Source organism: Pseudomonas sp. Tn43, from assembly GCF_014192635.1.
Lineage (GTDB): Bacteria > Pseudomonadota > Gammaproteobacteria > Pseudomonadales > Pseudomonadaceae > Aquipseudomonas.
In genome coordinates this window covers 115,344-167,176 of record NZ_JACHYG010000009.1, presented here as the reverse complement: position 1 = coordinate 167,176, position 51,833 = coordinate 115,344, and the positions used below count along the sequence as shown (strand labels likewise).

General features: G+C 59.5%; 51 protein-coding genes and 1 pseudogene (1 of these 52 only partly in view). 22 read left to right on the top strand and 30 right to left on the bottom strand.

The features are described from left to right. Positions 1-203 precede the first annotated feature (203 nt). The 3 genes from FHW68_RS22175 to FHW68_RS22165 form a co-directional block, all read right to left on the bottom strand. Entirely contained in the window at positions 204-1,307 is a 1,104-nt protein-coding gene (locus tag FHW68_RS22175; RefSeq protein ID WP_095633947.1) for an NADH:flavin oxidoreductase, read from the bottom strand. Positions 1,308-1,517: 210 nt separating this feature from the next. Then, positions 1,518-2,000 carry a glutathione peroxidase gene (locus FHW68_RS22170; protein ID WP_095633948.1) on the bottom strand — a complete coding sequence of 161 codons (483 nt, stop codon included), beginning with the start codon at positions 1,998-2,000 and terminating at the stop codon, positions 1,518-1,520. Between the two features lie 123 nt (positions 2,001-2,123). After that, the gene (locus FHW68_RS22165; RefSeq protein ID WP_095633949.1) at positions 2,124-2,609 is read right to left on the bottom strand and encodes a peptidylprolyl isomerase; all 486 of its coding nucleotides are present in this window, start codon (positions 2,607-2,609) and stop codon (positions 2,124-2,126) included. Between FHW68_RS22165 and FHW68_RS22160 the strand changes: the two genes are divergently transcribed. From FHW68_RS22160 to FHW68_RS22150, 3 genes are all read left to right on the top strand, one after another. Continuing rightward, entirely contained in the window at positions 2,608-2,916 is a 309-nt protein-coding gene (locus tag FHW68_RS22160; protein ID WP_183683121.1) for a DUF3565 domain-containing protein, read from the top strand. The genes FHW68_RS22165 and FHW68_RS22160 overlap by 2 nt on opposite strands. A gap of 74 nt (positions 2,917-2,990) precedes the next feature. After that, complete coding sequence (gene pta, locus FHW68_RS22155; protein ID WP_095633951.1) at positions 2,991-5,090, top strand: phosphate acetyltransferase; 2,100 nt, start codon at positions 2,991-2,993, stop codon at positions 5,088-5,090. Beyond that, positions 5,091-5,999, top strand: coding sequence for an acyltransferase (locus FHW68_RS22150; protein WP_183683113.1), 909 nt, complete (start codon positions 5,091-5,093; stop codon positions 5,997-5,999). It abuts the gene before it with no gap. Positions 6,000-6,158: 159 nt separating this feature from the next. Here the strand turns inward: FHW68_RS22150 and cysN are convergent, their stop codons facing one another. The 4 genes from cysN to FHW68_RS22130 all read right to left on the bottom strand — a co-directional run bounded on the left by cysN (position 6,159) and on the right by FHW68_RS22130 (position 10,490). Continuing rightward, positions 6,159-8,057, bottom strand: coding sequence for a sulfate adenylyltransferase subunit CysN (gene cysN / locus FHW68_RS22145; RefSeq protein WP_095634820.1), 1,899 nt, complete (start codon positions 8,055-8,057; stop codon positions 6,159-6,161). A 53-nt stretch (positions 8,058-8,110) separates the two neighbouring features. Then, positions 8,111-8,452, bottom strand: coding sequence for a four helix bundle protein (locus tag FHW68_RS22140; protein WP_007901593.1), 342 nt, complete (start codon positions 8,450-8,452; stop codon positions 8,111-8,113). Positions 8,453-8,556: 104 nt separating this feature from the next. Further along, a complete protein-coding gene (gene cysD, locus FHW68_RS22135; protein WP_183683110.1) occupies positions 8,557-9,474 on the bottom strand; it encodes a sulfate adenylyltransferase subunit CysD in 918 nt (305 codons plus the stop codon). 257 nt (positions 9,475-9,731) lie between these two features. Beyond that, entirely contained in the window at positions 9,732-10,490 is a 759-nt protein-coding gene (locus tag FHW68_RS22130) for a Nif3-like dinuclear metal center hexameric protein (RefSeq protein ID WP_095634822.1), read from the bottom strand. Positions 10,491-10,593: 103 nt separating this feature from the next. On the opposite strand from FHW68_RS22130, the gene algW reads away from it, so the two are divergent. From algW to FHW68_RS22115, 3 genes are all read left to right on the top strand, one after another. Next, positions 10,594-11,754: a Do family serine endopeptidase AlgW gene (gene algW / locus FHW68_RS22125; protein WP_095634823.1), complete on the top strand. Its 1,161-nt coding sequence runs from the start codon at positions 10,594-10,596 to the stop codon at positions 11,752-11,754. Positions 11,755-11,864: 110 nt separating this feature from the next. Next, positions 11,865-13,970, top strand: a complete 2,106-nt coding sequence (locus FHW68_RS22120) for a TonB-dependent siderophore receptor (RefSeq protein WP_183683107.1) — start codon at positions 11,865-11,867, stop codon at positions 13,968-13,970. A 13-nt stretch (positions 13,971-13,983) separates the two neighbouring features. Then, complete coding sequence (locus tag FHW68_RS22115; protein WP_095634825.1) at positions 13,984-14,715, top strand: DUF4198 domain-containing protein; 732 nt, start codon at positions 13,984-13,986, stop codon at positions 14,713-14,715. Between the two features lie 123 nt (positions 14,716-14,838). Here FHW68_RS22115 and hisC read toward each other — a convergent pair whose 3' ends face one another. From hisC to FHW68_RS22065, 10 genes are all read right to left on the bottom strand, one after another. Continuing rightward, positions 14,839-15,891 carry a histidinol-phosphate transaminase gene (gene hisC, locus FHW68_RS22110; RefSeq protein ID WP_183683104.1) on the bottom strand — a complete coding sequence of 351 codons (1,053 nt, stop codon included), beginning with the start codon at positions 15,889-15,891 and terminating at the stop codon, positions 14,839-14,841. Between the two features lie 2 nt (positions 15,892-15,893). Continuing rightward, positions 15,894-17,219 carry a histidinol dehydrogenase gene (gene hisD / locus FHW68_RS22105; RefSeq protein ID WP_095634827.1) on the bottom strand — a complete coding sequence of 442 codons (1,326 nt, stop codon included), beginning with the start codon at positions 17,217-17,219 and terminating at the stop codon, positions 15,894-15,896. Between the two features lie 124 nt (positions 17,220-17,343). After that, positions 17,344-17,979 (bottom strand): ATP phosphoribosyltransferase, encoded by a 636-nt coding sequence (gene hisG, locus FHW68_RS22100; RefSeq protein ID WP_007901570.1) that lies wholly within the window; start codon positions 17,977-17,979, stop codon positions 17,344-17,346. 128 nt (positions 17,980-18,107) lie between these two features. After that, complete coding sequence (gene murA / locus FHW68_RS22095) at positions 18,108-19,373, bottom strand: UDP-N-acetylglucosamine 1-carboxyvinyltransferase (protein WP_095634828.1); 1,266 nt, start codon at positions 19,371-19,373, stop codon at positions 18,108-18,110. Positions 19,374-19,395: 22 nt separating this feature from the next. Then, a complete protein-coding gene (locus tag FHW68_RS22090; protein WP_095634829.1) occupies positions 19,396-19,647 on the bottom strand; it encodes a BolA family protein in 252 nt (83 codons plus the stop codon). A 115-nt stretch (positions 19,648-19,762) separates the two neighbouring features. After that, positions 19,763-20,068, bottom strand: a complete 306-nt coding sequence (locus FHW68_RS22085; protein ID WP_095634830.1) for a lipid asymmetry maintenance protein MlaB — start codon at positions 20,066-20,068, stop codon at positions 19,763-19,765. Further along, complete coding sequence (locus FHW68_RS22080; protein ID WP_183683101.1) at positions 20,065-20,718, bottom strand: phospholipid-binding protein MlaC; 654 nt, start codon at positions 20,716-20,718, stop codon at positions 20,065-20,067. The genes FHW68_RS22085 and FHW68_RS22080 overlap by 4 nt, the downstream gene beginning before the upstream one ends. An 11-nt stretch (positions 20,719-20,729) precedes the next feature. Further along, entirely contained in the window at positions 20,730-21,197 is a 468-nt protein-coding gene (gene mlaD, locus FHW68_RS22075; RefSeq protein WP_095634832.1) for an outer membrane lipid asymmetry maintenance protein MlaD, read from the bottom strand. Further along, the gene (gene mlaE / locus FHW68_RS22070; protein ID WP_095634833.1) at positions 21,197-21,994 is read right to left on the bottom strand and encodes a lipid asymmetry maintenance ABC transporter permease subunit MlaE; all 798 of its coding nucleotides are present in this window, start codon (positions 21,992-21,994) and stop codon (positions 21,197-21,199) included. The genes mlaD and mlaE overlap by 1 nt, the downstream gene beginning before the upstream one ends. Continuing rightward, positions 21,994-22,803: an ATP-binding cassette domain-containing protein gene (locus tag FHW68_RS22065; protein ID WP_095634834.1), complete on the bottom strand. Its 810-nt coding sequence runs from the start codon at positions 22,801-22,803 to the stop codon at positions 21,994-21,996. Before FHW68_RS22065 ends, mlaE begins: the two co-directional genes overlap by 1 nt. A 277-nt stretch (positions 22,804-23,080) precedes the next feature. Between FHW68_RS22065 and FHW68_RS22060 the strand changes: the two genes are divergently transcribed. From FHW68_RS22060 to FHW68_RS22015, 10 genes are all read left to right on the top strand, one after another. Continuing rightward, positions 23,081-24,055, top strand: coding sequence for a KpsF/GutQ family sugar-phosphate isomerase (locus FHW68_RS22060; protein WP_095634835.1), 975 nt, complete (start codon positions 23,081-23,083; stop codon positions 24,053-24,055). Beyond that, positions 24,055-24,579: an HAD family hydrolase gene (locus FHW68_RS22055; protein WP_095634836.1), complete on the top strand. Its 525-nt coding sequence runs from the start codon at positions 24,055-24,057 to the stop codon at positions 24,577-24,579. Before FHW68_RS22060 ends, FHW68_RS22055 begins: the two co-directional genes overlap by 1 nt. 7 nt (positions 24,580-24,586) lie before the next feature. After that, the gene (lptC, locus tag FHW68_RS22050) at positions 24,587-25,159 is read left to right on the top strand and encodes an LPS export ABC transporter periplasmic protein LptC (protein WP_095634837.1); all 573 of its coding nucleotides are present in this window, start codon (positions 24,587-24,589) and stop codon (positions 25,157-25,159) included. Then, a complete protein-coding gene (lptA, locus tag FHW68_RS22045; protein ID WP_095634838.1) occupies positions 25,146-25,694 on the top strand; it encodes a lipopolysaccharide transport periplasmic protein LptA in 549 nt (182 codons plus the stop codon). The genes lptC and lptA overlap by 14 nt, the downstream gene beginning before the upstream one ends. Then, the gene (lptB, locus tag FHW68_RS22040; protein ID WP_095634839.1) at positions 25,694-26,419 is read left to right on the top strand and encodes an LPS export ABC transporter ATP-binding protein; all 726 of its coding nucleotides are present in this window, start codon (positions 25,694-25,696) and stop codon (positions 26,417-26,419) included. Before lptA ends, lptB begins: the two co-directional genes overlap by 1 nt. 186 nt (positions 26,420-26,605) lie before the next feature. Then, a complete protein-coding gene (locus FHW68_RS22035) occupies positions 26,606-28,099 on the top strand; it encodes an RNA polymerase factor sigma-54 (RefSeq protein WP_095634840.1) in 1,494 nt (497 codons plus the stop codon). Between the two features lie 79 nt (positions 28,100-28,178). After that, complete coding sequence (gene hpf, locus FHW68_RS22030; RefSeq protein WP_003178005.1) at positions 28,179-28,487, top strand: ribosome hibernation-promoting factor, HPF/YfiA family; 309 nt, start codon at positions 28,179-28,181, stop codon at positions 28,485-28,487. Between the two features lie 12 nt (positions 28,488-28,499). Next, positions 28,500-28,964: a PTS IIA-like nitrogen regulatory protein PtsN gene (ptsN, locus tag FHW68_RS22025; RefSeq protein ID WP_007901530.1), complete on the top strand. Its 465-nt coding sequence runs from the start codon at positions 28,500-28,502 to the stop codon at positions 28,962-28,964. A gap of 2 nt (positions 28,965-28,966) precedes the next feature. Continuing rightward, positions 28,967-29,824 carry an RNase adapter RapZ gene (gene rapZ, locus FHW68_RS22020; protein ID WP_095634841.1) on the top strand — a complete coding sequence of 286 codons (858 nt, stop codon included), beginning with the start codon at positions 28,967-28,969 and terminating at the stop codon, positions 29,822-29,824. A gap of 15 nt (positions 29,825-29,839) precedes the next feature. Beyond that, positions 29,840-30,112 carry an HPr family phosphocarrier protein gene (locus FHW68_RS22015; protein ID WP_095634842.1) on the top strand — a complete coding sequence of 91 codons (273 nt, stop codon included), beginning with the start codon at positions 29,840-29,842 and terminating at the stop codon, positions 30,110-30,112. Between the two features lie 105 nt (positions 30,113-30,217). Here the strand turns inward: FHW68_RS22015 and FHW68_RS22010 are convergent, their stop codons facing one another. The 5 genes and pseudogenes from FHW68_RS22010 to pmbA form a co-directional block, all read right to left on the bottom strand. Continuing rightward, entirely contained in the window at positions 30,218-31,111 is an 894-nt protein-coding gene (locus tag FHW68_RS22010; RefSeq protein ID WP_095634843.1) for a ZIP family metal transporter, read from the bottom strand. Between the two features lie 30 nt (positions 31,112-31,141). Continuing rightward, positions 31,142-31,429: pseudogene (locus FHW68_RS22005) on the bottom strand (superoxide dismutase); the annotation flags it as partial. A 13-nt stretch (positions 31,430-31,442) separates the two neighbouring features. Continuing rightward, positions 31,443-32,819: an aspartate ammonia-lyase gene (locus FHW68_RS22000; RefSeq protein ID WP_183683099.1), complete on the bottom strand. Its 1,377-nt coding sequence runs from the start codon at positions 32,817-32,819 to the stop codon at positions 31,443-31,445. Continuing rightward, positions 32,812-33,207: a FagA protein gene (locus FHW68_RS21995; protein WP_095634844.1), complete on the bottom strand. Its 396-nt coding sequence runs from the start codon at positions 33,205-33,207 to the stop codon at positions 32,812-32,814. The genes FHW68_RS22000 and FHW68_RS21995 overlap by 8 nt, the downstream gene beginning before the upstream one ends. Positions 33,208-33,450: 243 nt before the next feature. Then, positions 33,451-34,797 carry a metalloprotease PmbA gene (gene pmbA, locus FHW68_RS21990; RefSeq protein ID WP_183683097.1) on the bottom strand — a complete coding sequence of 449 codons (1,347 nt, stop codon included), beginning with the start codon at positions 34,795-34,797 and terminating at the stop codon, positions 33,451-33,453. A gap of 108 nt (positions 34,798-34,905) precedes the next feature. On the opposite strand from pmbA, the gene yjgA reads away from it, so the two are divergent. Continuing rightward, positions 34,906-35,430 carry a ribosome biogenesis factor YjgA gene (yjgA, locus tag FHW68_RS21985; RefSeq protein WP_095634846.1) on the top strand — a complete coding sequence of 175 codons (525 nt, stop codon included), beginning with the start codon at positions 34,906-34,908 and terminating at the stop codon, positions 35,428-35,430. Between the two features lie 53 nt (positions 35,431-35,483). Here yjgA and tldD read toward each other — a convergent pair whose 3' ends face one another. The 8 genes from tldD to mreB form a co-directional block, all read right to left on the bottom strand. Next, positions 35,484-36,926, bottom strand: a complete 1,443-nt coding sequence (gene tldD, locus FHW68_RS21980; protein ID WP_095634847.1) for a metalloprotease TldD — start codon at positions 36,924-36,926, stop codon at positions 35,484-35,486. A 13-nt stretch (positions 36,927-36,939) separates the two neighbouring features. After that, entirely contained in the window at positions 36,940-37,794 is an 855-nt protein-coding gene (locus FHW68_RS21975; RefSeq protein ID WP_095634848.1) for a carbon-nitrogen hydrolase family protein, read from the bottom strand. Positions 37,795-37,979: 185 nt separating this feature from the next. After that, positions 37,980-41,783: a YhdP family protein gene (locus FHW68_RS21970; protein ID WP_183683095.1), complete on the bottom strand. Its 3,804-nt coding sequence runs from the start codon at positions 41,781-41,783 to the stop codon at positions 37,980-37,982. Between the two features lie 75 nt (positions 41,784-41,858). Beyond that, complete coding sequence (rng, locus tag FHW68_RS21965) at positions 41,859-43,316, bottom strand: ribonuclease G (protein WP_095634850.1); 1,458 nt, start codon at positions 43,314-43,316, stop codon at positions 41,859-41,861. A gap of 57 nt (positions 43,317-43,373) precedes the next feature. After that, the gene (locus FHW68_RS21960) at positions 43,374-43,970 is read right to left on the bottom strand and encodes a nucleoside triphosphate pyrophosphatase (protein ID WP_095634851.1); all 597 of its coding nucleotides are present in this window, start codon (positions 43,968-43,970) and stop codon (positions 43,374-43,376) included. Between the two features lie 44 nt (positions 43,971-44,014). After that, a complete protein-coding gene (gene mreD, locus FHW68_RS21955; RefSeq protein ID WP_095634852.1) occupies positions 44,015-44,506 on the bottom strand; it encodes a rod shape-determining protein MreD in 492 nt (163 codons plus the stop codon). Beyond that, positions 44,506-45,633: a rod shape-determining protein MreC gene (mreC, locus tag FHW68_RS21950; protein ID WP_183683117.1), complete on the bottom strand. Its 1,128-nt coding sequence runs from the start codon at positions 45,631-45,633 to the stop codon at positions 44,506-44,508. Before mreC ends, mreD begins: the two co-directional genes overlap by 1 nt. A 142-nt stretch (positions 45,634-45,775) precedes the next feature. Next, positions 45,776-46,813: a rod shape-determining protein MreB gene (mreB, locus tag FHW68_RS21945; RefSeq protein WP_002555108.1), complete on the bottom strand. Its 1,038-nt coding sequence runs from the start codon at positions 46,811-46,813 to the stop codon at positions 45,776-45,778. Positions 46,814-47,023: 210 nt separating this feature from the next. Between mreB and gatC the strand changes: the two genes are divergently transcribed. The 5 genes from gatC to FHW68_RS21920 all read left to right on the top strand — a co-directional run. After that, a complete protein-coding gene (gatC, locus tag FHW68_RS21940) occupies positions 47,024-47,311 on the top strand; it encodes an Asp-tRNA(Asn)/Glu-tRNA(Gln) amidotransferase subunit GatC (protein ID WP_077045271.1) in 288 nt (95 codons plus the stop codon). A gap of 16 nt (positions 47,312-47,327) precedes the next feature. After that, the gene (gatA, locus tag FHW68_RS21935; RefSeq protein ID WP_183683093.1) at positions 47,328-48,779 is read left to right on the top strand and encodes an Asp-tRNA(Asn)/Glu-tRNA(Gln) amidotransferase subunit GatA; all 1,452 of its coding nucleotides are present in this window, start codon (positions 47,328-47,330) and stop codon (positions 48,777-48,779) included. 10 nt (positions 48,780-48,789) lie between these two features. Then, positions 48,790-50,235 (top strand): Asp-tRNA(Asn)/Glu-tRNA(Gln) amidotransferase subunit GatB, encoded by a 1,446-nt coding sequence (gene gatB / locus FHW68_RS21930; RefSeq protein ID WP_183683091.1) that lies wholly within the window; start codon positions 48,790-48,792, stop codon positions 50,233-50,235. A gap of 257 nt (positions 50,236-50,492) precedes the next feature. Next, positions 50,493-50,867: a septal ring lytic transglycosylase RlpA family protein gene (locus FHW68_RS21925; RefSeq protein WP_095634856.1), complete on the top strand. Its 375-nt coding sequence runs from the start codon at positions 50,493-50,495 to the stop codon at positions 50,865-50,867. A gap of 50 nt (positions 50,868-50,917) precedes the next feature. Then, a protein-coding gene (locus FHW68_RS21920) for a calcium/sodium antiporter (RefSeq protein WP_183683089.1) crosses the window boundary here: on the top strand, positions 50,918-51,833 show its 5' portion. It continues 146 nt past the right edge of the window; the window shows 916 of its 1,062 coding nt (coding positions 1-916); the start codon lies at positions 50,918-50,920; its stop codon lies beyond the right edge, outside the window.

Here is a 51,833-nt window from a genome sequence, read left to right as displayed (position 1 = left end):
GTTTTCCTAGGTCGATGGCGGCGATAGCTACGTTGTTCATGGCAATGATCTCCGATGAGCCCCCGGTGAAAGCTTAGTGGGCGATCACAGGGGGGGAGGCGGGGGTAGCCATTTCATTAGGTTAGCGTCGCTCGCAATATGGCGAACGACACAAATTCTGTAGGAGCGAGGCTTGCCCGCGAAGAGGCCCTTCCAGACGCTACTTAAACCAGCGTCATCAACGCCTCACGGCTGAACGGCAAAATGTCCTGCTCCCGACCGTCGCGCACTTTCTGCGCCCAGTCCGGGTCCACCAGCAAGGCACGCCCCACTGCCACCAGATCGAATTCATCATTATTCAAACGCTCCAGCAGTTTTTCCAGGCTGGCCGGTTGCGCGATCTTGTCGGTGTTGACCATGAACTGCAGGAACTCGCCATCCAGGCCGACGCTGCCGACAGTGATCGTCGGTTTGCCGGTGAGCTGGCGGGTCCAGCCGGCCAGGTTGAGTTGGGAACCGTCGAATTCAGGCTCCCAGAAACGCCGCGTCGAGCAATGGAAAATGTCCACGCCAGCGTCGGACAATGGCTTGAGGAACTCGCCCAAAGCTTGCGGGGTTTGCACTAAACGTGCGGTGTAGTCCTGCTGCTTCCACTGGGAGAAACGGAAGATGATCGGGAACCCCTCACCGACCGCTGCGCGCACCGCCTCAACCAATTCGATGGCGAAGCGCGAACGGTTCGCCAGGCTGCCACCGTATTCGTCAGTGCGCTGATTGCTGCCTTCCCAGAAAAACTGGTCTACCAGATAGCCGTGGGCACCGTGGATTTCCACGCCGTCCATGCCGATGCTCTGAGCATCCCTGGCGGCTTGGGCGAACGCGGCGATCACGTCCTGAATATCGTCCTTGGTCATGCCATGAACCACGACCTGACCGTCCTTCAATTTTTCCGTCGGACCGTAGCCCGGCACGCTGGCGTCCGGTTCGGTGCCGATGCGGCGCACGCTGCCCACATGCCACAGTTGCGGAACGATCTTGCCGCCTTCGGCATGCACTGCATCAACGACTTTCTTCCAGCCGGCCAAAGCCGCTTCACCATAGAAATGCGGCACGTTCGGATAGCCGTTGGAGGCCTTGTGACCGACGGTGGTGCCTTCGGTGATGATCAAACCCACCCCGGCAGCGGCGCGACGACGGTAGTACTCGACCACTTTGGAATCAGGCACGCCGCCCGGCGAAAACGAGCGGGTCATCGGCGCCATGACGACGCGGGTCGGCAACTCGAGAGCGCCAAGACGAAAAGGCTTGAACAGGGCTTTGACAGGCATGGGACGCTCCACGGGACATAGACTTTATGACGGCGATAATATGCGGCGCGGCAAGCGATGCACAGCACTATTGATTGCGGTGATTAAGGTCTAAAAGATAAGAAGCATTGCAGGAGCGAGGCTTGCCCGCGAAGGCGTCATGTCGGTCGATATCAATGTTGAATGACATGACGCTTTGCCGGCAAGCCTCGCTCCTACACAGAGGGGATGTCAGCCCAGCGCTTTTTCGATCGCCTGGATGACAGCAGGATCATCCGGCGCCGTACGCGGCGAGAACCGCGCCAGCACGCGACCGTCCTTGCCCAGCAGGAATTTCTCGAAGTTCCAGGTGATGTCGCCCGGGAATTCCGCACCTTCACCCGCCAACAGTTTGTATAACTGATGACGTTCATGACCGTTGACTTCCAGCTTGCTGGACAATGGAAAGGTCACGCCATAGTTGAGGCTGCAGAATGTCTGGATCTCTTGCTCGGTACCCGGTTCCTGTCCGGCAAACTGGTTGCACGGCAGACCCAGCACACTGAAACCCTTGTCCTTGTATTGCTGGTAGAGTTTTTCCAGCGCCGCATACTGTGGCGTCAAACCACATTTGGAGGCGACGTTGACCACCAGCACGACATGCCCCTTGAAGGGCGCCAAAGGTAGCTCCTGGCCATCCAGGGCTGTCAGTTTAAGGTCGTGAAAAGCACTCATGACGAACTCCAAATTCCAGTGTTCTTCTCAAAACAGCCACTTGGCGGTGCCATCAACGACAGCCGCGGACTAAAAAGGCGCCCTCAGGCGCCTCTCCAGCTCTCGAAAGCTTAGCGCAGAAAATCAGTGGTGATGGCCACCTTCGCCATGGACGTGACCATGAGCGATTTCTTCCTGGCTGGCGTCACGGATGTCGACGATCTTGACCTGGAAATTCAGGCGCTGACCGGCCAACGGGTGGTTGCCGTCGACAGTGACATCGTTGCCGTCCAGATCGCGAATGGTGACGATCTGCATCTGGCCATCCGGAGCGGATGCGTGGAACTGCATGCCCACTTCCAACTCATCGACGCCTTCGAAATTCTTGCGGTCCAGGGTACTGACCAGTTCCGCGGAGTATTCGCCGTAGGCGTCTTCAGGTTCTACGGCGACCTTCAGTTCGTCACCGACTGCTTTGCCTTCCAGTGCTTTTTCCAGGCCCGGGATGATGTTACCTGCGCCATGCAGATAGACCAGCGGCGCGCCGCCGGCGGAGCTGTCGATGACCTTACCAGCGTCGTCGGTCAGGGTATAGTCGATAGAGACAGCCTTATTGGCGGCGATCAGCATGGGGCGAAACCTTTTGTATAAGAATGATGAATGTCCAAGTTTAGCGAAGCAATCGGCCGAAAGCGAACACAACCCGGACAGACGGGGTGCGACAAAAGGATCGACGGTCACAGGCTTCCATCAGGATGAAGACGGACACTGGGTAGCCGAGCTTTCCTGTGGCCATACTCAGCATCTGCGCCACCAGCCGCCCTGGCAATCCCGAGCCTGGGTGCTGGACCCTGCGTTACGTCAGGAAAAAATAGGCCTGCCCTTTGATTGCGGATGGTGCGCACAAGGCTCGGTTAGCGATAACCTTGACGACTGAATATCGGTAGATCGTCATTTATAGATGATCACCTGGCGGCCACGACTGCCCACATGCACCTGCAGAGAATCCGCATGCAAACTTTTTTTATCGCGCCCACCGATTTTGGTGTGGGTCTGACCTCCATCAGCCTCGGGCTGGTGCGTACGCTTGAGCGGGCCGGCCTCAAAGTGGGCTTTTTCAAACCGATTGCCCAGCCGCACCCAGGCGATACGGGCCCTGAACGCTCCACCGAACTGGTGGCCCGCACCCACGGTTTGAAACCGCCTCAGCCGTTGGGCCTGGCCCATGTCGAGCGGATGCTCGGCGACGGTCAGCTGGATGAACTGCTGGAAGAAATCATCACCCTTTATCAGCAAGCCGCTGTCGGCAAAGACGTGCTGATCGTCGAAGGCATGGTCCCGACCCGCAGCGCCAGCTACGCTGCGCGGGTCAACCTGCATTTGGCCAAGAGCCTGGACGCCGACGTGATTCTGGTCTCGGCACCGGAAAACGAAGTGCTGACTGAGTTATCCGGCCGGGTAGAGTTGCAGGCGCAATTGTTCGGCGGGCCGAAAGACCCGAAAGTCCTGGGCGTGATTCTCAACAAGGTAAAGACCGACGAAAGCATGGAGGCCTTCGCCTCGCGCCTGAAGGAACACTCGCCGTTGTTGCGCAGTGGCGACTTCCGCCTGCTCGGCTGCATCCCGTATCAACCGGAATTGAACGCACCGCGCACCCGCGACGTGGCCGACCTGATGGGCGCTCAAGTGCTCAACGCCGGCGATTACGAAACCCGGCGCATGACCAAAATCATCATCTGCGCGCGAACCATGCGCAACACCGTGGAATTGCTTAAACCCGGTGTGCTGGTGGTAACCCCCGGCGATCGTGACGACATCATCCTTGCCGTCAGCCTGGCAGCGATGAACGGCGTGCCCCTGGCTGGCCTGTTGCTGACCAGCGACACCCTGCCCGACCCACGCATCATGGATCTGTGCCGTGGCGCCTTGCAGGCCGGCCTGCCGGTGTTGTCGGTCAGCACCGGTTCCTACGAGACCGCCAACCAGTTGAACGGTCTGAACAAGGAAATTCCGATCGACGACCGCGAACGTGCGGAGATCATCACCGATTTCGTCGCCAGCCACCTCGACGCCAACTGGCTGCACCAGCGCTGCGGCACGCCACGGGAAATGCGCCTGTCGCCAGCGGTGTTCCGCTACCAGTTGATCCAGCGCGCCCAAGCCGCCAACAAGCGCATCGTGTTGCCCGAAGGCAGCGAGCCGTTGACCGTGCAGGCCGCCGCGATCTGCCAGGCCCGCGGCATTGCCCGTTGCGTGTTGCTGGCCAAACCGGCGGACGTCGAAGCGGTCGCACGCGCCCAAGGCATCGAGTTGCCGCCGGGGCTGGAAATCCTCGATCCGGACCTGATTCGCGAGCGTTACGTCGAACCAATGGTTGCCCTGCGCAAGACTAAAAGCCTCAACGCGCCGATGGCCGAGCAACAACTGGAAGACACCGTGGTGATCGGCACCATGATGCTGGCGCTGGATGAAGTCGACGGGCTGGTGTCCGGGGTCATTCACTCCACCGCCAACACCATCCGCCCCGCCTTGCAACTGATCAAGACCGCGCCAGGCTGCACCCTGGTATCTTCGGTGTTCTTCATGCTGTTTCCGGAAGAAGTGCTGGTTTACGGCGACTGCGTGATGAACCCGCACCCGAGTGCCAGCGAACTGGCCGAGATTGCCCTGCAAAGCGCCGATTCGGCCGCAGCGTTTGGCATCACGCCGCGCGTGGCGATGATCAGTTACTCCAGTGGCGAGTCAGCCAGCGGTGAAGAAGTCGAGAAAGTTCGTGAAGCCACACTGCTCGCCCACGAACAGCAAAACTCGCTGCTGATCGACGGCCCGTTGCAGTACGACGCCGCCGCCAACGAAACCGTTGCCCGGCAACTGGCGCCGAACAGCCAGGTGGCCGGTCGTGCCACGGTGTTCGTGTTCCCCGACTTGAACACCGGCAACACCACCCACAAAGCCGTGCAGCGCAGCGCCGACTGCGTCAGCCTCGGGCCGATGCTGCAAGGCTTGCGCAAACCGGTGAACGACCTGCCGCGCGGCGCGCAGGTCGACGACATCGTCTACACCATCGCGTTGACCGCGATCCAAGCTGCCAACCGACCGATGGATGTTTAAATGCTGGATTTTCTACCTGCACCCGTGCGCGGCGTGATCGCCTCGCTGTTGTTGGCACTGAACACGATTGTCTGCTGCACGCCGCTGTTCGTGGTGGCGATCTTCAAACTGCTGCTGCCCTTTCCCGCCGCCCAGCGTTTCACCAACTGGCTGATGGGCCACATCCACGAAACCTGGATCAGCAACAACAAAGCCTGGATGGACCTGCTCGGGCACACGCGCTGGCAGCTCAGCGGGCTGGAAGGTCTGGACTATCAGCACTCGTATTTGATCACCAGCAACCACCAGAGCTGGGTCGACATCATGGTGTTGCAGTACGTGCTGAACCGGAAGATTCGCCCGCTGAAGTTCTTCCTCAAACAGCAGCTGATCTGGGTGCCGGTGATTGGCCTGGCGTGGTGGGCGCTCGGTTTTCCGTTCATGAAGCGTTATTCCAAGGCCTATCTGGAGAAGCATCCCGAGAAGAAAGGCAAAGACCTGGAAACCACCCGCAAGACCTGCGACAAGTTCCGCCATAACCCGGTGGGGATTTTCAACTTCGTCGAAGGCACGCGCTTCACCGAGGGCAAGCACGTACAGCAGAGCTCACCGTTCCGCTACCTGCTCAAGCCGAAAGCGGGTGGCATTGCCTTCGTGCTGGATGCCATGGGCGACCAGCTGGAAGCCATCGTCAACGTGACCATTCACTATCCGGCGGGGCGTCCGGGTTATTGGGATTTGCTCTGTGGGAACGTGAAGGATGTGGTCGTGCATTTTCAGGAGCTGAAGATTCCACCGCAGTTCGTTGGCAAGAACTACGACCAGGATGGGGTGTATCGGCTTGAGTTTCAGGGCTGGATCAATCAGCTGTGGAACGACAAGGATGCGTTGCTGGGGCAGATGCACCGTGAGTATCCCGCCAAGGTTTGAGGTGTTTGTACCGGCCTCTTCGCGGGCAAGCCTCGCTCCTACAAGTCGGGGTGATTGCAATTAACCTGGAGCGAGGCTTGCCCGCGAAGGCGTCCTCCCAGACACAAAAAAACCCGCCGATGATCACTCATCGGCGGGTTTCTTTTTACCGGCTAACGCTTAGATCGCGCCACGCTGACGCAGCAGATCCAGCACTTGCCTGACGCTTTCTTCCACCGACAGCGACTGGGTGTCGATTACCAGATCGGCATTCAGCGGCACGTCGTAGGGGAAGGATTCGCCCGGAATGTTGTCGCCACCCGCCGCGTACAGACCTTGCGGATCACGCTCGGCACAGACCGTCGGAGAGGCCTGGACGTAGACCGTCAGCAGACGCTCTTTGCCGATCAGTTCCCTGGCCTGCTCACGACCTTCAGCACTCGGTGCAACGAAGGCCGCCAGGGTCAGCAGACCGGCTTCGTTGAACTGCCGGGCGACGTGCGCCGCACGACGCCAGTTTTCGGTACGCCCGGCGCGATCATGTGGCAGACCTTTGTTCAGGTCATGACGCAGGTTCTGGCCATCGAGCACGAACACCGCGCGGCCCATGTCGAACAACTTGCGTTCAACCGCGTAGGCCAGGGTGCTTTTGCCCGCGCCCGACAAGCCGCTGAACAACACGGTGGCCGGTTGCTGACCAAAGCGCTGGGCACGTTCTTCGGTAGCCACATGCGCCAGTTTGCCGTGGTGGGTGCTGCTGCCATGGCTCAACGGCTGGGCGATGATCATGCCGGCCGCGACCGTGCCGTTGGTCAGTCGATCGATGACGATGAACGAACCGGTGGTGCGGTTGCTGTCGTAACCGTCCAGCGCGATGGCCGCGTCGAGGCTGATCTTGACCCGACCGATCTCGTTCAACTGCAGCGAGCTAGCGGGACCTTCGGCCAGGGTGTTCACGTCCACGCGATTGACGATGCTGGTGATCGAACCCGGCACGTAGGTCGTGGCGCGTTTGATGTCGTATTTCTTGCCCGGCAGCATCGGCTCTTCGGCCATCCACACCAGCATGGCGTCGAAGGCGTCAGTCACTTGCGGCTGATTGTCGGCATGCACCAGCAAGTCGCCCCGGGAAATGTCGATTTCGTCTTCCATGGTCAGCGTCACCGCTTGACCGGGACCGGCATGCTCCAGTTCACCTTCGAAGGTGACAATGGATTTAACGCGGCTGCTCTTGCCCGACGGCAACACCACGACTTCGTCGCCCTTGTGCACGATGCCGCTGGCCAGGGTGCCGGCGAAACCACGGAAGTTCAGGTTCGGACGGTTGACGTACTGCACCGGGAAACGCAGGTCGGTGTAGTTGCGATCGCTGGCGATCTCGACGGTTTCGAGAATTTCCATCAGCGACTGGCCGGTGTACCAGGGCGAGCGCTCGGACTTGTTCACGACGTTGTCGCCCTTGAGCGCGGACATCGGCACGAACGCCATGGTGGTCGGCTTGAATGCGATGCCTTCGGCGAACTTCAGGTAATCGGCCTTGATCGACTCGAACACGCTTTCGTCGAAGCCGTTGAGGTCCATCTTGTTGATGGCGACAACGATGTGCTTGATGCCCAGCAACGAGGCGATAAAGCTGTGGCGACGAGTCTGCGTCTGCACGCCGTAGCGGGCGTCGACCAGGATGATCGCCAGGTCACAGGTGGAGGCACCGGTGGCCATGTTGCGGGTGTACTGCTCATGGCCGGGGGTATCGGCGATGATGAATTTGCGTTTGGCGGTGGAGAAATAACGGTAGGCGACATCAATGGTGATGCCCTGCTCACGCTCGGCCTGCAAGCCGTCGACCAGCAACGCCAGGTCGATGTCTTCACCGGTGGTGCCCACTTTTTTCGAGTCGCGGGTGATGGCTTCCAGGTGATCTTCGTAGATCATCTTGGAGTCGTGCAGCAGGCGCCCGATCAGGGTGCTCTTGCCGTCGTCGACGTTGCCACAGGTCAGAAAGCGCAGCATTTCCTTGCGTTCGTGCTGGCCCAGGTAGGCGAGGATGTCCTCGCTGATCAAATCAGATGCGTGACTCATTGCATTCGAGCTCCAAGCTGTAAGCTTCAAGCGGCAAGCTTGTCGGCGTACAGCTACTCAGAAATTTTGTTGATCAAGCCGCATAGCATTCTTGAAAGCTCGCGGGTTTCTGTAATCCAATCGTCAGCCAGAGGATCAGCGATGTAGGCAATTTCACGGCCGATGAGGATCTGAGTGCGCAACTCACCGCATGAAGCTTTCGCCACCCAAAGAAAATGTACTTTTTCCTTGGGACCACAACGCTCCATTCCTTCAGCAATATTGGAAGGCACCGAAAGTGCAGAGCGGGTAATTTGATCCTTGAAGCCAAAGTCCCCACATCTCGACAACTCTCTATAGATCCTTACTGCCAAACACTTGCTTCTCTGCCAGACAATCAGCTTCTCGAAATCCATTGCGAGTCATCCGATAACGGCTCGCAACACCCAGCTGCAAGCATCAAACTGCGAAATTACGCGTACCGCCCTTAACTTGCAGCTTGCCGCTTGTAACTCGAAGCTTAAAAGTATCCCTGACGTTTCTTTTCTTCCATCGAACCGGCGCCATCGTGATCGATGACCCGGCCCTGGCGTTCGGAAGTTCGCGTCAGGAGCATTTCCTGAATGATGTCGGTCAGGCTGGTGGCCTCGGACTCGACCGCACCGGTCAACGGGTAGTCGCCCAGCGTACGGAAACGGACCTTCTTCTTGACGATGCGCGCCTTGTCTTCATCGCTCAGGTGGTTGAGCAGGCGCTCGTCGTCGATCATGATCCAGGTGCCATTCATCTCGATAACGTCGCGCTCGGCTGCAAAATACAGCGGCACGATCGGGATGCCTTCGAGGTAGATGTACTGCCAGATGTCCAGCTCGGTCCAGTTCGACAACGGGAATACGCGGATCGATTCGCCCTTGTTGACGTTGCCGTTGTAGACGTTCCACAACTCGGGACGCTGGTTTTTCGGGTCCCAGCGGTGCTTGGTGTCACGGAAGGAATACACGCGCTCCTTGGCCCGGGATTTCTCTTCGTCGCGACGGGCGCCACCGAATGCGGCGTCGAAACCATGCTTGTCGAGGGCCTGCTTGAGGCCTTCGGTCTTCATGATATCGGTGTGCTTGGCACTGCCATGGGTGAGCGGGTTGATACCCTGCGCAACGCCCTCGGGATTCACGTGCACCAGCAGGTCCAGGCCGAGTTCTTCGACCATGCGGTCGCGGAACGCGTACATTTCCTTGAACTTCCACTGGGTGTCGACGTGCATCACCGGAAACGGAAGTTTGCCCGGGAAGAACGCCTTGCGTGCCAGGTGCAGCATCACGGCGGAGTCTTTACCGACGGAGTACAGCATCACCGGGTTATCGAACTCGGCGGCGACCTCGCGGATGATGTGGATGCTTTCGGCCTCCAGCTGTTTGAGATGCGTCAGTTTGTCGACCATGGCTACTCACGAAAACGATCTTATGGACGGCCTGCGGGCCGTGTTCGAGCGGGGAATCCTAGCACAGCGCTCTCTTCTAATCAGGCCGCGGACTAGATCGAAAGGGTATATGAATATACCCCCTCGTTTGGGGCTCTCCCCCTGTAGGAGCGAGGCTTGCCCGCGAAGAACGATTACGCGGTATGCCTGATGCACCGCGTTATCGTTCTCCGCGGGCAAGCCTCGCTCCTACAGGCCAACCCCCTTCAGTTTTGAAATCAAATAGGGTTCGGGCAATCGATGAAGATATGCTCGAGCGCGAAACGTCGCGCCAGGTAATCGCCCAAAGCCTGCACGCCGTAACGTTCAGTGGCGTGATGGCCGGCAGCGATGAAGCTGATGTCGTTTTCCCGGGCGCTGTGGAACGTTTGCTCGGAGGCCTCGCCGCTGAGGTACAGATCGACGCCGGCCAATACCGCCTGATCAATGTACCCCTGGCCGCCACCGGTGCACCAACCGACCCGACGAATCATCGCGCTGCCTTCGATCAGCAATGGCTCGCGCCCCATGACTTCCTGCACGCGACGGGCGAAATCGCGAGGAGTCATCGGTTCGCTCAACGAACCGACCAGGCCAACGACTTTCAGATTATCCGGATCCAGCGGGCCTTCGACGGTGATGTCCAGTTGCCGGGCAAGCTGCACGTTGTTCCCGACTTCCGGGTGCAGATCCAGCGGCAAGTGGTAGGACAGCAGGCTGATATCGTGCTTGAGCAGGGTTTTCAACCGGCGCTGCTTCATGCCGGTGATGCACGGGTTCTCGCCTTTCCAGAAATAGCCGTGATGCACCAGCACCAGATCGGCCTGGGCCTCCACCGCGGCGTCCAGCAACGCCTGGCTTGCGGTAACCCCACTGACGATGCGCATCACTTGCGGCCGGCCTTCGACCTGCAAACCATTAGGGCAGTAATCGGCGATCTTCGCACTTGCCAGGTAGCGGTCGGCTTCTTCGACCAGAGTACTCAGGGCAACGGCCATAAAAGACTCCTAAATATCCCGTTCAGAGGCACGCGCGGCCTCGTATAATGCGCGACATTATGGGCGGTCTCACACCGCCTGCAACCTTTGTAGGACTTGCTTAATGCTCAAGGCGCTGCGTTTTTCCGGCTGGCCGCTGTTAGCCGGCGTTCTTATCGCTCTATTGATTATGCAGCGTTATCCGCAATGGGTCGGGCTACCGAACCTGGATGTCAATCTGCAGCAAGCCCCACAAACCCTCGGTCTGCAGCAGGGCCCGGTGTCCTATGCAGACGCGGTGACCACGGCTGCGCCGTCGGTGGTCAATCTGTACACCACCAAAGTGGTCAACAAGCCCAGCCATCCGCTGTTCGAAGATCCGCAGTTCCGCCGCTTCTTCGGCGACAACTCGCCCAAGCAGAAGCGCATGGAATCGAGCCTCGGTTCGGGGGTGATCATGAGCCCGGAAGGTTACCTGCTGACCAACAACCACGTGACCAGCGGTGCCGACCAGATCGTGGTGGCGCTCAAGGACGGTCGTGAAACCCTGGCCCGGGTTATCGGCAGCGACCCGGAAACCGACCTCGCGGTATTGAAGATCGACCTGAAAAACCTGCCATCGATCACCGTCGGCCGCTCCGACAACATCCGCATCGGCGATGTGGCCCTGGCCATCGGCAACCCCTTCGGCGTCGGTCAGACCGTGACCATGGGCATCATCAGCGCCACCGGGCGCAATCAGCTGGGGCTGAACAACTACGAAGACTTCATCCAGACCGACGCCGCGATCAACCCCGGCAACTCCGGCGGTGCGCTGGTGGACGCCAATGGCAACCTGACCGGCATCAACACGGCGATCTTCTCCAAGTCCGGCGGTTCTCAGGGCATCGGCTTCGCCATCCCGGTCAAACTGGCGATGGAAGTGATGAAGTCGATCATCGAACACGGCCAGGTGATTCGCGGCTGGCTCGGTATCGAAGTGCAACCGTTGAGTCAGGAACTGGCGGAATCGTTTGGGCTGTCCGGGCGTCCGGGGATCGTGGTTGCGGGGATTTTCCGTGACGGCCCGGCACAGAAGGCCGGCCTGCAATTGGGCGATGTGATCCTGAGCATCGACGGTGAACCGGCCGGCGACGGTCGCCGCTCGATGAACCAGGTAGCGCGAATCAAGCCGACCGACAAGGTCACCATACAGGTGATGCGCAACGGTAAAGAGCTCAAGCTCACGGCGGAGATCGGTCTGCGTCCGCCACCCGCGCCGATCAAGGAAAAAGAAGGCGAGTAAGCCGCCAGGAGCTGCGCCCTCAGCAGCTCCATAACTGCGAAGCTGTTAACAGCAGACATTCTCATTAGGCATGTTATATTGTTTCAATAAAATTATTGGAACAACATAACATGTCGTCTCGAACAATGGCTTCCCTCGCAGGCCTGGCCCTCGGTTTGCTGGGGAATCCGGTCTTCGCCGAAGAATCGAAAACCGTTGAACTGGACGCCATCAGCGTCACCTCCGACTACGAATCCCCCACCGGCCCGGTCAAGGGTTACCGCGCCACGCGCTCCTCCAGTGCAACCAAAACCGACACGGCCATTCGCGATATCCCGCAATCGATCAGTGTGGTTCCCGTCAGTGTGCTCAAGGACCTGGGCAGCACCAGCGTCGAGCGCGCACTGGAATTTGCCGGCGGTGTGTCGAAGCAGAACAACTTCGGCGGCCTGACGCTCTACGAATACAGCGTTCGCGGCTTCACCACGTCGGAGTTCTACAAGGACGGCTTCAGTGCCAACCGCGGCTATCCAAGCACGCCGGACGTGGCCAACATCGAACGCGTCGAAGTGCTCAAAGGCCCGGCCGCCAGCCTCTACGGTCGTGGCGATCCGGGCGGCACGGTGAACATCGTCACCAAGAAACCCCAGCCTGAAGCCTTCACCACGCTGCAAACCAGCGCTGGCAGCTGGGATCGCTATCGCACCGCGGTGGACGTCAATACGCCACTGGATGATCAGGGCAACGTTCTGTCCCGCGTGAACCTGGCCGTCGAGGACAACCACAGCTTTCGCGATCATGTCGACAGCCAGCGTGTGTTCGTTGCGCCTTCCTTCAGCTGGCAACTGAACCCGGACACCAGCCTGTTGGTGGAAAGCGAATTCGTGCGCCACAGCTCGACCTTCGATCGCGGTGTCGTCGCGCCGAACAACAAATGGAGCGGCGTCTCCCGTTCGACTTTCCTTGGCGAACCCAACGATGGCGATATCGACAACCACAACAATCTGCTGCAAGCCGCCCTCGAACATCAGCTCAACGACCGCTGGAAACTGCGCCTCGCCAGCCATTACAAAGAAGGCAAACTCTGGGGCTTCGCCTCCGAAAGTCGTCCCTTGAACGCCGACGGCCATACCGTCAACCGTCGCTATCGTGAGCGCGATTCCAACTGGCATGACAGCATCACTCAACTCGAGCTGCGCGGTTTGTTCGACATCGGCAGTTGGCAACACGAACTGCTGATCGGCAGCGAATACGAGAATTTCCGCAAGAACGAACGGGTCACGACCATTGCCGGCGGCCCTTACGCGGTCGATATCTATCGACCGATCTACGGCCAGCCGAAACCCAATGGCGCACGCTCAGGGACTGACTTCTTCGAGCATGTAGAAAGCCGGGCGCTGAACCTTCAGGACCAGATCGTCTTCACCGACAAACTGCGCGGCTTGCTCGGTGCGCGCGTCGAACATTTCGAACAAAGCATCGACGATCACAGCCGCAACGCCACCAGCCGCCAGCGCCACGACGCGCTGACCCAGCGAGCCGGTCTGCTCTACCAACTGACGCCCGAAGTGGGGTTATTCGCCAACGCCTCCACCTCATTCAAACCGAACAACGGCCTGGACGCCGCCGGTAAATCCTTCGACCCGGAAGAAGGCGTCGGTTACGAAGTCGGGGTCAAGAGTGAGCTGTTCGACGATCGCCTGAGCACCACCCTCGCCGCCTTCCATATCGAAAAGGAAAACGTCCTGGCCCTCGACCCAAGCACCGACTCCAGCCGCGCCATGGGCAAGGCCCGCAGCCAGGGGTTCGATTTGCAAGTCACCGGGCAAGTGACCGACGCCGTGCGAGTGATCGGTGCTTTCGCGTACATCGACGCCGAAGTCACCCAAGGCGACAAGGTGATTCCCACCGGCAGCCGAATTCTTGGCGTGGCCAAACGCAGCGGCAGTCTGTTGGGCGTTTATGAATTCCAGGACGGCCATCTGCGCGGTTCGGACCTTGGCGCAGCGTTCACCTATGTCGGCGATCGCTCGGGTGAAGCCGGCAGCGATTTCCAATTGCCGGCGTATCACACCGTGGATCTGCTGGCCCATTACAAGGCCAGCGAAAACCTCACCGTGGGCCTGAACCTGAACAACCTTTTCGACGAGAAATACTTCGAGCGCTCCTACAGCAACTACTGGGTCAATCCCGGAGAACCGCGCAATTTTACCCTCAGCCTGACACTCAACCTGTAAAAGGACGTCCACCATGCAACATCTGAAATCCCTGGCACTGCCTGGTCTGCTGCTCGGCCTGTTAAGCGCCAGTCAAGTCTCGGCCCACGGTCTCTGGACCGAACAACGTCGCAGCAACATCGAAGTCATCTACGGCCACGGCGCCGAAGACAACGCCTTCAAGGCGCAGAAAATCAGTGGCGCCTGGGCGTATGACGTTGCCGGAAAAATGATCCCGGTTGATGTGCAACGTCTGGCCGACCATGCCCGCCTGCAACCGTTGAAACCACCAGCAGTGATGGCGGTAGCGCTGAACAATGGCATGTGGTCGCAAACGGCGGATAAGCAATGGATCAACGAAGGACGCAGCAAAGTGCCGGGGGCCATCGAGTCGACCGAGACGTTCAAATACAGCCTGGCAATCTACCAGCCGGGGGCGAAGCTGCCGAAACTCGATCAGATGAAACTGCTGATTGTGCCGGAAGTTGATCCGCTAACCGTGGGGCCGGGTAAGTCGTTGCCGGTTCGAGTGCTGCTGGACGGTAAGCCGGCGGCGGGCGTGAAGTTGGTGGGCGACTATCGCAGCGCGCCGGATACGTTAAGCACCGAGACCGATGCAGAGGGTCGGGCGCAAGTATTGGTGCGTAATGAAGGGTTGAATGTGATTGCGGCGCAGGTGGAAGTTCCGCTGAAGGACAATCCGGATGTGGCGACACGTGGGCTGTTCACGTCGCTGACTTTTGTGGGCGAAGCGCATCACGATTAACCCGAATGATCGTTCCCACGCTCTGCGTGGGAATGCCGCCATGGATGCTCTGCGTCCACTGTGACGCGGAGCGTCACGGGATGCATTCCCACGCGGAGCATGGGAATGATCAGTCTGGGGGTTTTACAGGTCGCCCAGTGCGTCGATCAGTGCCTGATTCTGCTCCGGGGTACCGATGGTAATCCGCAGGAACTGGGCAATCCGTTCTTGCTTGAAGTGCCGCACGATCACGCCTTGTTCGCGCAACTTCGCCGCCAGCCCTGCCGCATCGTGCTTCGGATGACGGGCAAAAATGAAGTTTGCCGCCGAGGGCAGCACCTCAAATCCTTTCGCTTGCAGCTGCGCGACCACTTTCTCGCGACTTTCGATGACCAACCGGCAGGTCTTGTCGAAATACTCACGATCTTCGAACGCCGCGGCTGCCCCGACAATCGCCAGACGGTCCAGCGGGTAGGAGTTGAAGCTGTTCTTGATCCGCTCCAGCGCCTCGATCAGGTCCGGATGCCCGACCGCCAGGCCAACCCGCAGGCCTGCCAGTGAACGGGACTTGGACAGGGTCTGAGTCACCAACAGGTTCGGATACCGGTCTACCAGCGTGATCGCCGTTTCACCACCGAAATCGATGTAAGCCTCATCCACCACGATCACTGAATCCGGGCTGGCCTTGAGCATCTGCTCGACCGCGTCCAGCGCCAACAGGCAACCGGTCGGTGCGTTCGGATTCGGAAAAATGATCCCGCCATTCGGCTTGGCATAATCCGCCGGATTGATCTGGAACTGTTCATCCAGCGGCACCGCGTCGAATGCGATGCCGTACAAGCCGCAGTAAACCGGGTAGAAGCTGTAGCTGATGTCCGGGAACAACAACGGCTGATCATGTTGCAGCAAACCGTGGAAAATGTGCGCCAGGACTTCATCGGAACCGTTGCCGAGGAACACTTGATTGCCCTGCACGCCGTAGTACCTGGCGACAGCCTGCTTGAGCAGGTCGCTGTTCGGGTCCGGGTACAGACGCAGGTTGTCGTTCAGTTCGGTCTGCATCGCGGCCAACGCTTTGGGCGATGGGCCGTATGGGTTTTCGTTGGTGTTGAGCTTCACCAGTTTTGCCAGCTTCGGTTGCTCGCCCGGCACGTAAGGCACCAGGTTCTTGACGAAGGGACTCCAGAATTTACTCATGCTCAGCTGCCCTTCTTATCGTCAACGATGCGGTATTCGGCGCTGCGGGCGTGGGCGGTCAACGACTCGCCACGGGCCAGCACGGAAGCGGTTTTGCCCAGTTCGGAGGCACCCTGCTCTGAGCAGAAGATGATCGACGAACGTTTCTGGAAGTCATAAACACCCAGCGGCGAAGAGAAGCGCGCGGTGCCGGACGTTGGCAGCACGTGGTTCGGGCCAGCGCAATAATCGCCCAAGGCTTCGGACGTGTGGCGGCCCATGAAGATCGCGCCGGCGTGGCGGATCTGCGGCAACCAAGCCTGCGGGTCGGCAACCGACAACTCCAGGTGCTCGGGCGCAATACGGTTGGCCACTTCGATGGCTTGTTCCATGTCACGAACCTTGATCAGCGCACCGCGACCATTGATCGAGGTTTCGATGATTTCAGCGCGCTCCATGGTCGGCAGCAGTTTGGCGATGCTCGCCGCGACCTGGTCGAGGAACTCGGCATCCGGGCTGACCAGAATCGCCTGGGCGTCTTCGTCGTGCTCGGCCTGGGAAAACAGGTCCATGGCAATCCAGTCCGGATCGGTCTGGCCGTCACACACCACGAGGATCTCGGAGGGGCCGGCGATCATGTCGATGCCGACCTGACCGAACACGTGGCGCTTGGCGGTGGCGACATAGATGTTGCCAGGGCCGACAACCTTGTCGACCTTCGGCACGCTTTCGGTGCCGTAAGCCAGCGCCGCAACGGCCTGGGCGCCGCCGATGGTGAACACCCGGTCAACCCCGGCAATGCAGGCCGCGGCCAGCACCAGCTCGTTGATCTCGCCGCGCGGCGTCGGCACGACCATGACCACTTCGCTCACGCCGGCAACCTTGGCCGGAATGGCGTTCATCAGCACTGAAGACGGGTATGACGCTTTGCCGCCCGGCACATACAGACCGGCGCGATCCAGCGGCGTGACCTTCTGGCCCAACACCGTGCCGTCGGCTTCGGTGTAGCTCCAGGAATCCTGTTTTTGCTTTTCGTGGTAGCTGCGCACGCGAGTCGCGGCCTTTTCCAGGGCTTCACGCTGAGGCGCGGTGATGCGGGTCAGGGCCAGTTCCAGGCGTTCACGCGGCAGGATCAGGTCTGCCATGGAGTCGACCTGCAGGCCGTCGAACTTCTGGGTGAATTCCACCAGCGCTGCGTCGCCGCGCTCGCGCACCGCCTTGATGATGTCCAGCACCCGCTGATTGACCGAGTCGTCAGACACACTTTCCCAGCTCAGCAGATGATCCAGATGATGTGCGAAATCCGGGTCGGCAGCGTTGAGTCGGCGAATTGCAGTCGGTGCGGTCATAGCGAGAGCCTCATAGGATTGGCAAAAACTCAGGCGCCCGAAGCTAACATTCGATCCGCTTGGGCACCTGAGAATTCTGGCTATGAGGCGGATAGACGGCGCGACTCAAGGTCGCGCAGGTAAATCAGCCGCGGTGTCGAGACTCCACTGCCTTGCGCAGGGTGTCGATCAACGCCTGGATACGGGCGTGTTGCATTTTCATCGAAGCTTTGTTGACGATTAACCGCGAGCTGATGTCGGCAATGAAATCCTGGGGTTCCAGGCCATTGGCGCGCAGGGTGTTACCGGTGTCGACCACGTCGATGATCTTGTCTGCAAGACCGATCAGCGGCGCCAGCTCCATCGAGCCGTAGAGCTTGATGATGTCGACCTGACGGCCTTGCTCGGCGTAGTAACGCTTGGCGACGTTGACGAACTTGGTCGCTACCCGCAGACGGCCCTTGGGCTCGACATCACCGACACGGCCGGCGGTCATCAGCTTGCAGAGGGCAATTCGCAGGTCCAGAGGCTCGTACAGACCCTGGCCGCCGTATTCCATCAGCACATCTTTACCGGCGACACCGAGGTCCGCGGCACCATGCTCGACGTAGGTCGGCACATCGGTGGCGCGTACGATCAGCAGGCGCACATCGGCCTGGGTCGTGGGGATGATCAGCTTGCGGCTCTTGTCCGGATTCTCGGTCGGCACGATGCCCGCTTCAGCCAGAAGCGGCAGGGTGTCGTCAAGGATGCGGCCCTTGGACAGTGCGATAGTCAGCATGGGAAACGTCAGTCCTTATCAGGCTACTGATGCCCGGTCGCAAATGGCGCCGGACACACATCGAACCTGAAACAGGCTCGACTTGAAACGAATTCAACGGGCGCGTCCCTGCACCCTTGCAGCAGAAACTAGCCCGGTACGCGGCGAATCTTCGCGCCGAGCATCTGCAGTTTCTCTTCGATGCACTCGTAACCACGGTCGATGTGGTAGATGCGGTCGATCAGGGTATCGCCTTCGGCGATCAGCGCCGAGATCACCAGGCTGGCCGAAGCACGCAGGTCGGTGGCCATTACTGGCGCGCCCTTGAGCTTTTCGATACCGGTGACGATGGCGGTGTTGCCTTCGACCTGAATGTGAGCGCCCATGCGGTGCAGTTCGTAAACGTGCATGAAGCGGTTTTCGAAGATCGTCTCGATCACCGCACCAGTGCCTTCGGCAATAGCGTTGAGGGAGATGAACTGCGCCTGCATGTCGGTCGGGAACGCCGGGTATGGAGCGGTCCGCACGTTGACGGCTTTTGGCCGCTTGCCGTGCATGTTCAGCTCGATCCAGTCTTCGCCGCAGGTGATTTCAGCACCCGATTCGCGAAGCTTTTCCAGAACGGCTTCGAGAATGGTCGGATCAGTGTCCTTGACCTTCACGCGACCGCCGGTTACCGCTGCCGCCACCAGGTAGGTGCCGGTTTCGATACGGTCTGGCATTACTTTGTAGGTAGTCGGGTGCAGACGCTCGACGCCATCAATGGTGATGGTATCGGTGCCGGCACCGGAAACCTTCGCACCCATGGCGTTCAGGAAGTTCGCCAGGTCGACGACTTCAGGCTCGCGAGCGGCGTTTGCCAGCACGCTGCGGCCCTTGGCCAGAGCGGCAGCCATCATGATGTTCTCGGTACCGGTCACGCTGACGGTATCGAAGAAGAAGTGCGCACCACGCAGGCCACCTTCAGGAGCCTTGGCCTTGATGTAGCCACCTTCGACGTCGATCACCGCTCCCATGGCTTCGAGGCCACGGATGTGCAAGTCGACCGGACGCGAACCGATGGCGCAACCGCCAGGCAGTGCGACTTCGGCTTCACCGAAACGGGCAACCATCGGGCCCAGCACCAGGATCGAGGCACGCATGGTTTTCACCAGCTCGTACGGCGCGACCAGGGTCTTGATGGTGCGCGGGTCGATTTCGACGCTGAGCTTCTCGTCGATCACCGGCTCGATGCCCATGCGACCGAACAGCTCGATCATGGTCGTGATGTCGTGCAGGTGCGGCAGGTTGGCAACGGTCACCGGGCCATCACACAGCAGGGTTGCAGCCAGGATCGGCAAGGCAGAGTTCTTTGCCCCGGAGATGCGGATTTCGCCGTCAAGACGAGCACCGCCAGTAATAATCAATTTATCCATAAGAATCTCGACGCCCTTGGGCTCAGGTGCGCTCGGCCCAGGCCGCGCTGCTGAAAAATTTCATAGTGACCGCATGGATGCTGCCATCGGCGATCCATGGGTTCAAATGGGCATAGATCTGCTGCTGACGCTTCACCGGGCTCAACGCCGCCAGTTCATCGCTAATCACGTTCAGCTGAAAGTTGCAGCCTTCGCCCTCAACTTCCACCTGCACTTGTGACAGAGAAACGGACAGCTTTTCTTCAAGGAAGCTCTTTACTTCGTTGGCCTGCATGCTCAACCTCAATCGGCGCCCTGTGCGCGCGGGTCGGACATCATACAAAAAAGCCCCGCGCCTGCGAACCCCGCATTCACAGGACTCTGACGGGGGGCTTCTTTATAGATGCGGTTCAGGGGTGCGCCAACAGCTCGGTCAATTCGCTGACCTGAGCGATTTCGCGCATATCGTCGGGCATCGCGCGAATGCTCAGGGCCTTTCCGGCCGCCTGGGCATCGCGCATGAAACACAGCAACAGCGACAAGCCGACACTGCTGGACTTTTCCACCGCGGAGCAGTCGACCACCAGCGCAGCCGCGTTGCTGGACTTGATCAGCGCCTGCCCCTGCTTGCGCAAGTTGGGGCCCGTACGGTAATTCAGCACGCCACTGAGCAACAGCTCGCCGGCTTCGCTCATGCGGATGGCCGACTCACTCATTGGGTTTGATTCTCGGTGGATTTCTCGGTGACTTCCTTGGCTTTGGCGACTTCCCCGGCCCAACCATCGATGGTTTTGTCCAGATCGTTGCCATTGCGCTGCATCGCATCAGCGAACTGATCGCGGAACAGCTTGCCAATGTTGATGCCGTTGATGATCACGTTGCGCAGTTTCCACTCGCCATTGATCTTTTCAAGTGTGTAAGACACAGGATAGATCGCGCCGTTACTGCCTTTGACGGTCATGCCAACGCTGGTACGGTCTCCCGATTCTTCCTTGGCAGGATCGACGACGATGCCTTGGTTGTCGTACTCAAGCAAAGCATTGCCATAGAACTGGAACAGGCCTCTTTTGAAGTTTTCGACGAACCTTTGCATCTGCTCGGGCGTAGCCTTGCGCGAATACTTGACCGTCATGATGCTTTTGGAAATACCTTCGGCATCCACCACAGGTCCGACGATGGTATTGAGCGCCGTATAAAAGTCTTGTGGGTCCTGCTTGTACTTTTCCTTGTTGGCGGAAAGATCCGCCAACAACCGGTTGGTGGTGTCTTGCACCAGTTCGTGCGCCGACTGTGCCGCCACGGCGTTAGCCATCAACGGAAAGGCCGCGAGTATCACCAACAGGCCACGTCGCAAGATAGAGATCATTCAAAAGCTCCTCATTTAGCGTCTTTGCTAACGGTATTGAGCAGGAATTTACCGATCAGGTCCTCGAGCACCAGCGACGACTGCGTGTCGTGGATGGTTCCCCCTTCCTTGAGCAAGGCTTCTTCCCCGCCCACGCTGATACCGATGTATTTCTCACCCAACAGGCCAGCGGTCAGGATAGATGCAGTGGAATCGGTCGGCAGATTATCTACGCGCTTTTCCAGTTGCATGGTCACCCGACCGGTGAAGCTGTCGCGGTCCAGATCGATTGCAGTGACTTTGCCGATGGTGACACCGGCCATGGTCACTTTAGCTCTGACCGTCAAACCGGCGATATTGTCGAAATATGCATAAAGTTTATAAGTATCGGTGCTCGCCGTCGGAGCCAGACCGCTGACCCGCAGCGCAAGCAACAGCAAAGCCAGGATGCCAGCCAGCAAGAAAAGGCCGACACCGATTTCCAGGGTGCGGTTTTGCATCAGAAATCTCCAAACATCAAGGCGGTCAAGATAAAGTCCAGGCCGAGCACAGCCAAAGAGGCATACACCACGGTCTTGGTAGTGGCACGACTGATCCCCTCGGAAGTGGGCTCGCAGTCATAGCCTTGGAATACGGCGATCCAGGTCACGACGAAGGCAAATACCATGCTTTTGATAATGCCGTTGAGCACATCGTCGACAAACGTCACGCTGTTTTGCATGTTCGACCAGTAGGAGCCTTCATAAACCCCCAGCCAGTCGACGGCCACCCACGAACCGCCCCAGATACCCACCACGCTGAAAATCGTCGTCAGCACCGGCAAGGAAATGAAGCCGGCCCACAGACGCGGAGCAATGATGTACTTGAGCGGGTCGACCCCGATCATTTCCAGGCTGGACAATTGCTCGGTGGACTTCATGTTGCCGATTTCGGCGGTCAGCGCCGAACCTGCGCGCCCGGCGAACAGCAAGGCGGTGACTACCGGCCCCAGTTCACGCAGCAGCGTCAACGCAACCATCTGCCCGACGGCCTGTTCCGAACCGTAGCTGGACAGAATATTGAACCCCTGCAGGGCCAGCACCATGCCGATGAACACCCCGGAGACCACGATGATCACCAGGGACATCACGCCCACCGAATGCAGTTGCTTGACCAGCAAACCAAAACCGCCGCCGATGCCGCCACGACCGAGCAAGGCATGGAACAGGAACAACGCCGAACGCCCAAACACCGCCATCACGTCGATGCCGGCATAGCCGAAACGGCGTACCCTTTCTATTAGTGTGATTTTGCGCATCAACGCTTCCCCAGAAGATCTGCGCGGTAATCCGGCGCTGGAAAGTGGTATGCGACCGGGCCGTCGGGTTCGCCAGTCAAAAATTGACGAACACGTGGCTCATCGGATTTCATCAGATCCTTGGGCGAGCCTTGACCCAACACCTGCCCGTCGCCCACCACGATAAGGTGGTCGGCGATGCTCGCGGTCTCGGCCAGGTCGTGGGAGACCACGATACTGGTGATGTTCAGGGCATCGTTGAGCAGGCGGATCAGGCGCACCAGCACGCCCATGGCGATCGGGTCCTGGCCGACGAAGGGCTCGTCGTACATAAGAATTCGCGGATCGAGCGCAATTGCCCGGGCCAACGCGACGCGACGTTTCATGCCGCCGGACAATTCGTCAGGCATCAGGTCGATGGCGCCACGCAAGCCAACAGCCTGCAATTTGAGCAGGACAATGTCGCGGATCATTTCTTCGGGCAGCGCTGTATGAACACGCAGCGGAAAGGCGACGTTCTCGAACACATCAAGGTCGGTAAACAATGCACCGCTCTGAAACAGCACACCCATGTGCTTGCGCGCATCGAACAGATCGTTGCGCGACAGTGTTGGCAGGTTCTGCCCATTGACCCAGACTTCGCCGCTGGTGGGGCGCAATTGCGCGCCTATCAGCCGCAACAGCGTGGTCTTGCCACACCCGGAAGGTCCCATGATGCCGGTGACCTTGCCGCGCGGGATGCGGATATCGACGTTATTGAAAATGCTGCGCGTACCGCGCTTGAAGGTCAGTCCCTTCAGCTCGACCGCGTAGGCGTTATCGGCACTCATCTAAACTCCTTGCGATGCAGCCTCTCACTCGGACGCCTGGCTTTCTGGCGAAAGCACATACCTTCCCGGGCAGGCCGAACTGGCGGCGAACTATATCACTGCAAAGCTCAAGCGCCCAAGGCCCAAGCCGGGCATGTTCAGCAACAAGATCGCCTGAAATCATCTATTTAAAGAGGATTCGGTAACAAGGAATGACAAACCGCGACGAACTAGCGTGAGGGTTTTGATCATTACCGTTATAATCGCCGCCTTTTCATCAGGCTATTTGATTTCCGACATGAACCAATCCAGCGACCTGATTCAATCCGCACAACGTACCATCCGTTTGGAACTGGAGGCCGTACAAGGCTTGCTACCCCATATCGATGCCGATTTCGTACGTGCGTGCGAGATGATTCTGGCCAGCAAAGGCCGCGTGGTTGTGGTCGGCATGGGCAAATCGGGGCACATCGGCAACAAGATTGCCGCCACCCTGGCCAGCACCGGCACCACGGCTTTTTTCGTGCACCCGGCCGAGGCCAGCCATGGTGACATGGGCATGATCACCCGCGACGACATCATTCTGGCGCTGTCGAACTCCGGTTCCACCAACGAGATCGTCACCTTGCTGCCGTTGATCAAACGCCAGGGCATTCAAATGATCAGCCTGACCGGCAACCCCGAGTCACCGCTGGCCAAGGCAGCGGAAGTCAACCTCAATGCAAGCGTCGAGCATGAAGCCTGCCCGCTGAATCTGGCACCCACCTCGTCGACCACCGCCGCACTGGTCATGGGTGATGCTCTGGCCGTCGCCTTGCTTGAAGCGCGCGGCTTTACCGCTGAAGATTTCGCTTTTTCCCACCCGGGAGGTGCCCTCGGCCGCCGCTTGCTGCTGAAAGTGGAAAACGTGATGCATGCCGGCACCGAATTGCCGCAGGTGATGTGCGGCACGCTGCTCAAGGATGCCCTGATGGAAATGACCCGCAAGGGATTGGGCATGACCGTCATATTAAGCACCGATGGAAAGCTCGCCGGGATCTTCACCGACGGCGACCTGCGCCGCACGCTGGACCGCACCATCGATATCCACAGCACCACCATTGATGAAGTGATGACCGCCCACGGCAAGACCGCCCGCCCCGAGATGCTCGCCGCCGAGGCCCTGAAAATCATGGAAGACCACAAGATCAACGCACTGGTAGTGGTCGACGATGAAGATCGTCCGGTCGGCGCCTTGAACATGCACGATTTGCTGCGTGCGGGAGTAATGTAATGAGCACCGACCTGCTGCAACGTGGCAAACAGATCAAACTGGCGGTGTTCGACGTCGATGGCGTGCTGACCGACGGGCGCCTGTACTTCCTCGAAGACGGTAGCGAATTCAAGACGTTCAACACCCTCGACGGCCAGGGCATCAAGATGTTGATGGCCGCTGGTGTGCAGACCGCTATCATCAGTGGCCGCAAGACCCCCGTGGTTGAACGGCGCGCCAAGAACCTCGGCATTGCGCACCTTTATCAGGGCCGCGAAGACAAACTGGTGGTACTCGACGAACTGCTTGGCCAACTAAACCTGAGCTATGAACAAGTGGCCTACCTGGGCGACGACCTGCCGGACCTGCCGGTGATTCGCCGTGTCGGCCTTGGCATGGCGGTGGCCAGCGCCGCCAGTTTCGTGCGCGAACACGCCCACGGCATCACTCAGGCCCGCGGTGGCGAGGGTGCCGCTCGGGAGTTCTGCGAATTGATCCTGCGCGCCCAGGGCCACCTTGATGCGGCCAACGCCGCGTACCTGTGAGCCCATCATGCTGAGCAAAAAAATTCGTAACATCCTGGTGTTTGGTTGCATCGCTGCAATTTTTGCGGCGGTCGGCTACTGGAACATCAGCCCGGAACGCTTCCTCGACAAGCCAGTTGTGAAGGTCGATGAAAGCGCGATCGACTATTACGCCATCAACGCCCACAGCGTGCAGTACCTGCCAGACGGCAAACTGCAATACGAGATGACCTCGGACAAGGTCGAACACGTGAAAGCGAGCGAAGTCACGTTGCTGACCAATCCGGACCTGAACATGTTCCGGGGCACCGAATTCCCCTGGCACGTCCAGAGCGAGCGCGGCGAAGTCAACCCGGATGGCACTCAGGTCGAGCTGATTGACTCGGTACGCATTACGCGTTTCGACGAAAAAAACCGCAAAACCCTGATTACTACTACCCGTATGACAGTGTTCCCGCAGGAGCAATATGCGCAGACCGATCAACCCGTTAGAATCGACGGCGCTGGCGGTGTATCGACAGGCAACGGAATGAAAGCGTACTTGAAAGAAAGCAGGATACACCTGCTATCGAACGTAAGAGGACAGTATGAGGCTCGTTAAAACTCTCCCTATTTTGCTCAGTCTGGGCGCAGCACTGGGAAGCGTGAGCGCCTGGGCTCTGCCGAACGATCAAGAGCAGCCTATCCGCATTCAGGCCGACGATGCCCAACTGGACGACAAGAACGGCGTTGCCACCTACAAGGGCGATGTGATCATCACCCAGGGCTCGATGAAGGTCACCGGCAATACCGTGACCATCACCCGCACCCCGGCCGGCGACATCGACGTGGTGACCTCGGTGGGCAACCTCGCCTACTTCGAGCAACTGCAAACGGCGGGCGATACCAAGCCGGTCCAGGGTTACGGCGTAACGATCCAGTACCACGCCTCGCAAAACCGTGTCGTGCTGATCGATCGCGCCAAAGTCATCGATAAGGACAACAACGTCACCCAAGGCGAGAAAATCGTCTACGACACGGCCAAAAAGCTTGCAAGCGCCGGTCGCGCCACGGGTAACAAGGTCACCGAGGCACGTCCTCGCATCGACATGGTGATCCAGCCGAAGAAGAAAACCGACGAGCAAAAGGCCCAGTAATGGCAACTCTGAAAGCTCAGCATCTGGCCAAGAGCTACAAGAGCCGTCAGGTCGTGCGCGACGTCAGCCTGTCCATCGACAGCGGTCAGATCGTCGGCCTGCTTGGCCCTAACGGTGCCGGTAAAACCACCTGTTTCTACATGATTGTCGGCCTGGTACAGGCTGATCAGGGTCGCGTGTTGATCGACGACCTGGACGTCAGCCACCAGCCGATGCACGGTCGTGCGAAGGCGGGTATCGGCTATCTTCCTCAAGAAGCGTCGATCTTCCGCAAACTGTCGGTGGCCGACAACATCATGGCCATCCTCGAGACCCGCAAGGAACTCGACAAGGCCGGTCGTCGCCAAGAGCTGGAAAGCCTTATGCAGGAGTTCCACATTCATCACATCCGCGACAATCTCGGCATGAGCCTGTCCGGTGGCGAACGCCGCCGCGTGGAAATCGCCCGGGCACTGGCTACCAACCCGAAATTCATCCTCCTCGACGAACCCTTCGCCGGCGTGGACCCGATTTCGGTTGGCGATATCAAGCAAATCATCCACCACCTCAAGGCCAAAGGCATTGGCGTGCTGATCACGGACCACAACGTTCGTGAAACCCTGGATATCTGCGAAACCGCCTACATCGTCAACGATGGTCAATTGATCGCTGAAGGTGACTCCGCCACCATCCTCGCCAATGAACTGGTCAAGGAAGTGTATCTGGGCCACGAGTTCCGCCTGTAGGCACCTGAGCTGCCCCGGGTCGTCGAGGGAGCGCTCGCTTCAATAAAAAATCAATAACTTTTTATTGTTACAGCGCTCTAGGCAAACACTTCAGTTTCGGGCATATAATTTGCTTATGTTTGGCGCTTCGGCGCTCTGTAGTGGATGGCGCATGTGCGCCGGCGAATAAGGTGTTAAGCCCCTGCCATGAAACCATCGCTAGTCTTGAGAATGGGCCAGCAGCTGACGATGACACCGCAGCTGCAACAGGCCATCCGCCTGCTCCAATTGTCGACCCTGGACCTGCAACAGGAAATCCAGGAGGCCCTGGAGTCCAATCCGATGCTCGAACGCCAGGAAGAAGGCGACGACTTCGATAACGCCGATCCTTTGGCCGATAGCGCCGAACAGAAACCCAACCCCGATATTCAGGAGCCCTCTTACCAGGAAACCACCCCGACGGTGGACAACCTCGAGGAAGGCGACTGGAACGAACGAATCCCCAACGAATTGCCCGTCGACACAGCCTGGGAGGACGTCTACCAGACCAGCGCCAGCAGCCTGCCGAGCAATGATGACGACGAGTGGGATTTCACCACCCGCACATCGGCCGGTGAAAGCCTGCAAAGCCATTTGCTGTGGCAACTGAACCTGGCACCGATGTCCGACACCGATCGCCTGATCGCAGTGACCCTGATCGATTGCATCAACAATCAGGGTTACCTGGACGAAACCCTCGAGGAAATCCTCGAAGCCTTCGACCCGGAACTGGACATCGAACTGGACGAAATCGAAGCCGTCCTGCACCGCATCCAGCAATTCGAACCCGCCGGCATCGGCGCCCGCAACCTCGGCGAATGCCTGCTCCTGCAACTGCGCCAGTTGTCCGCCAAGACCCCTTGGCTGGCCGAAGCCAAGCGCCTGGTTACCGATTACATCGACCTGCTCGGCAGCCGCGATTACAGCCAGCTGATGCGTCGCATGAAGCTCAAGGAAGATGAACTGCGTCAGGTCATCGAATTGGTCCAGAGCCTCAACCCGCGGCCGGGTTCACAGATCGAGTCGACTGAAGCCGAATACGTTGTTCCCGACGTGATCGTGCGCAAGGACAACGAACGCTGGCTGGTGGAACTGAATCAGGAATCGGTACCACGCCTGCGGGTCAATGCCCAATACGCCGGTTTCGTGCGCCGCGCCGATACCAGCGCCGACAACACTTTCATGCGTAATCAGCTGCAGGAGGCTCGCTGGTTCATCAAGAGCCTGCAAAGCCGCAATGAAACCCTGATGAAAGTCGCCACCCAGATCGTCGAGCATCAACGCGGCTTTCTCGAGTACGGAGACGAAGCCATGAAGCCGTTGGTGCTGCATGACATCGCCGAAGCAGTCGGCATGCATGAATCGACGATTTCACGGGTGACCACGCAAAAATTCATGCATACCCCGCGGGGCATCTATGAATTGAAATACTTTTTCTCCAGCCACGTCAGCACCTCAGAAGGCGGTGAATGCTCGTCCACAGCCATCCGCGCGATCATCAAAAAACTGGTTGCTGCGGAAAATCAGAAAAAGCCGTTGAGTGACAGCAAGATCGCTGGTTTACTGGAGGCACAAGGCATTCAGGTAGCCCGTCGCACCGTCGCCAAGTACCGCGAATCCCTGGGGATCGCGCCTTCCAGCGAACGGAAGCGGTTGATGTAACCGCCGGGCTGGCCACAGCGTTCCAGTGGCAGGCATTTCTGCCTGCCGCTTTATGCACTGGCAACGAAGGAGAAGCTGTATGCAAGTCAACATCAGTGGACACCAACTGGAAGTGACCGAACCCCTGCGCACCTACATCGGCGAAAAACTCGACCGATTAGAGAGGCATTTCGACAAGATCACCAATGTGCAAGTCACGATGAACGTCGAAAAACTGCTGCAGAAAATCGAAGCCACGCTGCATATTCCCGGCGGAGAAGTGGTCGCCAATGCCGAGCATACGGACATGTATGCCGCCATCGACCTGCTGACCGACAAGCTGGATCGCCAACTCAAAAAGCATAAGGAAAAGACCCAGAGCCTCCTCCAGGGCGCGACCGGTCGTTAACACCCCCAATCCATGATCCGACTAGAAACCATCCTGACCCCCGGCCGTTCCCAAGTGAACGCGCCGGGTGGCAGTAAAAAGAAAGCCCTCGAGCAAATTGCCAACCTTATCCACCGCGAAGTACCGGATCTGGAAATGCAGGACGTCTTCGAGGCCCTGATTGCCCGTGAGAAACTCGGTTCTACCGGTTTCGGCAACGGCATCGCCATTCCCCATTGCCGGCTCAAAGGTTGCACCTCGCCAATCAGTGCGTTGCTGCACCTGGAAGCCCCTATCGATTTCGACGCCATCGACGGTGCCCCGGTTGACCTGCTGTTTGTGTTGCTGGTCCCCGAAGCCGCCACCGATGCCCACCTGGAATTGCTGCGCCAGATCGCCAGCATGCTCGATCGCAAGGAAGTGCGTGAAAAACTGCGCAGTGCCCCGAGCAACGAAGCCTTGTATCAGGTTGTCCTGGACGAGCAGAACGGTCACTAATCATGCGCCTGATCATCGTCAGCGGCCGTTCCGGCTCAGGTAAAAGTACCGCCCTCGACGTGCTCGAGGACAACGGCTATTACTGCATCGACAACTTGCCTGCCGGCTTGCTGCCGGAACTGGCCGAACGCGCGCTGATCCACACCGAACTGGCCCAACCGCTGGTGGCCGTGTCCATTGATGCACGCAACCTGCCAAGCCACCTGTCACGGTTCCCCGAATTGCTGGAAGAGGTCCGCAGCCGACATATCCAGTGCGATGTGCTGTATCTGGACGCCGACGAAGAAACCTTGCTCAAGCGCTTTTCGGAAACTCGCCGTCGTCACCCGCTGAGCAGCGCCAATCGTTCGCTGGCGGAGGCGATCCAGGATGAAAGCAATCTGCTGGGGCCTATCGCTGATCTGGCCGACCTCAAGGTCAACACCACCAATCTGAACCTGTATCAGCTACGCGATACCATCAAGTTGCGCCTGCTGAACCAGCCGGAGCCCGGCACTGCGTTCCTGGTGGAATCTTTCGGGTTCAAGCGTGGCATGCCGGTGGACGCCGATCTGGTGTTCGACGTGCGCTGCCTGCCCAACCCTTACTGGAAGCCGGAGCTACGAGCACAGTCCGGGCTCGATCAATCGGTGGCCGAGTACCTGGCGGCACAACCGGACGTCGAAGAGATGTTCCAGGACATTTCTTCGTACTTGCTCAAGTGGCTACCCCGCTTTGCCGCCAGCAATCGTGCCTATGTCACCATTGCCATTGGCTGCACAGGCGGGCATCACCGCTCTGTCTACCTGACTGAACGTCTGGGTCAGGTCCTGCAAAAAACCTTGAAGAACGTCCAGGTCCGCCACCGCGACCTCAGTTAAAGGATTCACATCGCGATGCCTGCTCTGGAAATCGAAATCATCAACAAGCTGGGTTTGCATGCCCGCGCGTCTGCAAAATTCGTGGGTGTGGCGGGTCAGTTTCCTTGCCAGATCAGGGTTGGCCGTACGCCGGAATCAATGATCGACGGCAAAAGCATTATGGCAATGATGATGCTGGCCGCTGGTAAGGGCACCAAAATCCACCTGATTACCGAAGGCGAAAAGGAGCAGGAAGCGCTGGATGCACTGGTGAAGCTGATCAACAACTACTTCGACGAAGGCGAGTAAAAGTCAAAAGATCGCAGCCTCGTTTCACTCGACAGCTCCTACAAGGATCTGCATACAGTAGGAGCTGTCGAGTGAAACGAGGCTGCGATCTTTTGATCCTGTTTTTCAAGCCAGCGCGGTATCCATCACCATCATCAGACAAAACCCGATCAGCAGCCCAAGGCTGGCCAGTTTGTCGTGACCATGGCGGCGCGATTCGGGGATGACTTCCTGAGTCACCACCAGCAACATCGCACCGGCCGCCAGTGCCAAGCCCAAAGGCAACAGCAGTTCGGCCAGGCTCACCAACCAGGCGCATAACAGGGCAAAAACCGGTTCGACCAACCCTGATGCCGCACCGATCAGGAACGCCTTGACCCGCGACATCCCTGCTCCAGCCAACACCAACGCAATGACCAGGCCTTCCGGCACATCCTGCAAGGCGATGCCCATGGCCAGGCTGTCGGCATCAGGCATGCCTCCCCCGGCCGAAACGCCAACCGCCATGCCTTCGGGGATGTTGTGGGCGATGATGGCAAACACAAACAACCAGATCCGCGGTGGAATCACCGATCGCTTCAGTGTCCCCGCGAGCATTTCGGGCGTAGCGCCAGATACCCTGCGATCCACCAGAAACAACCCGAATGCACCCAGCAGAATGCCGAAGCTGATCAGGCCACTGGCCGCCCAAGGCGTCAGCCCGAGATTTTCAGCCGCGGTAATGCCCGGCACGATCAGCGAAAACGCTGTCGCGGCGAGCATCACACCGGCTCCGAAACCGAGCAATAGGTCACTGGCCGCCTGAGGCATCTGCCTAATCACCAGCACCGGCACCGCGCCCAAAGCCGTGCCCAGGGCACAAATCGCCCCGCCTTGCAGGGCGCGTTGCAGTCTCGGTTCGAGATCCAGCCAGCTCAGCCCTTGGGCCGCCAATAACGTCATGCCCGCCAGCAGCAACAACGATCCCAGTGCATAACGAAACATTCGTCCACTTCCGACCGCCAGTGTTTCAGTACTCATAGTCAGCCCTGGATTGGTTTTATAGAAGACTTAAACCAGTGCAGCCTGATAACGCGCAGCGACTTCAGGCCAATTGATCACGTTGTAGAACGCATTGATGTAATCCGACGACGATTCTGAGAGCACAGGTAATAAGCATGCTCCCAGACGTCCAGGCCAAGGATCGGCGTATTGCCGTTCATCAATGGGCTGTCCTGGTTGCCGCTGCTTTCAACGATCAAGGTCTTTTGCGGCGTCATGCTCGGGTCAGCGCAGCTTTAGTGAAGGCCTCCTTGAAGCGGTCGAACCACCCAGTTGCTCATCGATCGCCTTGGCCAGCGGTGCGCGGTGATTACACGCCGCCTGCGGTGAGCTTCTCTGGGTTGAGCAGTTCTTCCAGTTGGCTGCGTGTAAGGTCGGTGTGCTCCAGAGCGACATCAATCACCGGTCGCCCCTGCCGATAAGCCTGCTTGGCAATCTCGGCGGCTTTTTGGTAACCAATGATCGGGTTGAGTGCCGTGACCAGAATCGGATTGCGCGACAGCGCTTCTTTCAGCCGGGCCTCGTTGACCTTGAAGCTGGCGATAGCCTTGTCGCCCAGCAGACGGCTGGCGTTGGTCAGCAATTGGATACTGCTCAGCAGGTTCTGGGCGATGATCGGCAGCATGACGTTCAGCTCGAAATTGCCCGACTGACCGGCGATGGTGATCACCGTGTCGTTGCCGATCACTTGAGCGGCGACCATTGCGCTGGCTTCCGGGATCACCGGGTTGACCTTGCCAGGCATGATCGACGAACCGGGCTGCAAGGCTTGGAGTTCGATTTCACCAAGCCCGGCCAACGGGCCGGAATTCATCCAGCGCAGGTCGTTGGCGATTTTCATCAAGGAAACCGCTGTGGCCTTGAGCTGCCCTGAAACGCTGACCGCCGTATCCTGTGAGCCGATCAGCGCAAACAGGTCCTTGCCCGGCGTGAACTGAACCTGGGTCAGTTGGCTGAGTTGCTGGCTGAAATGCGCCGAAAATTGCGGATGCGCATTGATCCCGGTGCCCACCGCCGTACCGCCCTGGGCCAGCGATTGCAGACTCGGCAGCAGATCCTGCAGGTGACCGATATTGGCCTTGAGCTGTTGCGCCCAGCCATTGAGCACCTGACTCATGCGCACCGGCATGGCGTCCATCAAATGGGTACGCCCGGTTTTGACGAATGGATGAACCTGCTCGGCTTTGTGCTCGATGACCTGCACCAGATGCACCAGCGCCGGCAGCAATTGCTCATGCAAACTCAATGCAGCACTGACATGGATGGTGGTCGGGATGATGTCGTTGCTGCTTTGGCCGCAGTTGACGTGATCGTTGGGATCCACCGGCTCACCCAACAAGCGGCTGGCCAGGGTGGCAATCACTTCGTTGGCGTTCATGTTGGAGCTGGTGCCGGAACCGGTCTGGAAGATGTCCACCGGGAAATGCTGCATGAAATCACCTTCGAGCAGGCCTTGGGCGGCGTCGACGATCGCCTTGCCCCGGGATTCGCTGATCTGCTTGAGCTCGACGTTGGCGCGGGCGGCCGCAGCCTTGGCCAGAATCAGCGCCCGGATGAATTGCATGGGCATCGGTTGGCCGCTGATCGGGAAGTTATCCACTGCGCGCTGGGTTTGCGCGCCATAGAGCGCATCAACCGGGACCTGAAGTTCGCCCATGCTGTCGCGTTCAATACGTGTGTTATTCATCAGCAGATCCTTGCACCAGTTCTATGAGAGGGATGGAGGGTTGCAACTCGCAGGTGGCCAGTTGCCAGGCGTAGCTTTGCCAGCGCTTGAGGCGGCAGCCGCAGAGTGATTGCCGTTCAAGATCGCGCAATGGCCGCCAGGCTTGATCCAGACACAGGCTGCGCCAGTGCCAGGGCAGCGCGACATCGGCGGCAGTGTCGAGCAATAAACGGAAGGAGGTTTCGGCGATGGTCCAGGGAGAAGTGGCCGTGCAACACGCCAGATACCGCCCTTCGGCCAGGTAATGTTCGATCAGGCGCGGCTCATCAGGGACCATGGCGCAACGGATCTGGCGACTCATCCAGCGCCAGCTTTCGAGGTAAGGCTGCTCGTGCAAGGCAGAACTCATAATCCGGCTCACTCGGCAATGAGATTTATTATTAGATGATAATGAGAACCAAAACAAGCACAACGAAACACGGAAATCCTTGTGGGAGCGGGCTTGCCCGCGATGACGTTTGAAGATTTAACATCGATATCGACTGAAATGACGCTATCGCGGCAAGCCCGCTCCCACAGGATCTGTGTTGCGCCCCATAAAAAAGGCGCGCCATCCGATAGATGGCGCGCCTTTTTGTGCAGCAGTCGGAGGTTAGCTACCCGCCACCGTCATCCGCTCGATCAATACCGACCCGGTGCGAATGTTGCTGCGCAATTCCAGGTCATTACCGACTGCAATAATTTGCTTGAACATGTCACGCATGTTGCCGGCGATGGTCACCTCCTGCACCGCGAACTGTATTTCGCCGTTCTCGACCCAGAAACCCGCCGCGCCACGGGAGTAATCGCCAGTGACCATATTCAGGCCCTGCCCCATCAATTCGGTGACCAGCAAGCCACGGCCCATGCGCCGTAGCAAGGCGGCCTGATCTTCGTCGCCATGGGTGACGAACAGGTTGTGCACGCCGCCGGCGTTGGCGGTGCTCGGCATGCCTAGCTTGCGGCCGGAGTAAGTGCCGAGTACGTAGGACACCAACTCGCCCTTCTCCACGAAGGGTTTGGCGTAGGTGGCCAGGCCATCGCCATCGAACGCCGAACTGCCCAGGGCGCGCATCAAATGCGGACGTTCATCGATGGTCAGCCATTCCGGGAACAGCTTCTGCCCCAGCGTGCCTTCCAGGAACGAGGATTTGCGGTACAGACTGCCGCCGGAGATCGCCGACAGGAAACTGCCGAACAAACCACCGGCCAGTTCCGCGGAAAACAGCACCGGCACTTCGCAGGTCGGTACCGGACGCGCCCCCAGACGGCTCGCCGCCCGTTGCGCTGCACGCAGGCCGATGCTCTGCGGGCTGGCCAGCAAATCGCCCTGACGGTTTACGTCATACCAGTAATCGCGCTGCATTTGCCCCTCGGCTTCGGCGATCATCACGCAACTGAGACTGTGACGAGTCGACGCGTAACCACCGATAAAACCGTGGCTGTTACCGTAAACCCGGCAGCCCTGGTGAGTACTGAGGGTGGTGCCGTCGGCATTCTTGATCCGGTTGTCGGCGGCAAACGCCGCCGCTTCACAGGCCAGGGCCTGCTCGATGGCTTGCTCCGGGGTAATGTCCCATTGATGGAACAGGTCGAAATCCTGCAGATCCTTGGCCATCAGTGCGGCATCCGCCAGGCCCGAGGCTTCGTCTTCAGAGGTGTGCTTGGCAATGGCCAGGGCGGCGGCGACGGTTTCGCGAATCGCATCCGAACCACTGGCCGAAGTGCTGGCCGACCCTTTGCGCTGGCCTACGTACAAGGTGATGCCAAAGCCCTGATCGCGATTGAACTCAACGGTTTCGACTTCCCGTTGACGCACCGTGGTCGACAGGCCCTGCTCCAGCGACACGGCCACTTCACAGGCACTGGCGCCCTGGCGCTTGGCTTCAGCGATGATCTGCTCGACTTGTTCTTGCAGTGCCGGCAACGCTTGTGGGCCGACGCTTTCAACTGCACTCATGCTGTTCTCCACTCAAATTCTGCTTTCGGCTGGGGCCTTCGAGCGACCGGGCCGGACAAGCGGCCCCCGACTGGTTATCATGGCGGCGTTTCTTTGCGGACGGCCACCATGGTTGATTCTTACGACGACTCCCTCGATACGGGAGAAAAAAGCAAATCCCAGGTTAAACGCGAGCTGCATGCGCTTGTTGACCTTGGCGAGCGCCTTACAACGCTCAAGCCTGACTTGCTGGCAAAACTGCCATTGACCGACGCTATGCGCCGGGCCCTGGCCGATGCGCCCAAGCACACCGCGAATATCGCGCGTAAACGGCACCTTATGTTCATCGGCAAACTGATGCGCGATCAGGACACTGAAGCCATTCTGACTCTGCTCGATCAACTGGATGCCTCCACTCGGCAGTACAACGAACGTTTCCATGGCCTGGAACGCTGGCGCGATCGCTTGATCGCGGGCGACGATGCAGTTCTGGAGAAGTTCATGCTCGACTACCCGGAAGCTGATCGTCAGCAATTGCGCTCCCTGATCCGTCAGGCCCAGCACGAACTGGCGACCAACAAGCCACCGGCTTCGAGCCGTAAAATCTTCAAGTACATCCGTCAGCTGGACGAGACTCAACGCGGTCTGCGCTAACGTCCCGCATCCCCTGTAGGAGCTGCCTGCGGCGGCTCCTACAGGGGATATTTTCACGCCCCTGTGCCACCCACAGTAATCGCATCAATCTTCAGCGTTGGCTGGCCGACACCCACCGGCACCGACTGCCCATCCTTGCCACAGGTTCCCACACCGCTGTCCAGCGCCAGATCGTTACCGACCATCGACACCTTGCTCATGGCTTCCGGGCCATTGCCGATCAACGTCGCGCCTTTGACCGGGGCAGTAATCTTGCCGTCTTCGATCAGGTACGCCTCACTGGTGGAGAACACGAACTTGCCGCTGGTGATATCCACCTGGCCACCGCCGAGGTTGGCGCAATAGATGCCTTTTTTCACCGAGGCGATGATTTCCGCCGGGTCGCTTTCGCCACCGAGCATGTAAGTGTTGGTCATGCGCGGCATCGGCAGATGCGCATAGGATTCCCGACGCCCGTTACCGGTGCGGGCCACGCCCATCAGGCGCGCATTGAGCTTGTCCTGCATATAACCTTTGAGCACGCCGTTTTCGATCAGCGTGGTGCACTCGGTCGGCGTGCCTTCGTCGTCGACGCTCAGCGAACCGCGGCGCCCGGCGAGGGTCCCGTCATCGACGATGGTGCATAGCTTCGATGCAACCATCTCGCCCATGCGCCCGCTGTAGGCCGAACTGCCCTTGCGGTTGAAATCGCCTTCCAGGCCATGGCCGACGGCTTCGTGCAGCAACACGCCGGACCAACCGGAACCCAACACCACCGGCAATGTACCCGCCGGGGCCGGGATCGCTTCCAGATTCACCAGCGCCTGACGCAACGCTTCGCGGGCATAGCCCATGGCGCGGTCATCGCTGAGGAAATAGCGGTAATCGGTACGACCGCCACCGCCATGACCACCGCGTTCACGACGGCCATTTTGCTCGACAATCACGCTGACGTTGAAACGCACCAGCGGTCGTACATCCGCCGCCAGGCCGCCATCGGTGGAAGCAATCAAAATCCGCTCCCAGACCCCGGCCATGCTCACAGTGACTTGCTGGATACGCGGGTCGAGGGCGCGAGTCGCGACGTCGATGCGCTTGAGCAACTCGACTTTCTCGGCACGGGTCATCACTTCCAGCGGGTTATCCGGCCCGTACAATTGGGTGACATCCTGGGTGGTGAACGCCTGCACGGTACCGTTCTGCCCGGCCCGGGAGATCGAACGGGCTGCACGGGCTGCCGCGCCCAGCGCTTCAAGGGTGATCGCATTGCTGTAGGCAAAACCGGTCTTCTCACCCGATTGCGCACGCACGCCGACACCCTGGTCAAGATTGAAGCTGCCTTCCTTGACGATGCCGTCTTCCAGCGCCCAGGATTCGGAAATCTGCCCTTGGAAATACAGGTCGGCGGCATCGATGCCCGGGCCGGCCAGATCGCCGAGCACACCTTGCAGGCTCTCGATCGTTACGCCGCCGGGCGCCAGGAGGTGTTCACTGACGGAGGACAACAACTCGCTCATATGCTTTTACGCCTTAAATTCGTCGTTCTGATGCAGGTCGCTGGGCGCCCTGCGAGAAAAAGCGCCGGTGAGTGGACACCGGCATCCGCGCCCTGATGGACGCCTGTTCGCTGCTGTCGCGTTGGGCCAGCAGCACGGCCTCGCCTTGATCCTGTTGCGCCAGCACACGCCCCCATGGGTCGACGATGGCGGCGTGACCAAAGGTTTCTCGTGGCCCCGGATGCGTCCCACCCTGGGCGGCCGCGAGCATGTAACACTGGGTTTCGATGGCCCGCGCGCGAATCAGCACCTCCCAATGGGCCGCGCCGGTCACCGCGGTAAAGGCCGACGGCGCGGTAATCAACTCCGCGCCGGCCGCACGCAATTCGCTGTACAGCTCCGGGAAACGCAGGTCATAACACACCGTCAGGCCGACTCGACCGACCGGCGTGTCGGCAATAACCACACCACTGCCATAAGCATAGTCATCGGATTCGCGATAACGCCCGCGATTATCCGCCACGTCTACGTCAAACAGGTGCAGCTTGTCATACCGTGCAACGGTTTCGCCGAGGTCATCCACCAGCAACGAGCACGCATGCACTTTGGCCGTCGGTTGATCCACCGGCGGCAACGGCAATGTGCCGGCTACTATCCATAACTTGAGGTCGCGGGCGGTCTGTTTCAACCACGGCAGGATCGGGCCTTCGCCCAAGGCTTCGGCGCGGCCGATGTCGGCAATGTCGCGCCGGCCCATGGCGGCGAAGTTTTCCGGCAGCACGGCAAGCCGCGCGCCACCGCTCGCCGCCTGCTCGAGCAGACGACGGGCCTGGGCCAGATTGGCCAGCACGTCGCTCTGGCTGACCATTTGAATCACCGCTACAGACATGGTCTATTCCCTATGTGAAATCTACGCATACCGGTAGGCGCTGCGGAGTGAAACGAGGCGGCGATCTTTTGATCCTGATCTTCAAAGTCAAAAGATCGCAGCCTGCGGCAGCTCCTACAGGAGTAAGCGGCGTCGCATGAAAACATGCTACTCCATAGGCCCAAAGAGTGCTTTTTCAAAAGAATTCAAAAAGGCTTGTCGAAGGTGATTTTCGGATCTTTCCATGGGCCTTTGACGGTGTATTTGACGCTGGCATAGCGCGCCACGCGGTCACCGATCAGCTTGTCGATCAGGAACAGCGCCCCGCCGACGGCCGGTGCACCGACGATCAACGCGGCAATCGGCAGATTGTTGGTCACCGGCAGAGTCACCAACAACTTGGCGTCGATCTGATCACCCACCAGGTCCAGTGTGCCGTTGAGCTCCACATTGCTCGACGGTCCGGTCAGCAGAATAGGTTCACGGGTCACGTAGACGCCGTTACTGGCGACCAGCAAACCTTTGACCCGGTCATAGCTCAAGCCTTTGCCGAACAGGTCGGAAAAGTCCAGGCGCAGGCGCCGGCCTATGGAGTTGAAGTTGAGCAGGCCAAATACCCGCAGCGCTTGAGCACCACCTTCGACTTCTACGAACTGACCTTTATTCAGCGATGCATCAAGGCTGCCGGAGAAGCGTTTGGACGCCAGCCACGCCGGCGAACCAGGCCAGCGACCGTCGACGTTCATGTGAAACTCTTCGCTGGTGACGCTCGGTGCAAACCCCCACCCCTTGAGCACGTCGGCAAGGTTCTTGCCACTGACTCGGCCCTTGTACCAACTGCTGGAATTACCCGGCATGCCTTCCCAGCCACCACTGCCGCGCAAGAGGATGCCCTTGAGGCCCAGATCAAGGGAATTGAAAGCGATGCCCTTGGCGGTCGGCCGAACTTTCAGGTGCCACGCGCCCACCAGGTCCGGCCCCTGGAACAGCTGATTAATGGTGACATCCAGCGCAGGGACCTTCGTCGGGTCCACCGAGGCCAGCGGATCCGGCGAATTCTCGTCAGCCAGCGCTGCAGGGTCTCGTGCCGGCAAGCGCACATATTGCAGATTGACCGCAATCGGCGCGGCTTTCGCATCGGCAATTGCGACGCTGCCCTTGGCCTGCTGACTGTCGAGTTGCAAAGCCCACGCGGCCGGTTTACGCATCAACTTCACCGACGCCTGATCGAGGGTGGTGCCGAAACCCGTGAGTTTCCCAACCTTCAGATCCGCGCCACTGAGCAACTGCTTGGCACTGCCGCCCGGATCCTGGCCAGCATATTTGCTCACCAGATCCTGCCAGGGGGCGACATCCAGCTCGGACAGTACCCCACGCACGCGCAAGCCTTTGGCGCCGGGCAACACGGCACTGCCGCCACCGAGAAACAACTCGCCGCGACCGTCGGTGAAATTGCCGGCTGGTGCCGCAAACGTGAAACTGGCCAGTTCACCATAGGTGGCCCAGTAACGCCGCTCCGGCCCTTGCAGGGTCATGCGGAACACGGTATCGCGCCCGACATCGGCCGCCATGCCGAACGGTGCTGGCAAATCAACCGCCACGCCTTTGAGACTGGAGCTGACCATCAATTGGCTGTCGGCGCCAGCAAGGTTCAATTGCAGTTGATAAGGGATCGTCCCCGCCACCGGCAATGGCTGAGTGACATTCAGCCATTCAGCCAGTTTTTTGACCTCGACCTCACTCGTCGCCGTAACCCGGGTATTGAGCTTGCCCGGGCTGCCTTCAGCAAATATCTGTGCGGTCACCGGCTTGTCGAAGGCCCGTGCCGTGATTTTTTGCCCGCTCAGCCCCTTGGTGCTGTCGAAACGGAAATCGCCCTTGAGTTGCGTCAGTTCCAGGGTGGGCTCACTGAGCTTTAAACGGGCCTTGGCGGTCTTGAAGTCGACGAGGATTTTCGGCTGCTCGCCTTTGACCAGCGGGATATCGAGTTTGAGCTTGCCTTGCAGATCGCCCTCGCCTTCCCAGCCAGCGAACGTCTCGGCAGTGCCAATGGGCGCTTGCTGCAAAATCTTCAGGCCATCGCCCAACCCGCCAGCGAAGGCGCCATCAAGGAACAGATGAGTGCTCTGCCCGGCAGGCACACGAGGAATATTGACGTAGACGTCACGGACCTGAGTGTCGAGCAATTGGCCCTCGCTCGCGACGATCCGCACGCCGCTGTCTTCGATGAACACATCGCCGCTGACCTTGCTGACATGTGGCCAGCCTGGCTGGAACGCCAGCTCGGCATCGTGAACCTTGAAAAACAGGCTGATGCTGCGAGCCGTTTCGGCGGCGCCGTGGTTCAGCGAACCCTGGTACTGGAAGAAGCCTTCATCCACCGCGCCTTTGAGAATTGCGGTGCGCAGCCATTCGTCCAGCCCCGGGCTGAGAACCGTCGGCAGGTACTTGGCGGTGTAGCGACCGTCGCCGTCGACCAGGCCGACCCGCAGGTCCATGTAGTCTTCCTTGGTGTGATCGAAATGCAGGCGGATCAGGAAATCGCCGGCAATCTTGCCCTCTTCGCCCAGCACTTTCAGGTACGGTGCGATCAGGGTGAAAGCTTCTTTGTCGAGTTTCCAGGTCAACCGCGCGTTGGCCTGAATGTACTGCCATGGCTTGGCGAAAATCGGGTCCAGATGCAGGGAAAAATCCTTGCTGTCCATGCGCAGTTCGCCCTGCCCGAGGTCGCCGCTGATACTGCCACTGACATTTCGCACCGCTGGTGCGCCGCGATAAGCGTCAAAGCCGACTTTTTCCAGGTTGGCGGCAAAGCTGAATTTAGTGTCATCGGTAGCGGCTGGGCGAAAGTCGATCAGCACATTGCGCAAGACGCCGGTGACCTTGAGCCGCTCGACCGCCGTGGCGATCCCCTCGGGCAGCGGGCCCAATGCGTTCAGCAGCGGGGTGAGCGGTGTGAGATCGAGACGGTCAGCTTGCAGATGCAAGAGCTCGGGCGCCTTGTCTGTCGCGCCAGTCTGTTGAAATTGCAGTTTCGATTCCCAGCGGCTGTCGCCCAGGTTCATGGCCAGAGAATCCAGGGTCACCAGGACCCCAGTCGAACTGCGCTGGAAATACCCGTTCAGCGCCAGGTTGTCGATCTGGATCGGCTTGCGCTCGGCATAGGCGCCTTTGAGTTGCGGTGCGTTCAAACGAATCGCAGCGCGTTGCACGGTGCCGTTGCTCCAGTTCATCCAGAACTCGCCACCGGCCTTGATCCGGGAAAAATTCCATTGCTGGGTCAGGCGTTCTGGCAACCATTTCGACCAATCGCTTTGCGGCAGGCTCAGGTAAGCGTCCGCTTCACCGTCCTTCCATTGGGCTGCGCGTAAACGGGTGCGCACACTCATCGCCACCGGTTGGCCGTCGGGCAGAGTCAAACGAGCATCAAGCCGCTGACGGGATGGACCGGTTTTCAGATTCAGGCCAACGTAGGTCAGGGTGAGCGGCGACTCTCCCAACGGCTGCAAGGTGATCTGGCTGTCGAGCACCGACAGCTGCCGGACCCTCTGCATGCGATTGAGCAGTTGCTCCGGATCCAGTGGCTGATCCTGCTGCACCGGCAAACCTTCCAGCGCCCAATGACCGTCTTCGCCTTCCTTGAGGCTGATCTTCAGGCCGTTGAGTTCCAGGTGTGCGATGCGCACTTCGCGCGCCAGCAGGCTGGCCCAGAGGTCCGGCACCGCGCGCACCTGATCCAGGCGCAGGGCATTGGAACCTGCGCCAAGCATCACGTCATGGGCCAAAAGAACCGGGGCGAAACCGCTCCAGTTGCCTTCCAGCTTGCCGATTTGCAGGGGCATGCCCAAGGCATCGCTGGCTTTGTCTTCGACGTCGACACGGTACTCGGCCACCAGCGGCGTCAACTCTCGGCCGAGGCTGACGAACAGCGCCATCAGCACCAAAACCAACGCACACAGGCCCAGACCCCAGCGGGTCAGTGCGGCCAAAATGCGGGTCAGACGGTCCATGTCAGTTGGCTCCCATGGCAAAAATACTGCAAAAAGCTGAGGCCAGCCGTTCTAGTGGAGGTGAAACACAACGATTCAGAGCAACACCACGTCGTATTGTTCCTGGGAGTACATGGTTTCGACCTGGAACCGAATGGTACGCCCGATGAAGCCTTCGAGCTCGGCGACGTTGCCCGACTCTTCGTCGAGCAAACGATCGACCACTTTCTGATTCGCCAGCACCCGATAGCCCTCGGCCTGATAGGCCCTGGCTTCGCGCAGGATTTCGCGGAAGATCTCGTAGCATACGGTTTCCGGTGTCTTGAGCTTGCCGCGCCCTTGGCAGCTACTGCACGGTTCGCACAGCACTTGCTCAAGACTTTCGCGGGTGCGCTTGCGGGTCATTTGCACCAGGCCCAACTCGGTGATGCCGATGATGTTGGTCTTGGCGTGATCGCGCTCCAGTTGCTTCTCCAGGGTTCGCAACACCTGACGCTGATGTTCTTCATCTTCCATGTCGATGAAGTCGATGATGATGATCCCGCCCAGATTACGCAGACGCAACTGACGGGCAATGGCGGTGGCGGCTTCCAGGTTGGTCTTGAAAATGGTTTCTTCGAGGTTGCGATGACCGACAAAGGCCCCGGTATTGACGTCGATGGTGCTCATGGCTTCTGCCGGATCGACCACCAGATAGCCGCCGGACTTGAGCGGTACCTTGCGCTCCAGGGCTTTCTGGATTTCGTCTTCGACCCCGTACAGGTCGAAGATCGGCCGTTCGCCGGGGTAATGCTCAAGACGGTCGGCAATCTCCGGCATCAGTTCGGCGACGAACTGCGTGGTTTTCTGGAAGGTTTCCCGGGAATCGATACGGATCTTCTCGATCTTCGGGCTCACCAGGTCCCGCAAGGTGCGCAGTGCCAGACCGAGGTCTTCGTAGATCACACTCGGCGCGCTGATGGTCTTGATCTGTTCGCTGATCTGATCCCAGAGCCTGCGCAGGTAGCGGATATCCATGAGGATTTCGTCAGCTCCGGCCCCTTCGGCAGCGGTACGCAAAATGAAACCGCCGGCCTCCTTGATGCCTTCTTTGGCCACGCAGTCGGTGACCACTTGCTTGAGGCGTTCGCGCTCGGCTTCGTCCTCGATCTTCAAGGAAATGCCGACATGCGCGGTGCGCGGCATGTACACCAGATAGCGCGACGGAATCGACAATTGCGTGGTCAGGCGCGCGCCTTTGGAACCGATCGGGTCCTTGGTGACTTGCACCACCAGGCTCTGTCCTTCATGAACCAGCGCACTGATGCTTTCGACCGTCGGACCTTCGCGAAGGGAAATCTCCGAGGCATGAATGAACGCGGCGCGATCCAGACCGATATCGACGAAGGCGGCCTGCATGCCTGGTAATACCCGCACGACTTTGCCTTTATAGATGTTGCCGACGATCCCGCGCTTTTGCGTGCGCTCGACGTGGACCTCTTGCAGGACACCGTTTTCGACCACTGCCACGCGCGATTCCATCGGCGTGATATTGATCAGGATCTCTTCACTCATGGCAGGGTCTCGTTCAGGCATGTTCACGATAATGGCCGCATCTTGTCAGTACGACGCTCAGCGCGCGTTAAGGGTTTGCCAACAGGGTATGCCGAAATGGCCGAGCAGCTCGCAGGTTTCGCACAACGGCAATCCGACCACCGCCGAGTAGCTGCCATTAAGCCCGGCGACGAACACCGCGCCCAGCCCTTGAATCCCGTAACCGCCAGCCTTGTCCCTGGGTTCGCCGCTGGCCCAGTAGGCCGCGGCTTCGTCACGGTCGATAGGGCGAAAACGCACCAGACTGCGCACCACCAAAGACTCGCAGCGCTCGCCATTGCGCACCGCAATGGCGGTCAGCACTTCATGCTCGCGCCCGGACAACAGCATAAGCATGGCGCATGCGTCGGCTTCGTCCACCGGCTTGCCGAGAATTTTCCCGTCCAGCACCACAGCGGTATCGGCACCCAACACGCAGAAATCGGCGCCGGACATGACCGTGCCATGCCCGGCCTCGGCCTTGCTGCGTGCCAGGCGCTCGACGTAGGCCGACGGGCATTCTTCAGGTAAGGGGGTTTCATCGATGTCCGCGCTGATGACGGAGAACGGCACGCCGATCTGCGTGAGCAGTTCACGCCGACGCGGCGAGCCTGAGGCGAGGTACAGCTGTTTCATCAAGACATCTCCCTGTCGAGGTTATGGGCAAATGCCTGACCGAATTAATTGATTTTGTAGCGTCGACGCAAACCGCGCAAACCGTAGCTGATCCAGGGCCAGAGCAACGCGCTGACCAGTGCCGGTAACACCAGTGCCAGGGTCGGCTGGCGATTGCCAGTCAAGGCACTCAGCCACAACTGCACCAGTTGGGCGAGGCCGAAGATCACCAGGATCACCAGGCTCTGTTGCCACATCGGGAACATGCGCAAACGCTGTTGCAACGACAGCACCAGGAAGGTAATGAGCGTGAGGGTCAACGCGTTCTGACCCAGCAACGTGCCATATAGCACATCCTCGGCCAGCCCCAGGCACCAGGCGGTCACCATGCCGACTTTCTGCGGCAGGGCCAGCGCCCAGAAGGCCAACAGCAAGGCCAGCCACAGAGGACGCAGGATTTCCATGAACTGTGGCAGCGGCGAGACGCTGAGCAGCATGCCGATGGCGAAGGTCAGCCAAACCATCCAGCCATTTCGGGATGAAGTAGTACCGCCCATTATTCTCTTCCCCCAGTGGTAGCCGGCGCGGAAACAGGCGGTTTGGCAGCTGGCTTCACGGCAGCGGGTTGGGCCGCCGATGGTTTGACGGCGGCTGGTGCCGACGCGGGTGGCGTACTGGAAGCATGGGCAGCGGCTGGTTTTGCCGGAGTTGCGGCAGCAGGTGCAACCGCCGGGGCAGCCACGGCAGCCGGTATCACCGACACGGACGGTTTGGGCACGGTCGCGGGGATGATCGGCCCGCCGCCATGCTGGTCCAGCGCTTCCTGGGCCTGGGCGGCGTCGTTGGCGCGTTCCTCAGGCGTGCGTCCGTCACTGAATACCAACAACAGATAACGGCTGCGGTTCAATGCAGCGGTCGGCACCGCGCGGACGATAGCGAACGGTTGACCGGAATCGTGAATCACTTCCTTGACCGTCGCCACCGGATAACCCGCGGGGAAACGCTGACCGAGGCCGGAGCTGACCAGCAAATCGCCTTCTTTGATGTCGGCGGTATCGGCCACATGACGCAACTCCAGACGTTCCGGGTTACCGGTGCCGCTGGCAATCGCCCGCAGCCCGTTACGGTTTACCTGGACTGGAATGCTGTGGGTCGTGTCCGTCAGCAACAGTACGCGAGAGGTGTAGGGCATCAACTCCACCACCTGCCCCATGAGGCCGCGAGCATCGAGCACCGGCTGACCGAGGACCACGCCGTCGCGCTCACCTTTATTGATGATGATGCGATGGGTAAAGGGGTTGGGGTCCATGCCGATCAACTCGGCCACTTCGACCTTTTCGTTGACCAGCGCGGAAGAATTGAGCAACTCGCGCAGCCGAACGTTCTGCTCGGTCAGGGCGGCCAGCTTTTGCATGCGCCCCTGCAACAGCAGGTTCTCGGTTTTGAGTTTTTCGTTTTCGGCGACCAGTTCGGTCCGGCTGCCAAATTGGCTGGCCACACCTTGCCATAGCCGCTGCGGCAGGTCGGTGATCCAGTAAGACTGCATCAGCACCAGCGACATTTGGCTACGCACTGGCTTGAGCAGTGTGAAGCGGGCATCGACCACCATCAGCGCGACCGATAGCACGGCCAGCACCAACAAGCGCACGCCCAGTGAGGGGCCTTTGGTGAAAAGCGGTTTAATAAGCCGCTCCTCCCAGGCAAATGTTCTCTTTATTCATACGGCATCAAACCGGCCTGGATGCAGACTGACAGAAGATAAACGCAACAGGCAGCACTGCAAAGTGCTGCCTGCGCGCTCAACAGCATAGAGGCGATCCGGCGGCTTATTCGCTGGAAAGCAGATCCATGGTGTGTTTATCCATCATTTCCAATGCGCGGCCACCGCCGCGTGCAACGCAGGTCAACGGGTCTTCGGCGACGATTACCGGCAGACCGGTTTCCTGGGCCAGCAACTTGTCGAGGTCACGCAGCAAGGCGCCACCACCGGTCAGCACCAGACCACGCTCGGCGATATCCGATGCCAGCTCCGGAGGCGATTGCTCCAGTGCACTTTTCACGGCCTGAACGATAGTGGCCAGGGACTCTTGCAGAGCTTCGAGCACTTCATTGGAGTTCAGGGTGAATGCGCGTGGAACGCCTTCGGCCAGGTTACGGCCACGAACGTCGACTTCGCGAACTTCGCCGCCCGGGTAAGCCGTACCGATTTCCTGTTTGATGCGCTCGGCGGTGGATTCGCCGATCAGGCTGCCGTAGTTGCGACGTACATAGGTGATGATAGCTTCGTCGAAACGGTCGCCGCCAACCCGTACCGATTCGGCATAGACCACGCCGTTGAGGGAGATCAGCGCGATTTCAGTCGTACCGCCGCCGATATCGACAACCATCGAACCGCGAGCTTCTTCCACCGGCAGACCGGCACCGATCGCAGCAGCCATCGGCTCTTCGATCAGGAACACTTCACGGGCACCGGCACCCAGGGCCGATTCACGGATGGCACGACGCTCAACCTGGGTGGACTTGCAAGGAACGCAGATCAGCACACGAGGGCTGGGCTGCAGAAAGCTGTTTTCGTGAACCTTGTTGATAAAGTACTGCAGCATTTTTTCGCAGACGCTGAAGTCGGCGATCACACCGTCCTTCATCGGACGAATGGCAGCAATGTTGCCCGGCGTACGGCCGAGCATACGCTTGGCCTCGGTGCCGACAGCAACGACACTTTTCTGGTTACCGTGTGTCCGAATAGCCACAACCGATGGCTCATTCAGGACAATACCGCGCTCGCGCACGTAAATAAGGGTGTTGGCAGTGCCCAGGTCAATGGAAAGATCGCTGGAAAACATGCCACGCAGTTTCTTGAACATGGGAAAGGGACCCTAGGCAACGCGTGGGTAAAAAAGTGCGGCAAACTCTAACAACGACAGGGATTTTGGGCAAGGCGCCAATATGTTAAATTGGCCGCTTTTCTGTGCACCAAGCCCCACAATCGCGGCCTTGAGACCGTAGAAATGCGGTAGTGTTCCGACAATCTAACACACGGACGCCGTCCGTTCTGTTTTCCACTGGAGAATCCCATGGCGCTTGAACGCTCCGACGTGGAAAAAATCGCTCATTTGGCCTGCCTTGGCCTCAATGAAGCCGATCTTCCACACATCACTTCGGCCCTGAACAGCATTCTGGGGCTGGTCGACGAAATGCAAGCGGTCAATACCGACGGTATCGAGCCGCTGGCCCACCCACTGGAAGCCAGCCAGCGCCTGCGTGCAGACGTGGTGACTGAAACCAATAATCGCGAGGCCTATCAGTCCATCGCACCAGCGGTCGAAAACGGCCTGTATCTGGTTCCGAAAGTCATCGACTAAAGGGAAAGAGCCTGCAATGCATCAATTGACTCTGGCCGAGATCGCCCGCGGACTCGCCGATAAAAAGTTTTCTTCCGAAGAGCTGACCAAAGCCTTGCTGGCGCGCATCACCCAGCTCGACCCGCAGCTCAACAGTTTCATCAGCCTCACCGAAGACCTGGCGCTGCAGCAGGCGAAAGCCGCTGACGCTCGTCGGGCCAACGGTGAGAGCGGCGCCCTGCTCGGCGCGCCGATCGCCCACAAAGACCTGTTCTGCACCCGAGGCATCCGCACCAGCTGCGGCTCGAAGATGCTCGACAACTTTAAAGCACCGTACGACGCCACCGTGGTCGCCAAACTGGCTGCTGCCGGGGCCGTGACCCTGGGCAAGACCAACATGGACGAATTCGCCATGGGGTCGGCCAACGAGTCGAGCTACTACGGGCCGGTGAAAAACCCGTGGAACCTGGAACACGTTCCGGGCGGTTCGTCCGGCGGTTCGGCGGCTGCGGTTGCCGCGCGCCTGTTGCCGGCAGCCACCGGCACCGACACTGGCGGCTCGATTCGTCAGCCCGCCGCGCTGACCAACCTCACCGGCCTGAAACCGACGTACGGTCGCGTTTCGCGCTGGGGCATGATCGCCTACGCGTCCAGCCTCGATCAGGGCGGCCCATTGGCCCGCACCGCCGAAGACTGCGCGATCCTGCTGCAAGGCATGGCCGGTTTCGACCCGCAGGACTCCACCAGCATCGACGAACCGGTGCCTGATTACAGCGCCGGCCTCAACGGTTCGCTGCAAGGTTTGCGCATCGGCGTGCCGAAGGAATACTTCAGCGCAGGCCTGGACCCACGCATCGCCGACCTGGTCATGGCCAGCGTTGAAGAGCTGAAAAAGCTCGGTGCCGTGGTCAGGGAAATCAGCCTGCCGAACATGCAGCACGCCATTCCTGCGTACTACGTGATCGCCCCGGCGGAAGCGTCTTCCAACCTGTCGCGTTTCGACGGCGTGCGTTTCGGCTATCGCTGCGAAGACCCGAAAAACCTGGAAGACCTGTACAAGCGTTCCCGCGGCGAAGGTTTCGGCCCGGAAGTACAGCGCCGAATCATGGTCGGTGCCTACGCGCTGTCGGCCGGTTACTACGACGCCTACTACCTGAAGGCGCAGAAAATCCGTCGCCTGATCAAGAACGACTTCATGGCGGCCTTCAATGAGGTCGACATCATCCTCGGCCCGACCACGCCGAACCCGGCCTGGAAACTCGGCGCCAAGAACAGCGACCCGGTCGCGGCATACCTGGAAGACGTCTACACCATCACCGCCAACCTCGCTGGTTTGCCGGGCCTGTCCATGCCTGCAGGTTTTGTCGATGGCCTGCCGGTCGGCGTGCAGTTGCTCGCCCCGTATTTCCAGGAAGGCCGCCTGTTGAACGTTGCCCATCAGTATCAGCAGAACACTGACTGGCACACCCGCACACCAACCGGCTTCTGAGGAGAAACACATGCAATGGGAAGTCGTGATCGGGCTGGAGATTCATACCCAGCTCACCACCCGGTCGAAAATCTTTTCCGGTAGCTCCACCACTTTCGGTTCCGAGCCGAACACCCAGGCCAGCCTTGTAGACCTGGGCATGCCTGGCGTATTGCCGGTGCTGAACCAGGAAGCGGTGCGCATGGCGGTGATGTTCGGCCTGGCCATCGATGCAGAAATCGGCCAGCACAACGTGTTCGCCCGCAAAAACTATTTCTACCCGGACTTGCCCAAGGGCTACCAGATCAGCCAGATGGAATTGCCGATCGTCGGCAAGGGCCACCTGGACATCGCGCTGGAAGACGGCACGGTCAAACGTGTCGGCATCACCCGCGCGCACCTGGAAGAAGACGCGGGTAAAAGCCTGCACGAAGAGTTCAACGGTGCCACCGGCATCGACCTGAACCGCGCCGGCACGCCGTTGCTGGAGATCGTTTCCGAGCCGGACATGCGCAGCGCCAAGGAAGCCGTGGCTTACGTCAAGGCAATCCATGCACTGGTGCGTTACCTGGGAATCTGCGACGGCAACATGGCCGAAGGCTCGCTACGTTGCGACTGCAACGTGTCGATCCGTCCAAAGGGTCAGGTTGAATTCGGTACGCGCTGCGAGATCAAGAACGTCAACTCGTTCCGCTTTATCGAGAAAGCGATCAACAGTGAAGTGCAGCGTCAGATCGAGCTGATCGAAGACGGCGGCAAGGTGATCCAGCAGACCCGCCTGTACGACCCGAACAAGGACGAAACCCGTCCGATGCGCAGCAAAGAGGAAGCCAACGACTACCGTTACTTCCCCGACCCGGACCTGCTGCCAGTGGTGATCGAGGACTCGTTCCTCAATGAGGTGCTCGCCACCCTGCCGGAGTTGCCACCACAGAAACGCGAGCGCTTCCAGGAACAGTTCGGTCTGTCGGTCTACGACGCCAGCGTGCTGGCCACCAGCCGCGAGCAAGCCGATTACTTCGAGAAAGTCGTGAACATCAGCGGCGACGCCAAACTGGCGGCTAACTGGGTGATGGTTGAGCTGGGCAGCCTGTTAAACAAACAAGGCCTGGACATCGACCAGTCGCCGGTTTCGGCCGAGCAACTGGGTGGCATGCTGCTGCGCATCAAGGACAACACCATCTCCGGCAAAATCGCCAAGGTGGTGTTTGAAGCCATGGCCAACGGCGAAGGCAGCGCGGATGAGATCATCGACAAGCGCGGCCTCAAGCAAGTGACCGACACCGGCGCGATCTCGGCGGTGCTGGACGAAATGCTCGCGGCCAACGCCGAGCAGGTCGAACAATACCGCGCGGCAGACGAAGCCAAGCGCGGCAAAATGTTCGGCTTCTTCGTCGGCCAGGCCATGAAAGCCTCCAAAGGCAAAGCCAACCCGCAACAGGTCAACGAACTGCTTAAAAGCAAGCTCGAAGGCTGATGAGAAGGGAGCCAGTTTTGAATATTGGCTCCATTGCTGTGGTAACGGGCTTTTGTAGCCAGAGGCTTTTGTGGCGAGGGAGCTTTTGTGGCGAGGGGGCTTGCCCCCGTTGGGTCGCGAAGCGACCCCAAACATCTGGATTGCGGTTGTATTTCACAAACCGAGTATCCAGGTTTTGGGACTGCTGCGCAGTCCAACGGGGGCAAGCCCCCTCGCCACATAAGCCCGCTCTCACATCTATTTTGGGAGCTTTTTGAATGAAGCGTCTGCTCAGTGCCTGCGCCCTGCTCTCTTTGCTGGCCGGTTGCGCCAGTACGGATACCATCGATCCACACGGCTACGACAAGGCCGGCGTAGCTTCGTATTACGGCGCCAAACACCATGGCAAACGCACCGCCAGCGGCGAGCGTTTCAACCAGCACGGCCTCACCGCCGCCCATCGCCAGTTGCCATTCGGCACCCGGGTAAAGATTACCAACCTGAATAACGACAGATCCTGCGTGGTGCGCATCAACGACCGCGGGCCATACTCGCGTGGGCGCCTGATCGACGTGTCACGTGAAGCGGCCGAACAGTTGGGCATGTTGCGCAGTGGCACCGCTAAAGTTCGTGTGCAAGCCCTCGACGACTGATAGACGGAGCGCTGACTATTTTCGGACTGGCCGATTTACCCCTGATCAGCGTGATTGAATTGTTCAGCGGTCTGTTTTTACTGATTGCCGGCGCCGAACTGATGGTGCGTGCCGCCGTACGCCTGGCCGCGCGACTGCAGGTGCGCCCGCTGATCATCGGCCTGACCATCGTGGCCTTCGGCAGCAGCGCACCGCAAATGGCGGTCAGCCTGCAAGCTACCCTGGCGCAAAACGCCGATATCGCCGTCGGCAGCGTGATTGGCAGCAGCATCTTCAACATCCTCGTCACCCTCGGGCTCTCGGCGCTGATTATTCCGCTGCGGGTTTCGCGGCAATTGGTGCGCCTGGACATCCCGCTGATGATCGGCGCCAGCCTGCTGGTATTCGTACTGGCATGGAACGAAGAACTGAGCCGGTTCGACGGCATGATGCTGCTGGCCGCGCTGGTGCTGTACCTGGGCTTGCTGCTGCGCCAGTCACGGCACTCGGCCCGCCCGCCATCGGGCGCACATGAGGCACGGCAGGCACCCTGGTTCGGCAGCCTGCTGATGATTGTCGCCGGGCTGGCGATGCTGGTGTTCGCCGGGCACTTGCTGCTCGGCGCCGCAGTGACGGTCGCGACCGACCTGGGGTTATCGGAGCGGATCATCGGCCTGACCGTCGTCGCCGTCAGCACCTCCCTGCCGGAGCTGGCCACTTCGTTGATCGCCGCATTGCGCGGTCAGCGAGACATCGCGGTGGGCAACGTCATCGGCAGCAACCTGCTCAACCTGTTGGGCGTGCTCGGGCTGACCACATTGATCGCGCCGTCGCCACTGTCAGTCTCGCCGAACGCTTTGGATTTCGACCTGCCGGTGATGCTCGGTGTCGCGGTGCTGTGCCTGCCGGTGTTCTATTCCGGCTACCGCGTGACGCGCGCCGAGGGCCTGCTGTTTTTGGGTTTGTACCTGGCCTATGGGCTGCACG

Bases quoted from the DNA above. Each gene is read 5' to 3' on its own strand.
- rng (WP_095634850.1), bottom strand. From the start codon at position 43,316: ATGAGTGAAGAGATCCTGATCAATATCACGCCGATGGAATCGCGCGTG.
- lptA (WP_095634838.1), top strand. From the start codon at position 25,146: ATGAGGCTCGTTAAAACTCTCCCTATTTTGCTCAGTCTGGGCGCAGCA.
- pta (WP_095633951.1), top strand. From the start codon at position 2,991: ATGCAAACTTTTTTTATCGCGCCCACCGATTTTGGTGTGGGTCTGACC.
- algW (WP_095634823.1), top strand. From the start codon at position 10,594: ATGCTCAAGGCGCTGCGTTTTTCCGGCTGGCCGCTGTTAGCCGGCGTT.
- FHW68_RS22000 (WP_183683099.1), bottom strand. From the start codon at position 32,819: ATGAATAACACACGTATTGAACGCGACAGCATGGGCGAACTTCAGGTC.
- FHW68_RS21960 (WP_095634851.1), bottom strand. From the start codon at position 43,970: ATGAAACAGCTGTACCTCGCCTCAGGCTCGCCGCGTCGGCGTGAACTG.
- FHW68_RS22120 (WP_183683107.1), top strand. From the start codon at position 11,865: ATGTCGTCTCGAACAATGGCTTCCCTCGCAGGCCTGGCCCTCGGTTTG.
- FHW68_RS21995 (WP_095634844.1), bottom strand. From the start codon at position 33,207: ATGAGTTCTGCCTTGCACGAGCAGCCTTACCTCGAAAGCTGGCGCTGG.
- FHW68_RS22175 (WP_095633947.1), bottom strand. From the start codon at position 1,307: ATGCCTGTCAAAGCCCTGTTCAAGCCTTTTCGTCTTGGCGCTCTCGAG.
- mreB (WP_002555108.1), bottom strand. From the start codon at position 46,813: ATGTTCAAGAAACTGCGTGGCATGTTTTCCAGCGATCTTTCCATTGAC.
- yjgA (WP_095634846.1), top strand. From the start codon at position 34,906: ATGGTTGATTCTTACGACGACTCCCTCGATACGGGAGAAAAAAGCAAA.
- cysD (WP_183683110.1), bottom strand. From the start codon at position 9,474: ATGGTCGACAAACTGACGCATCTCAAACAGCTGGAGGCCGAAAGCATC.
- FHW68_RS22115 (WP_095634825.1), top strand. From the start codon at position 13,984: ATGCAACATCTGAAATCCCTGGCACTGCCTGGTCTGCTGCTCGGCCTG.
- mreD (WP_095634852.1), bottom strand. From the start codon at position 44,506: ATGGGCGGTACTACTTCATCCCGAAATGGCTGGATGGTTTGGCTGACC.
- FHW68_RS22035 (WP_095634840.1), top strand. From the start codon at position 26,606: ATGAAACCATCGCTAGTCTTGAGAATGGGCCAGCAGCTGACGATGACA.
- FHW68_RS21925 (WP_095634856.1), top strand. From the start codon at position 50,493: ATGAAGCGTCTGCTCAGTGCCTGCGCCCTGCTCTCTTTGCTGGCCGGT.
- gatA (WP_183683093.1), top strand. From the start codon at position 47,328: ATGCATCAATTGACTCTGGCCGAGATCGCCCGCGGACTCGCCGATAAA.
- FHW68_RS22150 (WP_183683113.1), top strand. From the start codon at position 5,091: ATGCTGGATTTTCTACCTGCACCCGTGCGCGGCGTGATCGCCTCGCTG.
- lptC (WP_095634837.1), top strand. From the start codon at position 24,587: ATGCTGAGCAAAAAAATTCGTAACATCCTGGTGTTTGGTTGCATCGCT.
- FHW68_RS21975 (WP_095634848.1), bottom strand. From the start codon at position 37,794: ATGTCTGTAGCGGTGATTCAAATGGTCAGCCAGAGCGACGTGCTGGCC.
- rapZ (WP_095634841.1), top strand. From the start codon at position 28,967: ATGCGCCTGATCATCGTCAGCGGCCGTTCCGGCTCAGGTAAAAGTACC.
- murA (WP_095634828.1), bottom strand. From the start codon at position 19,373: ATGGATAAATTGATTATTACTGGCGGTGCTCGTCTTGACGGCGAAATC.
- FHW68_RS22065 (WP_095634834.1), bottom strand. From the start codon at position 22,803: ATGAGTGCCGATAACGCCTACGCGGTCGAGCTGAAGGGACTGACCTTC.
- mlaD (WP_095634832.1), bottom strand. From the start codon at position 21,197: ATGCAAAACCGCACCCTGGAAATCGGTGTCGGCCTTTTCTTGCTGGCT.
- mlaE (WP_095634833.1), bottom strand. From the start codon at position 21,994: ATGCGCAAAATCACACTAATAGAAAGGGTACGCCGTTTCGGCTATGCC.
- FHW68_RS22130 (WP_095634822.1), bottom strand. From the start codon at position 10,490: ATGGCCGTTGCCCTGAGTACTCTGGTCGAAGAAGCCGACCGCTACCTG.
- FHW68_RS22055 (WP_095634836.1), top strand. From the start codon at position 24,055: ATGAGCACCGACCTGCTGCAACGTGGCAAACAGATCAAACTGGCGGTG.
- FHW68_RS22080 (WP_183683101.1), bottom strand. From the start codon at position 20,718: ATGATCTCTATCTTGCGACGTGGCCTGTTGGTGATACTCGCGGCCTTT.
- FHW68_RS22090 (WP_095634829.1), bottom strand. From the start codon at position 19,647: ATGCAGGCCAACGAAGTAAAGAGCTTCCTTGAAGAAAAGCTGTCCGTT.
- FHW68_RS22085 (WP_095634830.1), bottom strand. From the start codon at position 20,068: ATGAGTGAGTCGGCCATCCGCATGAGCGAAGCCGGCGAGCTGTTGCTC.
- gatC (WP_077045271.1), top strand. From the start codon at position 47,024: ATGGCGCTTGAACGCTCCGACGTGGAAAAAATCGCTCATTTGGCCTGC.
- FHW68_RS22060 (WP_095634835.1), top strand. From the start codon at position 23,081: ATGAACCAATCCAGCGACCTGATTCAATCCGCACAACGTACCATCCGT.
- FHW68_RS22010 (WP_095634843.1), bottom strand. From the start codon at position 31,111: ATGAGTACTGAAACACTGGCGGTCGGAAGTGGACGAATGTTTCGTTAT.
- FHW68_RS22140 (WP_007901593.1), bottom strand. From the start codon at position 8,452: ATGGATTTCGAGAAGCTGATTGTCTGGCAGAGAAGCAAGTGTTTGGCA.
- tldD (WP_095634847.1), bottom strand. From the start codon at position 36,926: ATGAGCGAGTTGTTGTCCTCCGTCAGTGAACACCTCCTGGCGCCCGGC.
- pmbA (WP_183683097.1), bottom strand. From the start codon at position 34,797: ATGAGTGCAGTTGAAAGCGTCGGCCCACAAGCGTTGCCGGCACTGCAA.
- FHW68_RS22170 (WP_095633948.1), bottom strand. From the start codon at position 2,000: ATGAGTGCTTTTCACGACCTTAAACTGACAGCCCTGGATGGCCAGGAG.
- gatB (WP_183683091.1), top strand. From the start codon at position 48,790: ATGCAATGGGAAGTCGTGATCGGGCTGGAGATTCATACCCAGCTCACC.
- FHW68_RS22015 (WP_095634842.1), top strand. From the start codon at position 29,840: ATGCCTGCTCTGGAAATCGAAATCATCAACAAGCTGGGTTTGCATGCC.
- hisC (WP_183683104.1), bottom strand. From the start codon at position 15,891: ATGAGTAAATTCTGGAGTCCCTTCGTCAAGAACCTGGTGCCTTACGTG.
- hpf (WP_003178005.1), top strand. From the start codon at position 28,179: ATGCAAGTCAACATCAGTGGACACCAACTGGAAGTGACCGAACCCCTG.
- FHW68_RS22165 (WP_095633949.1), bottom strand. From the start codon at position 2,609: ATGCTGATCGCCGCCAATAAGGCTGTCTCTATCGACTATACCCTGACC.
- hisD (WP_095634827.1), bottom strand. From the start codon at position 17,219: ATGACCGCACCGACTGCAATTCGCCGACTCAACGCTGCCGACCCGGAT.
- hisG (WP_007901570.1), bottom strand. From the start codon at position 17,979: ATGCTGACTATCGCACTGTCCAAGGGCCGCATCCTTGACGACACCCTG.
- FHW68_RS22160 (WP_183683121.1), top strand. From the start codon at position 2,608: ATGGGGCGAAACCTTTTGTATAAGAATGATGAATGTCCAAGTTTAGCG.
- FHW68_RS21970 (WP_183683095.1), bottom strand. From the start codon at position 41,783: ATGGACCGTCTGACCCGCATTTTGGCCGCACTGACCCGCTGGGGTCTG.
- ptsN (WP_007901530.1), top strand. From the start codon at position 28,500: ATGATCCGACTAGAAACCATCCTGACCCCCGGCCGTTCCCAAGTGAAC.
- lptB (WP_095634839.1), top strand. From the start codon at position 25,694: ATGGCAACTCTGAAAGCTCAGCATCTGGCCAAGAGCTACAAGAGCCGT.
- cysN (WP_095634820.1), bottom strand. From the start codon at position 8,057: ATGAGTCACGCATCTGATTTGATCAGCGAGGACATCCTCGCCTACCTG.